Here is a 52005-nt window from a genome sequence, read left to right on the forward strand (position 1 = left end):
TTTTCAGGGCGTGGACCAGGTTGTCCGCGGCGTCGATTTGCTTTCTTCCGCCCCGCGCCAGGCCTACCTGGCCCAGGTCTTGGGCTACCCAGTACCGGAATATATTCACGTTCCGCTGGTGCTTAACGAAGCCGGCAAGCGCCTGTCCAAGCGCGACGGCGCCGTGACCTTACGCCAGTTGCTTAAGACCCACACCTTGGGGGAGGTTTTTGCCCAGTTGGCGGCCTCCCTGGGCAGCGAAGCAAAGAATACCGCCGAGCTGCTCAAGGGCTTTGACGTGCTTGATATTCCGCGCGAGCCCTATGTGTGGCGGCCGCAGTAGTACATGAAGCATTACTTCAGGCGTCGCCCTCCATCGAGGGCCGTGAGGCAGTACTCTATTTCTTGTAGAAACCGCGGGTGAAGTGAGAAGAGTGAAATGGAAGTCCTTCTAGTACTCATCGGTTTGATGCTGTTGACGGTGGTCGTGGTCGCGGTGGGGGATAAAATCGGCCTGCCCTGGCCGGCCCTGCTGACCATCCTTACCGCCGTCGCCGTGTTTACGCCGGCGCTGCCGAGCCTGAACGTGCCCGCTGAGTTGATCCTTCCCATCTTCCTGCCGCCGCTGCTGTGGGCGCTGGCGCGGCGCACCTCGTGGGGAGTCATCCGCGAGCAGTGGGTGACCATCTTGAGTCTCTCGGTTCTTCTGGTGGTGGCCACCACTTTCGCCGTCGGGCTCACGGCCTTTGCCTTCTTGCCTGGCCTGGGCTTCGCCGGCGCGATTCTCATTGGTGCGGCCATCGCTCCGCCGGATCCGGTGGCCGTGGAGGCGGTGGCGGAGCCCGCCGGCATCCCACGCCGTATCATCTCCGCCCTGCAGACAGAGGGCCTTTTTAATGACGCCGCCTCCATCGTGGCCTTCCACCTGGCGCTCATGGCCGTGGTCAATGAGGGGGAGCTCACCTGGAGCGGGGCGATTGTCAATTTCATCTACTCGGCGGCGGTGGCCTGCATCCTCGGCTGGGTGGCTGGCAGGCTGGCCGCGATGTTTATCACCCGCGTGCACGAGGTCAATGCCCGTAACGCGCTGACGTGGGTGGTGCCATTTGCGGTGTATATCTTCGCCGAAGAAATCCATGCCTCGGGCGTTATCGCCGTGGTCATCGCCGCCGTCGAACTCAGCTCCCGGGCTGATATTCAGGCAGAGGACAGGCTCTCGGGGCAGTCTTTCTGGGAGACCATCGAGCTGCTCTTTACCGGCGTGGCCTTTGGGCTTATCGGCCTCAACGTCAGTGATGCCGTCGCGGAGGTCGGCGCGGACCTGTGGCACTCGGTGCTCGTCGGCGTCATCTTGTCCTTCGTGGCCTTCCTCGTGCGCCTGGTGTGGATGTATGTCTACTACCGGATAAACCTGCGGCGCGGAAAGCCGCGGGTGGCGCCACTGCGCCTGCAAGAGGTCTTGCTCATGACTTGGTCGGGGATGCGCGGGCTGGTGACCTTGGCCCTGGTACTTTCCGTTCCCTCGGGGGCCTTTGGCTTCCACCATGAATTGGCCGTTATCGCGCTGACCGTGCTGCTGGTCACCATGGTTATCCCGGGGCTTTTGTTGCCGTGGCTGATGAGTCGCCTCGACCTGACCCAGCATTCCGAGGCGGCGGCAGACAAGATGCGCATGCAGATCACCAAGCAAGCGCGCCGCGCCGGGATTTCCGCCATGCAGAAGCACTTCTCAGAGCTAGATCCGGAGATCACCGCCAATATCGCGCAGTGGCTCGAGGACCGCCTGGGTGAGGACGAGGACGGTGAGGATGCCTCCACTCGTATTCAAAAGGCCATCCGTGCGCGTGATATTGCGCTGGCCGCGCGGCGCATTGCCCTCATCGGTGCGCAGCAGGAGCTGTTGAACATGCGGCGCGATCGCAACTATAACCCCATGATCGTGGACGAGATCCTGGAAGAGGTTGACCGCATGTCCCTGAGTACTAAACACTAAGACCATGGATGCTTATCATTACGGGCAGCTCGAGGACAGCTTGGATTATCTCTTCGACTTCTTCGATCAGGACCTTGCGCAGCGCGTTCACGCAAGCCGGGAGTATGTCCCCGCCGGAATGGAGGAGTTCTTGGGGGACAACTCCCTCGAGGACTTCGTGTGGCTGTGGGTCAAGGAGCCCGGTGCCAACGGTTTCCGGCAATACTTGCGGGACGGCGGCTATGACGAGGCCGAGGTGGCGCAGGCCTTCCTAGAATGCCGCACCGAGTGGGGCATGAATACCCTGCCACACATTGAGTGGTTGCATGAACGCAGCTTTGCGACGCCGGTTATAGATTAAGGCCGCGCACCTGGACACAGTGTCTTTCTCACCTGGAACCTCCGGACACTTTCAGTCTTGTTGGGCTTTCCTCGCGATGGTTAATTGGCTTTAAGGCCCCATCGTGCAGAAAGAGGAAAACACACATGAGCACCACCTTCACGGAAGCCTCCGGGATTGAGGCGCAGGACTTTATCGACGATTTCCATCGGACCTGGGAGTTCGGTGCTACGTCTCATGACGGCGTCGACAGGCAGGCCGGTACCAAGCCGCACGGACAGTTGCGTGATTGGTTCAGCGCCCAAGCCCGCGCTGCTGGTTTCGAGGTACGCATTGACCCTATCGGCAACGTCTTTGCCCTGCTGGACTTCGTCGACGGCGCTGACTACGTGCTCACAGGCTCGCACCTTGACTCGCAGCCACTAGGCGGCAGGTTTGATGGCTGCTATGGCGTCATTGCTGCTCTGCATGCGGCGATAGAGATTAAAAAGCGCGTGGAAGCTGGGCAGATGGAGCCCAAGTACAACCTGGCGGTCGTGGACTGGTTCAACGAGGAGGGAGCGCGTTTTGCTCCCTCCATCATGGGATCTTCGGTGATGTGCGGTCTCTTTGACCTCGAAGAGACGCTAAGCATCAAAGACGCCCAGGGCATCACCGTCAAGGAGGCCCTCGAGTCCATTGGTTACCTGGGCAGCGATGAGGCGCCCAGCGTGGCGGCCTATGCCGAGATCCACATCGAGCAGGGGCGCCTGCTGGAGAGGAATGCCACCGCCATCGGCGCGGTGACCCAGTCCTGGTACACCCAGAAGCTCTACGTCGATGTCATCGGGGAACAGTCCCATACTGGGGCCACCATCATGAAAGACCGCCACGATGCCCTGCCCGCTGCGGCGATGCTGGTGTTGAAGACAGAGCAGGTGGTCGAAGAGTTCGAGCCCGAGCAGATTGTGACCTCCGTGGGGCAATTCGACGTGGAGCCGAACTCTCCCATCGTGGTTCCGAGGGAGGTAAAACTCGTCATTGACCTGCGTGCGCACCGCCGCGCCGACGTCGAGAAGGCGCGCGAGATTCTCGTGGATTATTGCGAGGAGGTGGCGCGTGCTCGCGATATCACCATCGAGGCTCGCGACTTCGACATCCGCGACCATCAGGTCTATCCCGAGGATGGCGTCGAGTTGACGGAGAAGGCCGCCGCCAATACGGGCATCAGCTGCATGAGGATCGAAACCATGGCCGGGCATGACTCCGTTGCCGTCAACCGCATTGCGCCGACAGTGATGACCTTCGTGCCCTCTGAAGGCGGCGTATCGCACTGCGAGCGGGAGTTTACCTCCGACGAGGACCTCGTCAACGGGCTGGTGGTGCACACCGAGATCATCTCGCGCTTGCTCGATGGCGAGCTCGATCACCTCAAGTAGGCCGTGCGCCGCGGCCCGTCTAGCTAAGGCCCAGCCAGTTATTAGCAATGACTTAACAATGATTCTTCACATGAGGGTTAACACAATGTCATCGAAAGCCGGCAATGCTGACACAACGTGTCTTGTAGGCAGTGTTTTTCTCCGCAAGACTAATTAATGCCACGACACCAATGGAGGTAACGCATGACCCATCTCACCCGACAACACCTCGTCCTATTAGTGCCCGTGTTGGCGCTGGTACTTACCCCCCTAATTCCGATGAATAGCAACGGAACCCTATTCCTCGGCTTCCCCGTGATCATCATGTGGGTCGTCGTCTGGTCCATCGCCACGACGCTCATCTTGTCCTGGCTCTATCGCAATGAAGTCGAGCTCGGGGATGCCCCCGGCGCGAAAGAGGAGGCAATCGCGTGATTTTTGCAGCAATCTTAGGGATCATCCTCATCGCCGTCCTCGGCTTCATGGGCCGCCGCGGCAGCCTTGATACCCACTCCGGCTGGTCCATCGGTGACCGCGGGATGAGCTCCATCACCACCTTCTTCCTCCAAGCTGGAGCGATCTTCACCAGCTTTACCTTCCTCGGCATGTCGGGACTTACGGTCCTCGGCGGGGTCTCGGCCACCTACCTTCCCGCATACTTGGTGCTCGGATACATCGGTATGTTCCTCATCGGGCCCATTGTCTGGAAGCTGGGAAGCGTATTTAACTATCACACCAACGCGGACATGGTGGGTCACCAATTCGGCAGCAAGATTCTGACCAAGACCGTCGCGATTGTTTCCGTGGTCTTCTTCGTCCCCATCGTGCAGGTACAGATTGTCGGCCTGGGAACCATGGTCTCCTTTGCCACCGGCGATAAGTCTGCCGGCACGCTGAGCATGGTGGCCTCGACCGTCTTGATTCTCTTGTTCGTGGCCTGGGCCGGGCTCAAGGGCGTGTCCATGACGGCGTACTTCAAGGACGTCGCTATGGTCGTTGGCCTCGTCGTTGTCCTCATCGGAGTTATGGTTCACTACGCAGCGCAGGGCGGATTCAATGAAGTTATGGACACCATGCAGAATCTCATGCTCATTGAGCCTGGCACCAAGACTTATGGCGTGGTCTGGTTCCTGACCAGCGTTATCATCAGCGGCATCGGCCTGGGTGCCATGACGCTTCCGGAGAGCTGGCCTGCGGTCCTCGCGGCCAAGAACTCCAAGTCCGTCTCGAAGAACCACGTGATGCTGCCTTTGTATTCGCTGTCCACGCTGGTTCCCATCGTCATTGGTTTCTATGCGGCCACCCACCTGGAGATCAACAAGGGCGAGGAAAACTCCGCCATCTTGGAAGTAGCACAGCAGTCCCTGCCTGGTTGGCTCATGGGCTTTGTCCTCATCGCTGGTACTTCTTGCGCGATTGTCCCCGCCGCACACTGCGTGCTCTCCATTGCGACGCTTATTTCCTCCAACCTGGTTCCGCAGGACTTCCTCCCGGAGCGGCGCCTTCTGGTTGGCAAGGGTTCCTCCGCGGTTATCTTGCTGTTGTCCTTGGGCCTGGCAATTCTTCGCCCGGACCTCATGGCCAACCTCTACCTGCTGACCTACGCCGGGTTGGTGCAGCTTGCGCCCGCCAACATTTTGTCGTGCACGAAGACCACCTTTATCAACGGCAAGGGCATTCTCGCCGGCATGCTCGTCGGCGTGGGCATCGTCATCGCCTTCACTATTACCGGCTTCCACCTGTGGGGCATGAACAACGGTATCCCCGCCATCGTGGCCAACCTCGTGGTCATGGTTGCAGTCTCCGCCCTGACCGGGCCGGCACGCCGCCCGGAGATCGACTCCGCAGACCACAACACTGCCCCCGTGGGCGCGAAAGTGCCGATTCACTAGAGAACCAAGCATTTTCTACCTCCCCACCATTGTTAAAGTGGTGCTGAAGAACCGAAAGGAACCAGGTCAGACATGTCCTATCCAGAGCTAAGCGCGGAAGAACTCATCACCGAATACCGGCGCGGGACAACAACGCCCACGGAGGTTGTCGGCTCCCTCCTCGAGCGCATCGACGCTCTGGAACCGGAGCTCAATGCGATCACTGAAATGCTGGAGGGCGCGCTACGCCAGGCGCAGGCCGCGACCGAGCTGTGGCGCAAGGATTCGCACGCTTACCGCGAGTTCCCCTTGCTGGGGGTGCCGGTCATCATCAAGGAAAAGCATGCGATTGCAGGCTATGACGTGGACCAGGCGCTTCCGGCCGCCGCGGTGACCGCCGTGGAGGATCACCCCGTGGTGGAAAGGCTGCGAGCAGCTGGGGCCATCCTCTTGGCGCGCTCGGCCAACCCGGAGTTCTGCGCGGCCACTTTTACCGCTTCCTTGGAGCACGGGGTCACGCGCAATCCCTGGGATACCTCGATGAGCCCGGGAGGCTCCTCCGGTGGATCCGGCGCGGCTTTGGCTGCAGGTTATGCGCCTTTGGCCACGGGTTCGGACATTGGAGGATCGACGCGCATTCCGGCCTCCATGTGTGGCGTCGTTGGCTATAAAGCGCCCTATGGCGTGGTGCCAGGTATTCATCCCTCCACGATGGATTGGTACCGCAGCGATTCCGCGATGGCACGCACCGTGGGGGATGCACTGCTGATGCACAACACGATTAGCGGGCAGCATCCCGCAGATCCGCATAGCCTACCCAAGAAGCCGGTGGAGGTAGCCGCGGCTGGCGCCACGGTGCAGGGCAAGAAGATTGGCTACTCCACTGCACTCGGAAACTTCAACGTCGATGTCGATACCGCGGCGAATGTGGAGCGCTCCGCCTTGCTGCTCGAGGAACAAGGCGCGGTGGTATCCGCGGTCAATCCGAACTGGACCACGGAAGAGATCATGGAGGCCGCTCTCGCGCACTATGGGCACACCTTGGCGCCAGTCATGGCGGACACCTTGGAGGCAACGGGAGCGGCTTCCTCGCCCTATATCGGCGAGTTCATTGAGACCACGCTGCAGGCAGCAGCCCGGCTGCCGCTGTACAAGACCTTCGAGCGCGAAAGCGCCATCCGGGCGGAGCTGGCGCGGCTTTTTGCCGACGTCGACGTGCTCCTCGCCCCGGTTACTGCCTGGGGCCAGTACCCCGCGCAGGGCCCAGCGGAGACGGTCAACGCAGACGGCGAGCATTATTGGAAAGACTATCTGGCCATTCCCTTCAACATTGCCAACCGGCACCCGGCCTTGGCTGTGCCCACGGGTATCAACCGCTTCGGGCTTCCCACCGGCGTGCAGATAGTGGGGCGGCCCTATGATGAGAAATCCGTATTTGAGGTCGGCTTCGTCCTCGAGCGTGCAATCGGCTGGGAGCACCGCTTTACTTCCGCAGCGCCTAATGTGACCACCGCGGCTACCTCGGCGACCTAGGCTGACGCAGCTGGTGCCTCCGCCTACTCGCCGAAGTAGGCGCGCACCGCCAGGCTCAAGGCGAAGAACTCCTTGCCGTTGTTAAGGTCCATCGACAAGAGCCTCTCGATGGTGGAGATGCGCGAGTATAGGGCCGTGCGCGAGAGATGCAGAACCTGCGCGGCGGCCGAGCGCGAGGTGGGGTAGTCCACGATGGCGCGGGCGGTAGGCAGCAGATCTCCATTGTTGCGCTGATCGTGGAGCATGAGTGGAGTGAGTAAGGATTCACTGAAGGCCTGGACATTAACGTCGTCGTGAAGCTTGTGCAGAACCCCCTCCAACTTCTCACGCGTCATGACGCGGAAGTTGACGCCGGTCGCGGGCAGCTCCTCGTCGATCTTCGCGAGCTGGTGCAAGGCCGACCCCAGATCGATGGGCCCCTCCAGCCCCACCGCCACGGTGACGTTGAGTGCCACGCCCAAGGCCTCGAACTCTGCCAGCATGCGCCTCTTTAACTCGCCCACCTGGTAGCGGTGCGGGTCGACCGAAACCGCGCCCACGATGCGGGTGGCATCGCTTTCCTGCGGGGCCACCAGCACGTCCGTGTCGGGCCCTATGCGCAACAAGGCCCCGCGGACCTGGTCCAGGGTGGGCTCGCCTTCGGTGGCGGAGCGCACCTCGAGGGCGATGACGCGACGGCCGTCGGTGCGGAAGCCATTGGATTCTAGGACCGTCTTCTGGCCGGTGACGGTGGTGAATCGGTGGTGCAGCAAGCGGTCGAGGCCCATGCGCTCGCGCAGGTCAATCCAGGAATTGGGGGAGTGGGCGCTGAGCCTTTCGATGGCCAGGGACATCGAGGCATGGCGCATGATGTGCGTGGCCTTGGAATCGCGCTCGCCGGTGCGCCGCACGAAGAGCCTGCCCCAGTGATTTCCCTGGGCCTGGATGTCGATGAAGTCCCAGGAAACGCCAGGTTCGTGCGGATCCGGCACGCTCACAGGATCGGCCACCAGGCCCACGCCGCGGGTGCTATCGGCCCATTCGCGGGACTTGGCCTCCCAATTGCTCAGCAGTTGGGAGGGAAGGAAGTGCCCCTCGACGTAAAGGACCACGCGGTGGTTGAGATCCTCTAAGACCACGGGCAGCTCTAGCTCGCGGGAGGCGTGGAGGACAAGCTGCTCGGGCGGGGCGCCGTTGAACATCAAACCCCAAAAAGAGGAGTTGATGCGCTGCAGTGCCTCGACCTGCTCGAATTGGCGGTGCAAAAGCTCGGAGTGCACGGCCTCGGTGATTTCGACGAATTTCACCTCGTCATAGGTGGCGATGAGCGGCAAGCCTAGTTCCTGGCAGCGGTGCACAACCGCGGGAGGCACCTGGGAGATCTGTACGCCGACCTCGACGAGCAAGGCCACGGCCCCGGAGCGGTGGAAGCTGTCTATGAGGTGGCGCTGCTGACGGGGCGGGCGGTCAAAAATGATGCCGGAGGTGAGCAGCAATTCGCCGCCGTTGAGGAGTTCGGCGCCGCGGGCGGTATCGACCACGTGTACCCAGCGCACCGGGGTGTCGAGCCTGTCCGCGCCGCAGATGACCTCAGTTTTTGCCTGCATGAGCGCTGGTAGGGCGAGGATGTCCCGCAGCGTCACGGAGCTGGATTTCATGGTTGTTAAGTCTTTCTTTCGGGCGGAGGGCAAGGCCCGTTGTGGCCGGCCTTCTCGGCATTCAAAATACCAGTCAATCACTAGAAGTTAGAAACGGTGTGCACAGTGTTCATTTTTGACACTCGATCTGAACAGATTAGGACTACTGGGCGACTGTACCTGCTGTCACAATATGTGTTACCTCCCCTAAAAGGCCTGTACAGAAGTACTCAGGCCCTTAAAAGAGGCCGCGGCCAACGCGCCAGACACAGTGTTCTTTTTTCAGCGCATTCAAGGTCTGGATACGCCGTGAGCACGGAGGCCGCACGCATAAACACACGAGAGGAGTGGCAGTGACCACAGTTATCCCGCACATTATCAAGGGCCAAGAAGTCTCCGAATCCGCGAGCTTTTCCCCGGTGTTCAACCCGGCTACCGGTGAGGAAACCGCACAGCTTGCCGTGGCCGATTCGGCCACGGTGGCAGATGCCGTCGCCAAGGCGCAGGAAGCGTTGCCGGCCTGGCGTTCTACGGGGCTGGCCAAGCGCGCGGATGTGTTCTTCAAGTTGCGTGAGATCATCACCTCGCGCCAGTCCGAGCTCGCGGAGATCATTTCCCTCGAACACGGCAAGGTGCCCTCCGATGCGGCTGGTGAGATTGCCCGCGGCCTCGAAAACGTCGAGTTCTGCGCCGGCCTTCTGCACCACATGAAGGGCGAGTACCTCGAGCAGGCCGCCACCGGCATCAACGTCCACCAGGTGCGTCAGCCTGTCGGCGTCGTCGCGTGCATTACCCCCTTCAACTTCCCGGCCATGGTTCCGCTGTGGATGGTCACCGCGGCCATCGCCGCTGGTAACACCGTCATTCTCAAACCTAGCGAGCGCGATCCTTCCGCCGCCAACTGGATTGTCAAGGCCTTCCACGAGGCCGGCCTGCCCGAGGGCGTGTTGAACCTCGTGCACGGCGGCAAAGACACCGTCGAGGCCCTCATCGAGGCCCCGCAGGTCAAGGCGGTCAGCTTCGTCGGTTCCACACCCATTGCCAAGTCCATCTACGAGCGTGCCACCGCGCTGGGCAAGCGCTGCCAGGCGCTTGGCGGCGCGAAGAACCACATGGTCGTCATGCCGGACGCGGACTTGGATGCGGCTGCTGACGCCGCCATTTCCGCCGGCTTCGGCTCCGCGGGCGAGCGCTGCATGGCCGTCTCCGTCGTCGTTCCCGTCGGTGACATCGCCGATGAGCTGGTGGCAAAGATCCGTGAGCGCATCGCCGACATCAAGGTCGGTCCCGGTACCGATCCGCAGGCAGAGATGGGTCCGGTTATCACCGCCCAGGCCAAGGAGCGCATTGAGGGCTTCATCGCCGGCGCCGAGGAGTCCGGTGCCAGCGTGCTTGTCGACGGCCGCAAGGCCGACCTTCCCACCTCCGGCTACTTCATTGGTCCCACGCTTGTCGACGACGTTGTTCCCGGCATGCCCGTCTACGACGAGGAGATCTTCGGACCAGTCCTCGCTGTCGCCCGCGTGGATACCTTCGACGCGGCGGTCGAGCTCATCAACTCCAACCGCTATGCCAACGGCACCGCCGTATTCACCCGCGACGGCCGCACCGCCCGCGAGTTCGAGTTCAACATCGAGGTAGGCATGGTGGGCATCAACGTCCCCATCCCAGTGCCCATCGGTGCCTTCTCCTTCGGCGGCTGGAAGGATTCGCTCTTCGGCGATACCCACATCTACGGCCCCGAGGCCTTCAACTTCTACACCCGCCGCAAGGTTGTCACCGAGCGCTGGCCTCTGCCCAGCGAGTCCCAGGTCAACCTCGGCTTCCCCACTCACTAAAGCAACGGAGAATAACAATGGACGGCAACGTTTTCCACTCCTGGTCGGCACAAGACCTCATTGACCCCATCGACGTCGTATCCGGCAGCGGCGCCACCTTCCAGGACCGCGCTGGCAAGAGCTACTTGGACTTCGCGGCGCAGCTGGTCAACCTCAACCTGGGCCACCAGCACCCGCGGCTTATCCAGGCCATTCACGAGCAGGCCGACAAGCTCTCCACCATCGCGCCCGCCTTCCACAATGACACCCGCTCGCAGCTCGCCAGCCTCATCGTTGATGCGGTCGGGGAGAATTACGGCTCCGTCTTCTTCACCAATGGTGGCGCGGATGCCAACGAGAACGCGGTGCGTATGGCGCGCGGCTACACCGGACGTCAGAAGGTCATGTCCACATACCGCTCCTATCACGGTGCCACTACCACCGCTATTACCCTGACCGGTGATCCGCGGCGCTGGAATAACGAGCCTGGCGACGGCGGCGTCGTCCATTTCTTCGGCCCCTACTGCTACCGTTCGCCCTTCTGGGCCACCACGGAGCAGGAGGAATGCGAGCGCGCGCTTAAGCACCTCGAGGATCAGATCATCTTGGAAGGCGCGAATACCATCGCCGCCATCATCCTAGAGACGGTCGTCGGCACCAACGGCATCCTCGTCCCGCCAGAGGGCTACCTGCCTGGCGTGCGTGCGTTGTGTGATAAGTACGGAATTGTCTACATCGCCGACGAGGTCATGGCCGGCTTCGGCCGCACGGGCGAGCTCTTTGCCTACCAGAACTTCGACGTCACCCCGGATCTCATCACCTTTGCCAAGGGCGTCAACTCCGGCTACGTGCCCCTCGGCGGCGTCATCTTGTCCCGCGAGATCCAGAAAACCTGGTCCACCACGCCTTATAACGGCGGCCTGACCTACTCTGGACACCCGCTGGCCTGCGCTCCCGGCGTTGCTACCTTCGAGGTATTCAAGGAAGAGAAGATCCTCGAGCACGTGAAGGACCTGGGTGAGCGCGTTGTGCGCCCGCGCCTAGAGGCCATCCGCGATAAGTACGACATCGTCGGCGAGGTCCGCGGCCTGGGCCTGTTCTGGGCCATTGAGTTTGTCAAGGACAAGCAGACCCGCGAGCCTCTCGTGGCCTTCAACGCCTCCGGTGCGGACGCCGCGCCCATCACGCAGTTCTCCGCATACTGCAAGGAGAACGGCGTGTGGCCCTTCGTCCACGGCAACCGGGCGCACATCACCCCGCCGCTCATCATCACCGAAGACGAGCTCAACCGCGGGCTCGATGTCTACGAGGAGGCCATCGCCTCGCTCGCTGCCTAAGAGATCAACTGCTTTCCTGGGGCCCTATTCACCGTCAACACGGCATAGGTGAAAGACCTTAATAGCTGCTAGCGCAGGGACTGGGCCATGGTGTCGTAGTAGTAGAGTCCATCGCTGCCTTGGTAGCAGTTGGTTACCTGGATTGGCTGCATGTCGCTGTTTTGCGTACAGCCAGAGAAGTTTCCAAAGGGACCCACAGTGCGCCACTCCATTTGGGGTCCGCCGCTGTGGGCTTCAGGAGCTGGTGCCGGCGCCGGGGCTGCGGGCGGCGCTTGGGGAGCCTGTTGCTCAACGGGCTCCTCCGGCGCGGCGGGGGCCGGCTCTGGTTTGGCGGTGGGCCGTGGCGATGGCTTCTTAGTGGTGGTCGTGGATGTGGGGCGCGGGGGCTCGACATCGAGCGTGGGCACGGAGGTGACAGGGAAAGAGGGCAAAGAAAGCTTTTCGACGCTGTCCGGGTTGTCCTTGGCAATGCTGTACAGGTAGGCATACTCGGAGACATCCACCGGATCACCCAGTGCGGCTGTGAGCTCCTTGTTGTCATCAGCATCTATCGACGAGGCCTTGATGCCGAGATCCTTCCCGCTCTCGATCTTGAGAATTCCCACGGAATCAGTGCTGTCGATGGTGGGGCAGAAAGTCCGCGTGTAGTAGCTGCTGGGTGCACTCAACCTAACTGCGGGATCGCTTTGCTCACCATACTTTTGCTCCAGGGTGGTATGCGTCCGCTTGAGATTAGCCAGAACATCGGGGTCCATGGCGCACCAGTCATCGGGGATGTCATAGAAAGCGCGGGCTGCCGAGGATGTTGCTGCCTCCTTCGCGGATTCCTCGCCCGAGCAGGCGCTAAGCGCGAACGCGGGTAGAGCAAGTGCAAGTATGGCGAAGCGGGCGCTGCGGCGCATGAGAGACCTCTTAGGGATAGGGAGTCAAAGAAAAAGCCGGACAGGGCGCTAAGGCGGGAGAGAGGCGCCTGGAGTCAGTCCCTTTAAGGCTGTAGGAGATTATAAAGGAATCATTAGAATTTCTTTTGCTAAATCTTAAACCGGTTGGTTCTTATACCCCTAAAGGGTCCTTGCATGTCTTGGGTAGCGCGGGGTGGGGCCCGGGAATGAGTTTCCTCGGTGTTAACTGCAAGCAGTGGCCCAGTTTTTCAATCTAGGGCCCACTATTTACCGTGAACACGGCGCGGACCTCGAAAAACTCCACGGATAGCAAAAGTCTCGAGCACCGTTCTAAGGACGATGTCTCGAGACTTCACAATGGCGGAGGATAGGGGATTTGAACCCCTGAGGGATGTGACTCCCGCACGCGTTCCAGGCGTGTGACATAGGCCGCTAGTCGAATCCTCCGAGAAGAAACTTTAGCAGTGCTGGCAATTGGAATGCTAATCGGCAGGTCAGAGCGCATTCTGGGAAGGCGGCTTAACGTGAGTGGGTGGAGAGCGGCGTCCAGGCGGAGCCCAGCCGGTGGCGGGGCTGTGGCGAGGCGGTGAGGAGCTAGAGGGGCGCATTTGAACAAAGCACAAGAGTCGGGCTAAGGTGAGGGGCAGGATTCCACGTGGCGTCCATCCTCTGAACTCCCCCAGGGCAGGAATGCAGCAAGGGTCAGGAGGCTCTGGCGGGTACGTGGGGTCCGTTTTACGTTTTAGGCTTCCGGGGTGGAGCGTTTGGCGAGCGAACCTACTACACTGGCTCTCCGAATGTCCGAAACTCTTTGGAAGGTACACGCCGAGATGTCGCTTCTTAACATGGAAAAGTCCGAGCAAGCCGAGCTGGCGGCGCAAGTCCGCAAGGATTACGCCGAGCTTAAGGCCAAGGGCCTGAAGCTCGATCTGACCCGCGGGAAGCCGAGCCGCTCGCAGCTCAACCTCTCCAATGACTTTCTGGAGCTGCCAGGTGCCACCAACTACACGGATGCTGCTGGCAACGATCTCCGCAACTACGGCAACCTCGAGGGCATCAAGGAGCTGCGCGCCTTGTGGGGCCGGCTCATCAACGTTGATCCGGAACTGCTGCTGGCGGGGGATTCTTCCTCCCTCAACATCATGTTCGATCTCATCTCCTGGTCATATGCCTTTGGCAACAATGACTCGGACCGCCCGTGGCGCGAGGAGGAGAAGGTCAAGTGGATCTGCCCGGTTCCGGGCTATGACCGCCACTTCTCCATCTCGGAGCGCTTTGGGTTTGAGATGATTTCGGTACCCATGTTGGAGGATGGGCCTGACGTGGCTGCCATCAAAGAATTGGTGCTGGATCCGCAGGTCAAGGGCATGTGGCTGGTGCCTATGTTCTCCAACCCCACGGGCGTGACCATTTCCGAGTCCGTCGCGCGCGAGCTCGCGGCGATGGAGACTGCGGCCCCAGACTTCCGCATCGTGTGGGACAACGCCTACGCGGTCCACATCTTGGGCGACGAGTTCCCCAAGGTGCTGCCCATCCTGGACATTGCCGCGGAGGCCGAGCACCCCAACCGTTTCTGGGCGCTGTCCTCGACCTCGAAGATTACCTTCGCGGGCTCCGGCGTTGCCTTCTTCGCGTCCTCGCGCGCGAACCTGGATTGGTATCTCTCCATTGCCGGCATTCGCGGCATCGGCCCGAATAAGATTAACCAGTTCGCGCACTACGAGTTCTTTGGGTCCTCCGAGGGCGTGCGTGCGGTCATGCGCCGGCATGCTGCGCTGCTGGCGCCGAAGTTCTCCGCCGTCGAGCGCATCCTTAACAACCGCCTTGGTGAGTATCAGGTGGCCAAGTGGACGGAGCCGGAGGGCGGCTACTTCATCTCCCTCGACGTCATCGACGGCACTGCCACCCGCGTCTGGGAGCTGGCCAAGGAGGCAGGCATCGTCTTGACCAAGGCGGGCGCCTCCTACCCTTATGGCAAGGATGACAACGACCGCAATATCCGCCTCGCACCCTCCTTGCCCCCGCAGGAAGAGGTGGAGACGGCCATGGACGGCGTCGCTACCTGCGTGCTCCTGGCGGCTCTGGAGAAGCTGGGGGTCTAGGCCATCAACCGCGCGGAGACTACCTTTTGGCTTTCGCAGTGCATCCCCGCCCCGCTGAGTTTTGAGCAGGTGGGCGGCCGCGAACTGGGCCTGGCCGCGCTCGATGGCGGCCAATCGCTGGCCGTCACCACCGCCTTTGCTGATGTCGATACCGGCCTGCAGCACGCCGAGCAAGGCATCGATGTGCGCTGCGAGCTCCTCGCGGTAGCGCGTGCGAGCCAAGAGGACGTGGCCACCGCGGTCAACGCTGCCGCCGATATGCTCGAGCGTGCGGGCGGGGTACTGCCTGCCCAGCCGGGGGTGTTGCTGCCGGGTTGTGTCGACGTCGCCAAGCATGGCGTCCACCACGGCCTGCTCATCGTGCCCTACCTGTGGGGCGGGCAGACGCCGCAGGTGGCGGAGGAGAAGCGCCTGACGCTGGTGTGTCAGCTGCTGATGCTGACGGATTCCGAGTATGCCTATGCCGTCGAGGAGGGCGTGGGTGCCTTCCAGGAGGCGGTGGCTGAGCAGGGCATTGACCTGCTGGATTGGTCGCGGGAGGGTTAGCCCCAGCCGGAGGCGGTAGACTGCTACATCGTGGCTCTATACCGGAAATATCGTCCAGCAACGTTCGCAGAAGTGGTCGGCCAAGAGCAGGTCACCACTCCGCTCTCCGCCGCTCTTGATGCGGGGCGCATCAACCATGCCTACCTATTTTCCGGCCCGCGCGGTTGCGGCAAGACTTCCTCCGCGCGGATTATGGCGCGCTCGCTCAACTGCGTGGAGGGGCCTACCTCCACCCCGTGCGGGGTCTGCGCTTCCTGTATTTCTCTGGCGCCGGGTGGGCCTGGCAACCTGGACGTCACTGAGCTCGACGCCGCCTCCCACAACGGCGTGGAGGATATGCGTGACCTGCGCGATCGCGCGTACTTCGCCCCGGCGGAGTCGCGCTACCGCATCTTCATCATCGATGAGGCTCACATGATCACGGATTCGGGGGCGAATGCGCTGCTCAAGGTGGTGGAGGAGCCGCCGGAGCATGTCATCTTCATCTTCGCCACCACGGAGCCGGAGAAGATCATCGGCACCATCCGTTCGCGTACGCACCATTATCCTTTCCGCCTCCTGACGCCGCCGGCCATGAAGGGTCTGCTGCAGCGCACCGTGGCTTCGGAGGGCGTGGCGGTCGAGGATGCGGTCTATCCCATGATCATCCAGGCCGGCGGCGGTTCGCCGCGCGATACGCTTTCTATCCTAGACCAGCTGCTGGCGGGCGCGGGCCCGGATGGCCTGACCTATGACCTCGCCCGGCCCCTGCTGGGCGTCACGGACGTCACCCTGCTTGACGACGCCGTCTCCGCCCTCGCCACCCACGACAAAGCCGCGCTCTTCAAGCTTGTGGACCACGTCATTGAGGCCGGCCATGAGCCGCGGCGCTTTGCCATTGACCTGCTTGATCGCCTGCGCGATCTCATGATCCTGCAGGCCGTTCCCGGTGCCTTAGAGGCCGGGCTGGTCACCGCACCTACCGATCGCGGCGAGGTGCTCTTGGCCCAAGCCCAGCGTTTTAGCGGCCCGCAGCTGACCTATCTGGCCTCCACCGTCAGTGAGAAGATCTCTGGCCTGCGCGGTGCCACCTCGCCGCGCCTGCTGCTGGAGATCCTCTGCGCGCACCTACTCATCGGCGCCTCCGCCCCGCAGGTAACTACCGGGCCCACTAGTACACCCGCCCCTGTCGCTGCACCTCACACCATGCCTGCCGGAACTGGTGCTAGCGCTGGAAGCAGTATCGGTACCGACGCCGCTCAAGCGGCAAGCCCCAGCGCCACTCCCGCGGCAGGTGCCACCGCCGGTGCTGGCGACCCTGCCGCCGCTGCCGCGGCCATCATTGCTAACCGGCGTAACCGGCAGGCCAAGCAACAGGCGCCGGCCGCTGCTCCTGCTCCCGAAGCCACCGCACCTGCCTCCCCGGCCTCCGAATCTCCGAGCGCCCCTTCGCGGACACCGGCGCCGGAGTCTCCCGCGCCTCAAGAGCGCTCTGTGCCCGCGCAGGAACAGCCCGCGCCAGAGCGAACGGCGCCAGAGCCCGTCGATTTTGCGGAGCAGGTGCGCTCCCAGTGGCCGCATATTCGCAGCGAGGTGGGACGCAAGAACAAGATCGCCGAGATCATGCTGACGGAGGCTCGCGTCCTTGGCTTCCGCGACAACACGTTGGTGCTCGGGCACACCACCGGCGCGTTGGCTGAGCGTATCAACGCGGAAGCCAATAACGGCGCCATCGTGGAAACCCTGCGCCAAGAGTTCCAGCGGGACGTGGCTGTTAAGTGCGTCATCGGCACGGATCCGGTGGCCGCGGGTTTTAGCCCGCAGCGCTCAGCGCCTAAGCCGGCGTGGAATCCGAATCCCCCACACCGGGAGGCCTCCACGGCCTCCGATCAGGAGGCAGAGAGTCCTAGCCCCCAGCAGCACAAGTCAGCTTCTGCGTCTGTGCCTGCGTCTGCGTCTGCACCAGAGCCAGCGCCAGAGCCAAGGCCCCAGGAGAAACCCCAGTCAGAGCAGCAACCGCAGCAACGGCCTCAAGCGGAACAGGCAGAGCCTGTAGCCGCAGCTGACCCGTGGGGCGCACCGCGCAGGCTGGGTGGCCAGGAAAGTCAAGAAGGACAAGAGAGCCCTCGAGCGGTGGCTACGACGGGGTCGGAGCCCTCGGCAACCGCGAGTGCTGGCGAGAGTCGAGCACAGGTTCAGCCTGCGCAGCAGAGCGCGCATGCACCGGCGGCGTCGCCAGCGCCTCAGCCGGAACCGGCAGCGGCACCGAAGCAGGCGCAGGGCCAGCAAGACGATGCTGAGCGTTCGGGTTGGCGTTCACGCATTGCCAGGGCCACCCAGGTGGCCAAGCAACGTGACGAGGAGTTTGCCAAGACGCCGCAGTTCAGTAATGGTGTTCCGCTCCCGCCTGAGCCCGCGCCCGAGGAGGCGGAGTTCAACGCGCCGCCGGATGATTACTATCCGGAGGACAGCGGTGCGCCTGCGCCCTCAGCGCAGCCGCAGTCCGCAGGAGCGGGCGCCCCGCAGCGAAGGCAGGCGGCACCAGCGGCACTGGCGGTACAACCCGTTGGGCAAGCTCAAGCGGCGCAACCCGGTCAGCCTGTGAAACCTGGAAGGGATGCGCAGCACGGCCATCCGGCGCCGGAGGGGCAAGCTGCGCCAGCGCGGGCATATACCCAAGATGACCAGGAGCGCGAGATGCTCGAGGAAGCGCGCAATGCAGGGGAGAGGGACCGGCGCAGCGGGCTTGAGGTCGCGATGGAACTGCTGTCGCGAGAGCTGGGTGCAAAGCGCCTGTAGTCCCAGAGCGGGTCTAAGCGCGCATATGTACACTTGGGATTTGGCGAATTTAGTTAACCGTGAAAGGAATCTCATGACCCAGCCAGAATCTATGCCCCAGCCCGGTGATATGAACGAGCTGCTCGCGCAGGCCGCCCGTATGCAGTCTGAACTGCAGGCCGCGCAGGAAGAAATCCTCAAGGCCCACGTAGAGGGAACAGCCGGAAACGGCCTCGTTAAGGTGACCATGACCGGTGGTGCGGAGCTGGTTGATCTGCAGATCGATAAGTCCGTGGTTGATCCGGAGGATGTGGAGACTCTCCAGGACCTCATCATCGGTGCAATCCGTGAGGCCCACGATGCCGCTGGGCGTCTGGCGCAGGAGAAGATCGGGCCGCTGTCTCAGGGACTGGGCCCCTTCTAAAGGTTGAGGCTCCACCTTTAAAGCCGCTGCGTTGCCGCTAATTGGGGCGGGGCGCCTCCGGCGATACACTACAAAGACTGTCGTCTCCTCTTCTTGCATGGGCAAGGAGAGCGCAGGCAGGCAGTCTTTTAACTTTTCTAAGGAGAATTGTGTTCGAAGGACCATTGCAGGATCTCATCGATGAGCTCTCGCGTTTGCCGGGCGTGGGCCCGAAGTCGGCGCAGCGCATCGCATTTCACGTCTTGCACATGGACCCCGAAGACATTGAACGCCTCCAAAACGCGCTGGGTGCCGTGCGCGATGGGGTGACCTTCTGCCGCATCTGCGGAAATATTTCCCGGGAGGAGATCTGTCGCATCTGTGTGAACTCGCAGCGCGATACGTCCACGGTATGTGTCGTGGAAGAGCACAAGGACATCCAGGTCATCGAGCGCACCGGCGAATATGACGGGCGCTATCACGTCCTCGGCGGGGCTTTGGATCCGCTGGCGAACGTAGGCCCGAAGGATCTCAATATCTCCTCGTTGCTGCAGCGTATCGGTGGGGTTCTGCCAGATAAAGAACTTGCTGATTCCACCCCGGACAAGCCCCTCTATGCGCCGACCCCGATTATCAAAGAGGTCATCTTGGCCACCGATCCGAACACGGAGGGCGAGGCCACCGCAGCCTACTTGGTGCGCCTGCTGCGGGACTTCCCGGATCTAAAAATCACGCGCCTGGCCTCCGGCATGCCTTTGGGCGGGGACCTCGAGTTCGTGGATGAGCTCACGCTCTCCCGTGCGCTTTCGGGGCGCCTGACCATTTAGTTTTCGGAAGTGCGCGTGCTCCAGGGGCTAATCGGCACGGCCTGCTTGGCCTGGCCGTCGGGGCGCAAAATCATCCCGTAAGTCTTTCGCATTTGGGGAATGAGCCGGTACTCCACAACGTGAAACTGCACGGGGGCTTTGTCGATTCTTTGCAGAAGATCATTTCCATTGCTCAAGCTGTGCAAGCTTAGTACCAGTATGAGGTTGGTTTCGGAGATCACTGAGGCGCAGAACCTGGTCTCGCGCCATTCGCCGAAGAAGTCCGCGGCCTCCTCCACCTGGTCAATGGGACAGCGGGCTAAGACTACTAATCCGAGCGGGTAATCAAACAGCGGGCGAGCCACGTCGCAACGAAAGAGTCCGTGCCCGTGGTTGATGAGCTTGTTCACAGATCTCTTGGCTTGGGCTGTGGTGATGTTCAGGCTCTTTCCTATTGCGGCGTATGGCAGGCGCCCGGCGCAGGAGAGTAGCTCGAAGACGCGCTTATCGTCCTCGGTGAGTTCTTCGCTGAGGTAGCGCCCGTCGAGTGGCGCGGGACGGCGGGGGGAAGAATCCGCGAGGAGGCCCTGGCGCCAGTGCACGCCGCCGCTGATGTGGCCGAATGCGGAGACCCGGTAGGTGGTTGCGAGCTGAAGTTCGGTAAAGGAGTTATAGAACTCCGCGGCGAGGTCCTCTATCGATTCGGCGATGACTATGCAAAACAAGTTGTAGTCCCCTGTGGTGGTGCCGACGGTAATGACGTTCTTGCGCTGTGAAAGGCGGTCAGCGCACTCGTCGCGTTGGTTTCCCCATACCCCAATCTCGACGAAGAAACCCCTGCTGCGCAGCGGGTGGTAGGCCATGCCAGTCCACGCGTGTCCGTGCTGAGATAATGCCGCCCAGCGCCTAGATACCGTGGCCTCAGAAAGCCCTGCCTTGTGCGCTACTTCCTTCCAGGGGGCGGCGGGATCGGCTTGGAGGGCGTCGACAATCTCCAAATCGATGAGATCTGTTTCTTTCATGTTTGGCACCTTGCTGTCATTTTCTTGCGCATTAAGAGCGTTAGAACCCGATTCTTTGCAGTATATCGGCCGCGATATGGCTCACTATACAATTACGCCCACAATATCGGTTAGAAGAAAGGTATCCCCGTAACTATGACTATTGTGGAAGCCCGAGTCACGGCTAAAGATGTCTATAGGAAAGTAAATAGGCGGATTCTTCCGATGCTGCTCATTTGCTATACCTTTGCCTACCTTGACCGCGTCAACATCGGATTTGCCAAGCTCCATATGCAAGAAGATATGCCCATGCTGACAGATGCCGTGTTTGGCGTCGCCTCCGGCATCTTCTTCCTGGCCTATGCAACGCTCGAGATTCCGAGCAATCTCTTGATGAATAAGATCGGTGCCCGGCGCACCATCACGCGCATCATGGTGCTGTGGGGTCTTGCCTCATCCCTGACCATGTTCGTCACGGAGCCATGGCAGCTCTATACGCTGCGCATCATCCTCGGCATCTTCGAGGCAGGCTTTGCCCCAGGCATTATCCTCTACCTGACGTATTGGTATCCGGCCAAGCGCATGGCTGCGGTGATGGGCGTGTACATGCTGGCCGGGCCCATCGGCTCCATTCTGGGCTCCGGCGGATCGGCGCTTATCATCGCGAGTTTGGATGGCGTTGGTGGGCTCTCCGGTTGGCAGTGGATGTTCCCCATCCAGGGCTTGCCGGCTGTGGCCCTCGGCATCATCTTCTGGAAGCTGATGTCTGATACGCCTGATGAGGCCAAGTGGCTTAACAAGGAAGAGTTGGCGGTTATCCACCGCGACCGCGCGGAGACGGAGAGCAACCACACGGCCTCCCGCTTTGTCGACGCCCTGAAGAACGTGCAGGTCCACGTCATGGCACTGGCGTACTTCGGCATCATGTGCGGAATCTATGCCACGACTTTCTGGATGCCGACGATTTTGAAGGAGAACGGCATCGAGAACAACACCGTCAACGGCCTCCTTACCGCGCTGCCTTACTTCGTGACCATCCCCGTCATGGTGCTGCTTACGCGCAGCTCCGATAAATCGCAGGATCGTTTCTGGCACGCGCTCGTCCCCACGCTGCTCGCGGCGATGGCCTTGGTGGCCGCTGCTGTTCTCTCCGCGAACTTCTGGATTTCCTATCTGGCGCTGTGCGTCGCGGTCTTTAGCGTGTGGGGTGCCTACACCGTCTTTTGGGCGGTTCCCTCCAAGGCCTTCGGCGGAACCGCGGCCGCAGGCGGCATTGCCTACATCAACACGATGGGCATTCTGGGTGGGTTCGTCGCCCCGATGGTCATCGGATTTGTAAAGACCGCAACTGGTTCCACGGAGGGAGGCCTGCTCACTATGGTCGGGCTCTTGATTCTTTCCGCAGGCGCGCTGGTGGTGCTAAAGAAGGTGCTCTTCGACAAGGAGAAGGAGGAGGCCCCTATAGAGCTCTAGGAGAATTTCCTACACACCTAGGCAGATACAAGGAAGCGTTAGAAAAGTGACAACCACATTAATCAAGAACGCAGAGGTCATCGACGGAACCGGAAGGAAACCGGACGCCCGGGACGTCATCATCGAGGGCGACACGATTGCCTCCCTCCAGCGCCCAGGCAGCTGCGGCGGGCAGTCCTTCGACCACGTCATCGATGGGAAGGGAAGCTATCTGTGCCCCGGTTTCATTGAGAGCCACGCGCACTCGGATAACTCCCCCTTGTTGAGCTTTGATGACACGTCGAAGATTCTGCAGGGCGTGACCACGGAGGTTGTGGGCAATTGCGGCTTTAGCCTCGCGCCCATCGCGGAGGCCTTCGAGCAAGAGTTTTATGGCCTGGTCACCCGGATTTTTCCCCGCGAGAAGTACCCGTGGAAGGATTATTCCCAGTTCCGGGCGGCGATAGAGCAATTCGAGCCGATCACCAACTACGCCGCGCTGGTGGGGCACAACACCATCCGCATCGCGGTGCGTGGGCTGGACCCCACTCCGCCTTCCCCCTTGGAGATGCTGGAGATGCAGCGTCTGGTGGGCGAGGCGATGGAGGAAGGTGCGGTGGGGCTATCCTCCGGCCTGATTTACCCGCCCGGCGTGTTCTCGCAGCCGGATGAGCTCAACCAGTTGGTGAGCGTGTTGCCGCGCGGCGCGGTCTATAGCTCCCACATGCGCAATGAGAGCTATAACTTGGTGGCCAGCATCAATGAGACCCTCGCCGCGGTGGCCGGCAACCCCGTGCACTGCCATATTTCGCACTTGAAGTTTGCGGATCGCTTCAGCTCCTCGTTGATGGATGAGGCAGTCACGCTTCTCGACGCCCACCGCACCGCCGGCGTCGCCCTCACCCAAGACATCTATCCCTATACCGCGGCGAGCACCATGCTCTCCGCGCTGCTTCCGCCCTGGATGCACGAGGGAGGGAGCAGGCTTTTGTTGCAGCGCCTGCGGGATCCGGAAACGCTGCGCCGGGCGGTCGAGGAGATTAATAATGATCGCTTTTCCTACGAGAACTACGCCATGGCCGCGGGCTGGGAGGGCATTGTCATAGCCAGCTCGCACAGCCACCGTTTTGATGGGATGAACCTGCTCGAGATTGCACACCAACTCTCCACCGCGCCGGGACTGGCTTTGGGGAAGATCCTGGTTGAAGAAAACCTCGAGGCCACCATGATTGTGCATGCCATGCGGGAAGAAGATGTGGTCACGGCGCTGCGCAGTCCTTTCACGGCCATTGGTTCCGATGGGCTGCCGCTGGGCACGGGCGGAAAACCACATCCGCGTGCCTATGGTACTTTTGCCCGCATCTTGGACTTCTACGTGCGGGATAAGGCCATTCTCAGCCTTCAAGAGGCGATAAGGCGGATGACCAGCCTGCCCGCAGGCATCTTCGGCCTGCAGGATCGCGGGAGCATCGAAGTGGGCAAGAAGGCCGACCTCGTGATCTTCGATACGGCTGGCGTGGCCGACCACGCCACATTCCAGGACCCAACCAATGGCCCTACCGGCATTAACTCCGTATTTGTCAACGGCGTCAAGGTAGTAGAAAATGACCGCTGGCTAGAGCGCCGCGCCGGGCGCTTCGTCCGCGCCAGGCATTAGCGGCGAGCAGTGGCCAAGGCTTACGTGACTAAGGCTTACGTGACTAAGACCTACGCAGGCGCTCGGCGCGCAGCTGCGTGACGGCGGGAATGTCGAGCGGTTCGAGCTCGGCCAGCGTGATGCCCATGGCCTTGGCCAGCAGGAGATCAGCCAGCTGGGGGTTGCGCGCAAGAGCGGGGCCGTGCATGTAGGTGGCGATGACGTTGCCCTGGACTGCGCCCTCGGCGGTGCGCTGCATGGCGCCGTCACGCAGGTCGGCGGTGGCATTGGTATCGGCATTGCCCACGCCGCGGGTGATCTCGCCGAGCGGCTGCGCGGCGGGGCCCAGGATGGTCGCGCCCATGTGGTTCTCAAAGCCGGTCAGCGGCTCGGTGAGCTCGGCGGTGATGCCAGTGCCGGTGGGGGTGGAGGCCACCTCGCCGATGGCGCGCTCCTGCATGCCGGCAGTGGTGGCGTCGATTAGCCCGACGCCGTCCACGATGCGGCCCGAAGCGCGGAAGGACTCGCCCAGGACCTGCAGGCCGGCGCAGATCGCCAGCACGGGGTGCCCGGCGGCAGCCGCCCGGCTCAATCCGCCGTCAGCGATGAGGTGCTCTGCAGCCAAAATCTGCGCGGTGTCCTCGCCACCACCCAGGGTGTAGATGTCGAGGGAATCGGGGACGGGCTCGTTGAGCTTGATGGGCAAGATTTCCGCCGCGAGGCCACGCATGCGGGCGCGCTGGCGCAGGACCAGGGCGTTTCCGTCGTCGCCGTAGGTGCCCAGCACGTCGGGGAGGACGAGGCCGATGGTGAGTTTATCCATGTTAAGACTCCTTGCCGGCGGTCGATTGAGCGGGCGACTGAGATTTCTCTTGGGCCACGGCCCGTGTCAGTGCCTTCTTGAGATCCCGGAAGGCGGTGTAATTGGCCAGCACCTCAACGCGCCCGGGCGGGCAGGAGCGGATGGCCTCCAACGGTGAGGCGATGAGCTCGTGGTTGATGTCGGCGTAGACCAAGCGCACGGCCAGGTCGGTGCCGCGCTCGCCGGAGGCCTTGACGCTTAAGGTCTCGAAGTCCTCGAAACGCACGTCCCACAGCCAGGACATGTCCACGCCATCGGCCACCTGGCCGTTGGTGGCAATGACGAGGCTATCGGCGCTGCGATCCACCATGGACAGGGCCTCTTGCCAGCCGGCGGGGTTCTTGGCCAGCAGCAGGCGGATCTTCCGCCCGCCCCACTCCACAGTGGAGTAGCGCCCGGCCACGTCATCGATGGATTCGGTGGCGGCGATGGCCTTGTCGATGTCGATGCCAAAGCCCTCGACGGCGGCGGCCACGGCCTGCGCGGCATTGCCGCGGTTGGCGCGCCCAGGAAGGGCCAGGGACAGTTCCTTGTGGCCGGCGGGCGTGAGCACACCATCTTCATCGACGGACCACGTGGGGGTGGGGCGGCGGAACTCGCGGCCATCGGGCAACCTTTTGACCGCGTACCAGTCATCATCGGTGCGCACCACGTGCCCGCCGGTGCGCGGACAGGTCACGGAATCCCCGAGCCAGCCAGCACCGGCGGAGACCCAGGTGACGTTCTTGGCGTCATAGGCCACCGAGGTCATGAGCACGTCATCGCAGTTGGCAATGACGAGCATGTCTGGGTGCGCCGCCACCGCGCCGCGCAGGGCGCGCTCAATCTTGTTGATTTCACCCACGCGGTCAAGCTGATCGCGCGAGAGGTTCAGCAGCACCAGCACCTGGGGGCCTAGGTTATCCGCCACATGCGGGACGTGGAGCTCATCGACCTCGAGCACGAGGTGGCTGGCCGTCTTGCCCGCCAGGAGCGCGGAGATAATGCCGGCGTCCATATTGTCCCCGCCGTCATTGGTGGCCACGCGGTAGGTGGAACGCACCGCCGCGGCGAGCATGCGCGTGGTGGTGGACTTGCCGTTGGTTCCGGTCACCAGCACGGCGGGGCGTCCCCGCCCGAGCTGCGCCATGATGGTGGGATCGATAGCCCCAGCGATGAGGCCACCAATCATTCCGCCGGAGCCGCGGCCAGTGGCGCGGGAGGCCGCCGTGGCCAGCCGTGCTGCGGTGGTGGCTGCGTTGGTGCGGGCCTTCTTGACAGCAGTGGGAAGGTGAAATCTCATGCCCTACAGACTAGCCGGATAGGCGCTTCTAGTCGTTGTTGCTCGCCGCAGTGCCGCCGGAATTTCGATTGCCGCGGCCATTCCGGCCTCCGCGTCCACCCCGGCGCCGCCGACGCCGGCCCTTGCCCGCCGCGGCATTATCCCCGCTGGGCCGGCCCGATGATTGGCCTTTGGATGCACCCGCAGCCTGAGCACCCGCAGCCTGAACTCCCGCCGCCTGAGAGCCCGAAGCTGTGGGTGATGACTCCGCCGAAGAGGAGGCAGCAAGGGGAGCACCATTTCCTCCACCATTTCCCCCAACGCCATCCGCGCCACGCTGCGGGTTGCTAGTGGTGGCCTTGCGCTTGTGCCGGCGGCGCTGATTGCGCCCGCCCCCGCGCCGATTATTACTATTGGGCACATGTGGGGTGCGCTTTTCTTCCTGCTCCGGCTCGGGCTCGGGGGCCTCCTCGATGCGGCCTAGCGCGGCAAGGAAGGCCTCATCCGCCATAAGGGGAATGCCCTTGCGGTGGGCGTGCATGGGTTTTCCCACCAGATCCGTGGTGACGTTGCACACCACGACTGAGGTCTCCCGGGTGAGCTTTTCGGAGTAGTTCAATTCCTCGCGCATGAGCGCCTCGATGATGACATCGGGGTCAGCTTTGATCTCCGGCGCGACGACGATCTCCATGCCACGAACAAGGTTCTTGCCCGGTACATACTTGCCGGGGTTGGCGTGCTGGCGCGGCGCCTCGGCGGCATCAACGCGCACATGGGAGCGCTGCAGCCCAAAGCGGTCCGCCCGAATATCATCCGGTGCATAGGAGCTAATCTCGCCCTCGCCCTCACTCTGCGCCTGGAAGAGCTCAATGAGCAGCTGCGTCTCCGCGCGCGTGACGTCGAATTCGCTGCGCTGGGCGCGCTCGACGGTGGCCTTTGGATCTGGTGCGTCAATCCCGCTGCGCTTGGCGACGGCCCCTAAACGCACATCATTACTACGCACGCCCTGCCGACGTGAGGTTTCCAAGGTATCGATGATGCGCTCCGGCGTGGGCACGTGTCCCACCTTGGCCCGGCGCCTGCCGCCTGAGCGCCCGCGATTGCGCGAGCGATTCTGTCGCGCTGCGGCAACCATGGCGCGCCGGGCCTCGGCAACAATAAATCCCCAGGTATAAGGGGTGTTATGGACCACGAGCGTACGGCCATCCAGCAGCCTATCGAGGGTCTTGAGCACCCGTGCAAAGCGCTCACCTTCCGCCACTTCCTCGTGGCTGAGCCCATGTATGTGCCGCGGCCCCGGATCAGTCTCCGGGTCAATGACCACGTGGTAGTCCGCGCCTTCTGCGCCCGACTCAGAAAAGGTCACCGCATCAATGGCCACCACGCGCCCCGTGGAGGGGTGAATGCCCGTTGTGCGCACCGTCAGCGCCACGAAGGGATACTCAGCAGGTGCCTCCGCCCCAGAAGTCGAAGTCGAAGCAGGCGCCGCCGACTCTGAAGTCTCAGGTGGCTGCGGGGTGGGATGGGGGCCAGGCAACGTGCTCATTGTCAATACTCTAGTATCCCGCCACCTGCGTCCTTGGCAGGGCGCACGCGATATATGGAAAGAGCTGCTATAGCGACCTTTAAAGACTTCATACTTAAACTAAGAGAACATCTAATGAAGATATACGGGGGTAGAAAAGCGCGGGCGCAGGAGGTGTGCCAAAAGCTCTCAATGGTTGAAATGGCTTAAGTCTACGAAACTGGGAAAGGGTAGATGGTTAAGGCCGATGTACTGCTGAAATGGTCGATTGACCGAGGCTGAAGCTTTGAGATGATCAAGAGTTAAAACTTGGGTTGTTGACAGATCTCGAATCTCTGGACTGGAACCTCTGGATTAGCCTGATAGACCTTAGGGGGGCGCAATCTTTTCAAGACTGGCATTCAGTGACTTCTCAAACTATCTTTATTGAAGTTAACTGGTTCTATGGAAAATTCTATGATTTACACAGCTGGACCGATTTATGGTGACTGTCGATTGTTAATGAGGGTATGCGGATGTTAATAACAAGCCACAAACACGAGGCTTCAGGCGGGGTGAAGCCTCTTCGCCTAAGTGGTGCATTTCTACGGTGTTTAACATCGGTATTTGTCGTACTTGGATTGACTGCCATCCCAGTTCAGGCCGGGGCGGTAGAAACCGATGCTACGGAAACCACTGCCGATCTGGACTCGCAGGCGGACTTTACTGCTGAAGATGGAGTCGATAGTGACGTCGAAGAAGATGCTCCAGCACCGGATGGTGAGTTGAGCGAAGAGCCTCAAGAGACTGAAGCTCAAGACTCTGGCCAGTTCGCGCAGGCGTTGCGCGCACTGACCGCAAGTTCAACTAGCTTGTCCTGCACTCCGGGAACGTTTTATTCGCTAACCAGTACCGGCGCGGTCTTCCAAATTGAAGGTAACTCCGGCTACACTCCTAGCAACACCGGGATAGACTTCGGAGACGCCAATAGCTACAACGGACTTGCCATAGGCCAAGACGGCGAGGTTGCGTATGCTTTCGACAGAACCAACAACAATGTACTTGTAAAGCGCTGGGATTCCAGTGGTTCGGTCAGTGAAGTAGGTCAAATCAATGTCAGCTCGCAAGGTGTCAGTCCCGATAGCCTTATTGCTGGAGGCATGCAGCCGAAAGATGCCAGCAAGTACTACTTTGGTGGCTATAAAGCTGTGCGCGAGTGGGTTGGGGGACGGTGGGGCTACTGGAAATACGACGTCACCTTTGAGCTTTACCGCTATGACGCTGATACCAATAGCACCGACTACCTGGGTTCCGTGCCAATGCAGGGTTTGACCCAAACTGGTAACGGCGACCTAGCGTTTGATGCCCAAGGAAACATGTACATTCTTTACAACCAAGGACAAGGGGCGCGATTGGCAACCGTGACTGCAGGGGATCTTGCTATTGCAGAGTCTAATCCTGGGCTTACAATCCGCCCGCAAGATTCGCAGGACTTGGATCTGACTTTGGGTGGAACTCCTTCGCTGAATGGTGTTGCATTCAATGACCAGGGATACGTCTACGTAGAGAATGCCTCTGGAAATACTGCTTACTTCAACTTGATTGACCCATCTGATGGATCCTCCAAGGACAATGGAAGTGCGGTCTTGGGCGCTCAAGGAGTCGATCTAGCTTCTTGTGCTTCGTTCCCGACGATCGAACTGAAGAAGAACATCGATGGGGACAGGGCGAAGCCGGATGATCAGTTCACCCTTGAGATTTACAAGGACGGCGTCACCGACTCCATCGCATTTGGAACGACTGAGGGCGGCGAGACCGGCATTCAGGATCGCCAGGCAGGTCCATCTCCTGCACAGCCCGGCGCTACCTATCGCCTTATTGAAAAAGGTGTAGGTGGGGCTAAACTCGAGGATTACGAGACCTCATTCACTTGTGAGGAAGATAATGGAATCCAGAAAGTCAACGATTATGAATATCGCGTGACCGTTCCAAATAACTCTTCGCCAGTCTCTTGTATCTATAAAAATAAAGCTAAGCCAGTCGCGGTCGCACGAATCGAAAAGGGGCCACGGCCGGGTGAAGCGGTGACTGTTGACTCTGAAGGTAAAGCCACTCTTGAGTACACTGTAACCGTCACCAATGATGACTCCAAGAACCTGGATGTCAAGACTGGTTCTATCAAGGATGATGTCCGGATTCCCGCAAATGTATCGGTCACTGGCGACGGTACTGTCGAATTTGAAGCAGATTCCGGGGTCGATCCTACCGGCGTCGTAAGCACCATCCCTGCGGGAAGCTTTGTTGCTGGTCAGCAGGTAGAGCTTGCTAGTGACCTCTTGCTTCCACCTGGTAAAAAAGCCACGTTTAAGGTTAAAGTTCCGATTCAAGTAAGCGCTGATTCCACCCCTGCACAGTGGCAGGAACTGGGTGAGTGCGAGGCCACTGACGGAAACTCAACTGGCGGTGTAAAGAATGGTGTCCTGATGGAGCATGACTCCGATGGGCCCGAAAACAACGTTGCATGTATTCCGGTAAAGAAGATTGATCCGACCAAGATCACGGTAATTAAAGAAGACTCAAAGGGCGTTGCTCTCGATGGTGCACAATTTGCGCTTTATAAAGCAGAGCTTGATGGTTCCGGAAAGCCTGTAGGGCCAGGTGAGCAAGTTCAAGATGTGCTGCCGTTGGTAGATGGTTCTACAACGAGCTTTACAACCAATGACTTGCTCGCTGGTTATTACTACATCGTTGAGACAAAAGCACCTCAAGGATACAGTCTGCTGCCGAAGCCTATTGGCTTCCAGTTGACGTGGGACTCGGATGCAAAGGCCTACAACCTGGAGCTTGTTGATCCTAGTGAGCACACCGCCGCCGTGGATGCGAAAAACCTTGTTCTTAAGGTTGCGGACACCCCAGGAGGAATGCTTCCTGAATCGGGTGGCCAGGGTTACCTGCCGTTCGTAGGACTGGGCCTAATTATTCTGATAATCGGTGCTTTCGTTGCTCGTCGTAGTTTCAACTAGGAGGTAGACAGATGGCCTCCTATGCATCTACTGAGCCACGTGCAGGCCCGGCGGATGTCTAAAGTGCACGTTCCCTGTTTGGCTCCCATTTGATGGAAGTCAAGAAGTTGTTCCTCTCGATTCCAGGTGCTTTTGCACCAGAACTCCTAAATACTTAAGGAAACCATGGTTAAGAAAACCAATCGCATCCGTGCAATCGGTGCTGCTACTGTCTTCGGCGTCGCACTTTCGACCGCCTCCATCGGCATTGCTCCGGCATTTGCTCAAGATGGTCCTGCCGTTGTATCCAATCCCGGCAACATCGATTTCAGCAAGAGCGGTTCCATCACGGTCCACAAGCGTGACCTCGGTGCCGATGCGACCGCCCCTGCAACTGGTAACGTCAACGACAATGCACCAGGGCAGCCGCTCGCTGGCGCAGGTTTCACCCTGTACAATGTGACGAACGCAGATCTTAAGACCAATGCTGGCTTTGCTGCCGCTGCGGCCTTGACTCCGGGTACTGCTCTGCTTGGTGGTGTTGCTGGTACCGGCGTGTCCGATGCTGCTGGTCTCGTTAACTTCGGCGATTTGCCGGTAGGCGTCTACCTGCTGCGTGAGACTGATGCACCGGAAGGCTACACTCCTTCTGCAGATGCTATTGTCTTCGTCCCGATGACCAACCCGGAGAAGACTGACGAGTGGAACTATGACGTCCACGTCTACCCCAAGAACTCCAAGAATGAGACCACGAAGATCGTCGAGGATGCTGGCGACAACGCTGGCGATGCCATCAGCTACACCATCACCGGTGACGTTCCGAAGCTTGCATCGGATGACACCGTGATTTCCAAGTATGAAGTCACCGATGACCTAGACGAGACTCGCTTGGAAGCGCCTTCGGCGATCGACGTCACACTGAGTAATGGCACAGCGCTAGTTGCTGGAACGGATTACAAGGTGTCCGTCGATTCAACGACTCTGCAGGTAAAGGTTGCGTTCACTTCGCCTGGCCTGGAGAAGCTGACTGCGGCTAAGAAAGCCGATGCGAATGTAAAGGTGGTCACCAAGATCACCGCGACGCTGAAGAAAATCGGCGACAGCATGGACTTGAAGAATGAAGCGACCACCATCACTAATAACGGTGGTGGCGGTGGAGACACCACCACTCCTTCGAACCCCGTTCATACCTACCATGGCATCCTTCGCGTAAACAAGACCGGCGACGATAAGAAGCCGCTGGCTGGTGCCCAGTTCCAGGTCTACGAGTGCGTGGACCAGAGCAACTTGGGCAGGGGCCCTCTGACTGTCGGTGGTATGGATAAGTGGACCACCAGTGAGCAGGGTAGCTTGTTTATCGAGTCGCTACATGTAACCGACTACGAGAACGGTGCGGAAGTCCCTGCGACCAAGAAGTACTGCTTGGTTGAGACCAAGGCTCCGGAAGGCTATGAGTTGCTGCCTACTCCAGTGGCCGTGGACTTCACTCGTGCATCAGTAGGTGGCACCTCTGATGTCGAAGGCGATGACGCAATTACTCAGGTCGCTCAGATCGAGAACGTTAAGTCTACGACACCTAACCTTCCGCTGACTGGTGGTGCTGGCGTTGGCCTTCTGGCTGCAATCGGTGCTGCAATCGTGGCTGCAGGTGCTTACATCGCACGTCGCTTGAACCGCGCATAAGGCGTACCAACAGGTGTAATGATTGAGGGCATTTTCACTTGAAAATGCCCGAAGGAGAACGGGAAGAATATGACTAAAATGGACACACGCGGCCCTAAGGCGGCGTCCAAATGGGTTCGTGTTTTGATTCCCGTTCTCATCATTGCGGTGGGGCTCGGTGTACTTCTTTATCCAGTTATCGCGACGCAGTGGAACAATTCTAAGCAGTCCCACTTGAGTCGGGAATACGCAGACCTCAATCAACAGATACCACCAGAAACGCTTAGACATTATTTTGAAGACGCGCAAGCGTATAACAACGAATTATCCGAAGGAAAAATTGTTGACCCTTGGATTAACAATTCCGCAGCGGATGATGAAAACTACAAAAAATATTTGAGTGTCCTGAGCTACCAGGACGCGATGGCACGTCTGGTAGTGCCTTCCGCGAAGGTCGATCTACCAGTCTATCATGGCTCCGGCGAAGACTCACTCCAGCGTGGTGTGGGCCATCTCTTTGGTAGTGACTTGCCTGTTGGCGGCGAGGGCACGCATTCGATACTTACAGCGCATACTGGGCTTTCAAAGGCCACTCTTTTTGATAATCTTGTCGATGTTAAAAAGGGAGACCCCTTTTATATCTCCGTGGCCGGAGAGAACCTTAAGTATGAGGTTGATGACATTCGGGTTGTTCTCCCGACCGAGACTGACTCCCTGCATCGAGTGCCAGGAAAAGACCTCGTTACTCTAATTACGTGCACTCCGTATGGGATTAATACTCACAGGCTGCTTGTGACAGGGCATCGTGTGCCCATGGATCCAGCTTCAGAAGATAGCCTCCGAAATGGGCCGTCCTTTGCATGGCAATGGTGGATGTATGCCATTGCGATTGCCGCTCTCATTATTGTGTTGGCTCTCATGCTTTGGATTCGTTCGATAGTCAAAAATAGAAACAAAACATTGGAAACTGATCGTCAGAAGGAGTTGCTGTAGCCGTGAAACCAGCAATCAAAATGAATCGAACCAGCATTAGTCGTGGAGCCGCAGCACTTACGGTTTCCGCTGCGCTTCTCCTCGGAGCCCCGATAGCAAATGCAGATGTTCGCACAGTCATTGGCACCGTAGATAGCCAGGCTATTGCTGACATCGATGCAAGTTCAACCGTCGATTTGACGATTATCAAGACGCCTCCGCAGAAGATCTCTGGGATCTCTTTCACGGTTCGCAAGGTAAAAGGGGTCGATCTGACAACTCCTGCGGGGTGGGAGGCCGCACGGCGAATGTCTGTTGGTTCCGCTAAGATTCGTGGGTTTGATTCAGAAGCTAGTGCGACTACGGACGCTGAAGGTAAGGCGTACTTTAAGAACCTTCCTATTGGGCTGTATCTGGTTTCCCAGCAAGGTACTTCCGCCAGCATCGGCAAGGAACCTGCGGAGTTCCTAATTACCCTTCCTACCGGGTCTGATGACGGAACCTATTGGAATTATGACGTAGAGGTCTTCGCGAAGGAAGAGGATAAGGATAAGCCTCCAACTCCGCCGGTTCCCACGCCTACTCCTCCGCCTGTGACCTCGACCCCGCCTGCGCCGCCAGAAACTCCCGAAGTGCCTACGACTACCCCCGGAAAGGGAAAGCCTTCGAAAGGACTAGCTGATACTGGTGCCAATGTAACTGGCCTAGCTGCGCTCGCACTCTTCCTTATTGCAGGTGGCGTATTCTTTGTATTCCGAAAGAAGCGTTCTTAGATTTGCAGTCCGGTCGTTGACTAGGTGTGGCAATGGTGTAGTTCGGACATAGCTAACGGTCACCCGAGCGCACAGGCTTCAAAGAGTACGCCGTCGAAATCTCTGGCTAACACCGGAGCAAATGTGGCGTGGATAGGCGGCATCGCACTGTTGCTGCTTATCGCTGGTGCATGGCTGAGCATGCGCAAGCGTCGCGAGAGCTTATCTTCGCGCACAAGCCAAACGCAGACCCCGGTGAGGGAGCAGGTGGAATAATCTACCTGCCGCCCTCACCGGGGTCTATTTGTTACTGTTCTGTTGTTTCTGCTGGTTGGTGTTGTGGATGCTTAGAACACGATGAGTGCGATGAGGATGAGGGCGAGCACTCCGAGGGTGATGGCGGCCCAGCCCGCTATGGTGCTCAGGGGTTTGGGGGAGCGTTGCTGTGCTTCTGCGCTGTTCTGCTTGGTGTTTGAGGTGGGGATCTTGTCGAGTGCGGCGAGGTCAGCATCGGTGATGACGCGGAAGCTGGAGGTCTCAAAGGTCTGGGCAACTGAGGCTGAGCGTGGCGTGCTTTGGGCGAGCTGCCATTCGGGGCCGGCGCCGGCGGAGGAGGGCTGCCCGGTAAAGATGTCGAGCTCGCGCTGGCCGTGACGCGGCGAGTGGAAAGCATGTGCCAGGGTGGTTATTCGCTCCTCTTCGTTGTGGTGGACGGTGGTGATGATGTTGTCGGGGGCTTCGCCAAGCGGGGCGAGGAAGTGATTGCCCAGGTAGATGTCTATGCCTGGTTGTGTGCGCTCGTCGTTGGTAGTGTCTTCGTCTTTGTATTTGGACGCTGACTTGAGGGTGACAAGCAGGTGCGCACGGCCTTCGGGAAGCATGCCGGAGGCGTCGACGATGTCGGGGACGCGGAGGAGGGGACCGTGGCCAAGCAAGACCCACTGCGAGGACGGCGGATTATTGGCAGGCAGGCACAGGCCAGGGCGCGGCAGACGCAGCACCAAGCCGGACTCTTGAACGCGCGCCGTGGCCGCGGGGTAGAGGCCAGCATTGAGGATGAGCTCGAGCTCGGGGTACTCGGCGCGGTCGGCGGGGGAGACGGTGCCGAGCAGTCTGTTTGTGGGCGTGCTGCAAAAAACGCCGAGCGTGCCTTCTTCCTGGGGGCGCAGGGTGACGCTTAACTCTGTGCCGGGGGCGCCACTTGTGGCGGCGTCGTTTGTCTGTGTTTTGTTTGTGGGGGCGTCACTTGTGGGATGAACCGGGATGGACTGGATTGCGCCGAATCCGTGGTGGGGGATGTAGTAGGAAGTCGCGGGTGCCTGAGCCATAGGAAAACCCTAGCGCCCGACGTGGGTGTGGCGGACGCTAGGGGGAGTGTGCAATCAGTCCGCGGTGGGTGTCCCGCTGGTGCGCGCGAGTGTTGCTCTTAGTCGAGGGCGCGGTTGACGGCGGAGTTAATGGCGTTGATGGAGGCGCGCACGGTGGAGGCGGCGATGCCGGCGCCCCAGACCTTGGTGCCATTGACATCGGCGGCGATGTAGCAGGCGGCCTCCGCGTCATCACCGGCGGAGCGGGATTTCTGCGAGTACTCGATGACCTCGAAGTCGATGCCGATATTCTCCAGGGCGTTGGCGTAGGCGGCGATGGGGCCGTTGCCGTGGCCGGTAATGGTGTTCTCCTGGCCCTTGTAGATCACCTTGGCGGTGACGGTGGCCTCGTCGGTATCGGTCTCAGCGTTGTCGACCTGGAAGGTGACCTCCTCCAGCGGGGTGGTGCGGTCCAGGAACTCTGTGGTGAAGATGTCCCACATGCCCTTGGAATTGACCTCGCCGCCCTCAGAATCCGTGACGGCCTGGACCACGGTGGAGAACTCAGCCTGCATGGCGCGCGGCATGTTGATGCCGTGATCGGTCTTCATGATGTAGGCCACCCCGCCCTTGCCGGACTGCGAGTTGACGCGGATGACGGCCTGGTAATCGCGGCCCACATCCTTGGGATCGATGGGCAGGTAGGGAACCTCCCAGACGCTATCACGCAGCTCATCCCAGGAGACCTCGGTGTTGTTTGCGCCAGGGCGGACCTCGTTGGCCAGCGCGTCCAGGCCCTTGTTGATGGCATCCTGGTGCGAGCCGGAGAAGGCCGTGAAGACCAGGTCGCCGCCGTAGGGGTGGCGCTCCGGGACGCGCAGTTGGTTGCAGTACTCCACCGTGGAGCGGATTCCGGGCAGGTCGCTGAAATCAATCTGCGGGTCCACGCCCTGCGTCATCATGTTCAGACCCAGGGTGATGAGATCCACGTTGCCGGTGCGCTCACCGTTGCCAAAGAGGCAGCCCTCAATGCGGTCCGCGCCGGCCAGGTAGCCCAGCTCGGCCGCGGCGACGCCCTCGCCGCGATCGTTGTGCGGGTGCAGGGAGAGGATGATGGCGTCACGCTTTTTAAAGCTGCGGTGCATCCACTCGATGGAATCGGCGTAGACATTCGGGGTGATCATTTCCACCGTGGAGGGCAGGTTGATGATCATGGGGTTCTCGGCGCTTGCCCCCATGATGTCCACCACGGCATCGCAGACCTCGACAGCGAAGTCCAGCTCGGTGCCGGTATAGGACTCCGGGGAGTACTCCCAGCGCCAGTTGGTCTCCGGGTAATCCTGAGCGATCTCCTTGATGAGCTCCGCGGCATCGGTGGCCAGTTTCTTAATGGCCGGGCGGTCCTTGCGGAATACCACGCGGCGCTGCAGCTTGGAGGTGGAGTTATAGAAGTGGACGATCACGTTCGGCGCGCCGGCGCAGGCCTCGAAGGTGCGGCGGATGAGGTGCTCGCGGGCCTGAACCAGGACCTGGATGGTGACGTCCTCCGGGATGAGGTTCTCCTCAATAATGGCGCGCACGAAGTCAAAGTCCGTCTGCGAGGCGGAAGGGAAGCCTACCTCGATCTCCTTGTAGCCCATCTTCACCAGCAGATCGAACATGCGGCGCTTGCGCTCCGGGCTCATGGGATCAATCAGGGCCTGGTTGCCATCACGCAGATCGACCGCACACCACTGCGGGGCGGTGGTGATCTTCTTATCCGGCCAGGTGCGGTCCGGCAGGGAGATTTCCTCTACCTCTTTGGCAAAAGGCAGGTAGCGATTGACCGGCATGGAGGAGCCGCGCTGCTTGTTCCAGGCTGGCTGTCCGGGGTTGGCCGGGCCTTGGGGAGTGGTGATTTCGCGCGGTGCGGAAATGAAAGAGTCATTGGGAGACATGGCGGTGGTTTCCTTTTAGAAGATTTTAAGGGTGGATTATCCACGGCCAGCTGCGGCGAGTGCGGGGGACATCACCAAACTCCGCGACGGGGCGCCGGCCGTGTTATCACAAACCTAAATCCCGCCGCGGCAGATAAGGAGGAGGCCTTGCCGCAAAGTCATAACGAACACCCTACCGCGCTTCCCATAAGACGGCAATAAGTTTCACCTGTTGGGACGCGCGGGTGGGGGTGAGGCGGGGTGTCCTTGGCGGCGGCTACCATGTTGGGCGTGAGTGAGACAGGGCAGAATCCGGCTGCCGCTGCTGCGGCGCAGGAGCGGGGCTGGTTCGTGGCGGCGCGGGGGCGTGGTGCCGTGCGTTTTTCCGGGCGGGAGTGGGCGGCCGCGCTCGTTGTGGTGGCAGTGGGCACCTTCGTGCGGGTGCTGGTGTTAGGTGTTCTGGCCAGGGCCAACGGCGAGTCCTTGGCGGGGCTGCTGGGCAAGTGGGACGCGCGTTATTACACAGAGATTGCCAGGGCTGGATACTTCCACGCTGACATCCCCACCGATGGGCCTGTCTATGAGAATTCCCTGGCCATGTTCCCGGGCTACCCGCTGGTCATCCGGGCCTTTTCTTTCCTGGGGCTGCCGGAGGCACTGGTGGGGATGACGCTCAATTTCTTCTTCACGGTGGTACTTGCTGCGGGCGTCATGGCGCTGGCAGCACGCATGGGCGCGGGCTTTGCCGCGCGCATTGCGGCGGCGGTAGTTGTCACCAGCGCGCCCATGTCCATCGTATTCACCATGCCCTATACCGAGGCCCTGTTTGGCGCGCTGCTCATATGGGCGTTGGTGGCGCTGAGTGATAAGAACTGGTTTCTGGCCGCCGTGCTCATCTTCGGGCTTTCCTTCGTGCGTTTGACCGCCATCGATGCTGTGCTGTGCTTCGCGGTCATGGTGGCCTTTAATGCGCCGCGGCAGTGGAAGGCGTGGGCGGGGGTGGTGTCCTCAGCGCTTCCGCTGGTTGCTTACCTGGCGTGGTCCAGCCACTATTTGGGCGAGGTCGGCGGCTACTTTGGCATGCAGAACAAGCACTGGCACTCCGCTTTCGACTTCGGCGCTGCCACTGTGGCCTGGGTTGCCTCCGTGTTGGGCACCTCCGATAACGCCGGATACCTCTTAAGTGCCGTGGTCATTGTGGGTGCGCCGGTGCTCGTGGTGCTGGCCTGGCGCCGGCTTCCTGCCCCCGCCTGGGTATTCAGCGCGGCACTGGTGGCCAATATCCTGCTTTCCGACGGCATTATGCACTCCCGCCCCCGCCTCCTCCTGCCCGCAGCGGTGCTGTTTATTCCTTGGGTGCTGTGGCTATGCGCACGGGTGCGCCCACCCGTGGCCTGGGGTTTGCTTGCCTGCTGGGTGCTGGCAGGGGCGTGGTTTTCTGCCCACATGCTCGCCGTGTTCGAGTGGGCTATCTAGCGCGGATGCGAGTGCGAGGTCTTGGTGGTCGCGCCCACCGGGACACGCGACAAGATGATGGTGGCCATGATCATCACCGCTAGGGCGGTGGCCATGACTGTCCAGCCAGCCAGGGAGGTGACCTGGAACTTCTCCCCCAGCACCGCGTAGCCCAGGGCGAAGGCCACGATGGGCTCCAAGATGGTCATGGCTGGCAGCGATTGTGACAGTGGCCCGGCGTGGAAAGAGTATTGCTGCATCACGGTGCCTGTGCCCGCCATGAGCACGAGGGCGTAGAAGGGCCAATCACTAAGAAGCGCGCTGAAGCCGCCGTGGGTGAAGTTGTTGACCACGGACTTGGAGAGCAGGGCGACGTAGCCGTAGATGACGCCGGAGCTCACCCCGAGCAACAGCGCGCGGTAGCTGCGGAAGCGCCAGGCTGCTGCGCCAAGCGAGGCCAGGGCTGCGATGCCAACGATAAGGCCCGGCCACCAGTCATTCCAGGAGGGCTGCAGCATGCCGGGGCTGGGGCGGCCGTGGACCACCATGGTGCCCACGGCGACGGTCAAGGCGATGGACCAAAATACCTCGTGGAAGGCCATGCGGCGCCGCGAGTACCACGCCGCCAGCGGCAGGGTGAACATCAGAGAGAGGACGAGGACGGGCTGGACCACCAGCAGCGTGCCAAAGCCGAGAGCGATGATTTGCAGGCCATAGGCCACGACGGCGGCCAGCGTGCCAATCCACCACAGGGGGTTGGCCATGGAGGTGCGCATGACGGGTCCGGGGGCATCGAGGGCGATGCGGTGACGGACCACGGTGCCCCAGGCAACCGTGATCGCCGAAGCCAGGGCAAAGGCCACGGCGATAAAGTTGCTCAACACGTCCACCACGCTAACGAAAAACTGCCGGAAAACTCAGAATTGACGCGCACCTCGACGCTATGTTGCGGCCATGTGAAGCCACGGCGTGAAGTTGTCCTCACATAAGATGAAACCCGTGGCCCTGACGGGGTAACATAAAATATTGACTACTACACGACAGGTATCGACCAGCACCGATGCGGTTGATGCTCTATCAGCGAAAGGTGGCAACCCGAACGTGGCCCTGATCGTTCAAAAATACGGAGGCTCATCCCTCGAAACCGCGCAGCGGATCCGTGCTGTGGCGGAGCGCATTGTGGCCACCAAGAAGGCGGGCAATGACGTCGTCGTCGTGTGCTCCGCCATGGGAGATACCACTGACGAGCTCTTAGACCTCGCCGCCCAGGTCAATCCCGTGCCCCCGCAGCGCGAGATGGACATGCTGCTCACCGCCGGCGAGCGCATTTCTAATTCTCTGGTGGCCATGGCCGTGGAATCCCTAGGGGCCCACGCCCAGTCCTTCACCGGCTCGCAGGCGGGGGTGTTGACCACCGAGCGTCACGGCAATGCCCGCATCATCGATGTCACCCCTGGGCGTCTGACTGAGGCCCTCGAAGAGGGGAAGATTTGCATCGTGGCCGGCTTCCAGGGAGTCAACAAGGAGTCCCGGGATGTCACCACGCTGGGTCGTGGTGGCTCAGATACCACTGCGGTGGCCTTGGCGGCGGCGCTGGACGCGGATGTCTGCGAGATCTATTCCGATGTGGACGGCGTCTACACGGCAGATCCACGCATCGTGCCCAATGCCCGCAAGCTGGAGCAGCTGTGTTTCGAGGAGATGCTGGAGCTCGCCGCGGTGGGTTCCAAGATTCTCGTCCTGCGTAGCGTGGAATACGCACGCGCCTTTAATGTACCGTTGCGAGTTCGCTCGTCCTATAGCAATGATGCCGGCACGCTGATTGTCGGTTCGATGGAGGATATCCCTATGGAAGAAGCAATCCTGACCGGTGTAGCCACCGATAGCTCCGAGGCCAAGGTCACCGTGCTGGGCATTCCGGACCGCCCGGGCGAGGCCGCCAAGGTCTTCCGCGCCATCGCGGACGCGGAGATCAACATTGACATGGTCCTGCAAAACGTCTCCTCCCTGGAGCACGGCACCACCGACATCACCTTCACCTGCCCGCGCTCCGATGGCCCGCGTGCCATGGAAATCCTCACCAAGCTGAAGTCTGAAGGCGCCTGGAAGAACGTGCTTTATGACGATCAGGTGGGCAAGGTCTCCCTCGTCGGCGCCGGCATGAAGTCCCACCCCGGCGTCACCGCCGATTTCACGGAGGCCCTGCGTGATGTGGGGGTTAACATGGAGCTCATCTCTACCTCTGAGATCCGCATTTCCGTACTCACCCGCGAGGCCGATATCGACAAGGCCGCCCGCGCCCTGCACGATAAATTCCAACTCGGTGGCGAGGAAGTAGCCATCGTCTACGCCGGCACCGGCCGATAAGACTTTTAGCTTTAAGGAGCAAGAATAAAGATGACAACCCTAGCAGTAGTCGGAGCAACCGGCCAGGTGGGTCGCACCATGCGCGCCATCCTCGAGCAGCGGGAGTTCCCGGCCGATAAGGTGCGCTTCTTTGCCTCCGCGCGCTCGGCTGGCCAAGAGCTGGAGTTCCGCGGCGAGAAGATCGTCGTCGAGGATCTGGCCCAGGTCACCCCGGAGTCAATCGCGGATGTCGATATCGCGCTTTTCTCCGCCGGCGGCTCCACCTCCAAGCAGTACTCGCCGGTATTCGCCGAGGCGGGTGCCACCGTGGTGGATAACTCATCGGCCTTCCGCAAGGATCCGCAGGTGCCGCTCATCGTCGCTGAGGTCAACCCTCAGGAGGCGAAGGACCTGCCCAAGGGCATCATCGCGAACCCGAACTGCACCACCATGGCTGCCATGCCAGTACTCAAGGTCTTGCACGACGTCGCCGGGCTGCGCCGCCTGCACGTCTCCTCCTACCAGGCGGTTTCCGGCTCCGGCCTGGCAGGCGTGGAAACGCTGGCCAAGCAGGTCGCGGAGATCGGTGAGCACAACGTCGAATTGGCGCAGGATGGTTCGCTGCTCGCTCCCGAGGACCTCGGCCCCTACGTGGCTCCCATTGCCTATAACGCGGTTCCCTTCGCCGGAAACCTCGTTGATGACGGCTCTGAGGAGACCGATGAGGAGCAGAAGCTGCGCAACGAATCTCGCAAGATTCTAGGCATCCCGGATCTCAAGGTGGCGGGCACCTGCGTGCGCGTGCCGGTCTTTACCGGACACACCCTGACCATCCACGCCGAGTTTGCGCAGGACATCACCCCTGACCAGGCGCGCGATCTGCTCTCCAAGGCTCCCGGCGTCAAGGTGGTTGACGTTCCCACGCCGCTGCAATCCGCGGGCATCGATGATTGCCTGGTCGGGCGCATCCGCCAGGACCAGTCTCTCGATGGCAACAATGGCCTCGTTCTCGTCGTCGCGGGCGATAACCTGCGCAAGGGCGCGGCTTTGAACACCATCCAGATTGCAGAGCTGCTGGTTGGCTAAGAAGTCACCTGGGCATCGGCCCAGTCGAGCAGATCTGTTATAAGGGGCGAGTCCGCGGCAATGACTCCCATGTGCGAGCGGCCCGGATAGTCCTTCTCCGGCACAGCGCGTCCGGATAGCCGGGCGCGCTGTGCCATTTCTGCCTGCCCCGCAATAGGTACCACCTCATCCTCGACGCCTTGGCCCAGGAAGAGCGGGGCCGTGCCCGCGCCACTGGCAGTGTTTTCCCGCAGCCTTTGCCCCAAGGCGCTGTTATTCAAATCGGCCGTTACTAGGGCCCCTCGGGTCTCGAGTGCCGCGGTGGTCAGCAGCGAGACGAGTATGGTTTTATCGTCCGTGCAGCGCTGCGCCGCGGCCCGCAGGAGGCGCGTGGCAACCGGAATCATATAATCCTTTAAGCGCACATCGGGGTACTCGGCGGCATAAGGAACGAGCACGAAGGAGCCGACCATGGTTCCCAGCGCATTCGCGCCTGTGCCGAGAATGCGCTCCGCCAGCAACTGCGGATCGGCGGCGGCAGACAGCGCCGACACCCCTCTTTTCTCCAGCTCAGGGGCGTAGTTAGCCGCAATCTGATCGGCGAAGAGCGTGGCGTGCCCGCCCTGCGAATGCCCCCAGAGCATATTCTTGCCCTCATCCGGAACCTGGTCGAGCTGGCGCAGGGCACGGAGGGAATCGAGAGCGGCGCGGCCTTCCCCTTGGCCGATCAAGTAGGGGAATCTGCCTTCCGTGCCTTGCCCCGGATAATCCGTGGCCACGACATTCCACCCGCGGGAAACAATCTCCGCTATGGCGGGGATGGCTTCAGGCTTAAGCGCATTATCGCGCAGGCTGGGCACGCAGGCCTGAGCCACCCCGGTGGTGTCATGCTGCCAGGCCACGGCGGTGGAACCAGCGTTATCTGGGATCGCGGCAACCGCGCTTGCCACAGCCGGAGATCCATCCGCGCGGGTGGTGGCGTAGAGCAAGCGCAGCGCCGTGGAACCTGCAGGTGCCGTGCCGGGGTAGGAGCTCACCCGCAGCAGTGTGCCCGCGGCGGGGATTTCCCCATGGAACTCATAAAAGCTGGTGGAGCGCCACTGGGGAGTAGCGGCCACCGCGCCTATTGCTGCAATAGACACGACAATCCCGAGCGCCACGCGCGGGAAGCGGGGCCGGCGCCAACGCCAAGGGCGCCATACCCAGACTCCGGTCGTGACGAGAGTCACGGCGAAACCGTAGGCTAGGCCCACCAGTGCCAGGAGGTCCATCCCATCAGCAGTGCGGCCGCGGCCAACAGGAACGTCGCCGGAGTGCGTCTCCACAGCAACAGTGCCACGGCGCCAAGAATCCACCACAAAGATACGCAGCTTAAAAGCAGCGGGGCACTCAACGCTGCAGCGATTGCGGCCAGCGTGGTGAACGCAGCCAGGCCACTCGTCGAGTTAAGGCGTGAGCGCAGCCCCATGAAGACGATGGCCCCCGCGGCTACCGCAGGGAGAGTCCGCAGCGAGAACAAGGGGAAGAACGCCATGCCCAGTCCTGCTGCGATGAGGAGCGCCGGGCAGGCAGCGCGCTGGGCGCGAGAAGCGAGAAGGCGGGGGAGACAATAGCGAGAAGTCATCGTCATTGAATATAACCCAAGAAAGACCCCGTACTTTTGCTTTCCTCGTGGGGAAGAAAAAGTACGGGGTCTGTGACTAGTGCAGGTTTAAACCTTTATGCCTGCGGGGACTTCGCGGAGTCCGCGGCCGGGGCAGCTACCTCTAGCTGGCTGCGGCTAGCGGCGCCCTTGGCGCCACCGGTGGCTACCCAGCCGATGCCGAGGATGATGAACCAAACCGGAGCGGAGAGCAGTGCCGTTCGGGTGTCAGTTTCCAGGCACAAGACAGCTACCATGAAGGCGAAGAAGGCGAGGACGACGCAGGACATGGGCACGCCACCGGGCATGGGGAAGATGGACTTTGCGTGCAACTCCGGGGTGCGGCGACGGTAGACAATGTAGGCCACGAGGATGTAGGTCCAGACCACCATGAAGAGCACCGAAGACAAGGTGGTGATCAGGGTGAAGGCCTCGATGACGGTGCCGCCGGCGTAGAGCATTGCCAGTGCCGGAATGAGGCAGATGACGGAGAATACCAGGCCACGCGCCGGGACGCGGTGCTTGGACAATACAGCCCAGCGCCGCGGGGCGGCGCCCTCAAGAGAGAGGCCGTAGAGCATGCGCGAGGTGGAGAAGATGCCACTGTTAGCTGAAGAGGCCGCCGAGGTAATGACCACGAAGTTGATAACTCCAGCCGCCGCTGGAATACCGGCGAAGGCAAAGAGCTGCACGAAGGGGCTCACTGCCGGGTTGATGGCATCCCACGGGGTTACCAGCATGATGACGATGAGGGAGAGTACGTAGAAGATGACGATACGCACGGGGATAGAGTTGATGGCGCGCGGCAAGGTCTTCTCCGGATCCTTGGTTTCCGCGGCGGCGGTACCTGCGAGCTCGATGCCGACGAAGGCGAAGATGGCGATCTGGAATCCGGCGAGGAAGCCGGTGAGGCCGTTGGGGAAGAAGCCGCCGTCATTGATGAGGTTATTGAAACCTGCTATGTGTCCGTCCGGAGTCTCGAAACGGGTAAAGACCATGTACAGCCCTACGCAGATAAGGCCCACGATGGCGACAATCTTGATGATGGCGAACCAGAACTCGATTTCTCCGAAGAGGCGCACGGCTACCAGGTTGAGGGCGAGCAAGAGCGCGATGACGAAGATGCCGGGCAGCCACAGCGGAATATCCGCCCACCAATACTGCAAATAGCCGGTGATGGCCACGATATCGGCCATGCCGGTAACTACCCAGCAAAACCAGTAGGTCCAGCCGGTAATAAATCCGGCGAAGGGTCCGAGGATGTCGGAGACCGCGTCGCGCAGGGACTTATAGTTCATGTTTGCCAGCAGCATCTCACCCATGGCTCGCATGACGAAAAAGAGCATGAAGCCGATGATGGCGTAGACCAAAATGACGGAGGGCCCGGCCAAGAAAATAGTCTTTCCGGAACCCATGAATAGTCCGGTGCCGATGGCACCGCCGATCGCAATCAGCTGGAGGTGGCGGTTACTAAGCCCGCGCTTGAGGTCTCCGGCCGCTGCAATAGATGTTTGAGACATAGCGTGTTCTTCCTTCTGAGATGAAACCTCTTAAAACCTCTGAGACGAAATATTGAGGAAACTGTATACCTATTGATCCCCCGGAATAATGAAATTGAGAGTATCTTTCCGTGATTGTGAAAAATTACGCTAGGTGCTCCGCGTCTTGTTGTTCTCTATTTCTAATCCCCGCCTTCTTCCCCGAAGTCCAGATCGCGCTGCTTAGGTGCACCGCCGGGGACTTCTGGCTTGGTATGCGTGACATAGGTGACTGAGGGCGAAGGATCTGTACGGTCGTAGTCGATCTCGGAGTCTTTCTCTAAGTCCTCGTGGATCTCTTCCGCTATGGCGTCAATGAACTCCTGGGTTTCCATGGTCGAGGCGGCGGCTAGCTTGCGCAGATCGCGTTCGTTCTTCTTGGTGAAGCGGTAGCGCGGATCGAGGCGGCGCTTGACCAGGAAGTGGGCACGTGCCCGGCGCTTGCCCTCCACGGAGATCTTCTCGCGCTTGGTGGTCCAGTTGAAAACCATGACGACGATCATGAGAAGGCCCAGGTATCCCAGGATGGGATAGACGTTGCTGACCAGGGACTGGAAGCCGATGAAGGAGAGAGCGAATCCGATGAGGCAGGACACGGCGTAAACGGGATAGAACCTGCGCGGTTGCTTGCGGGTAAGGCGCTTGCCTATGGCGTAGAACATGCTCACGGCGGTGTTGAAGATCATGCCGAAGATGGCCAGGCTCATCAGGTAGCCCAGTACGGGGTGGATGTTGGTGATGAGGGCGAGGACCGGGAGATCCTCACCGTTGACCTCCGGGGCGGCGACGAAGAGGCTGCCGACCAACAAGATGAGGAGGATGAGGTAGATGATGCCGCCGACGATGCCGCCGATGCCCACCGCACGGTTGTTGAGGAAGTTGCCGCCGATGACGATGGACATCGAAACTGCGCACATGACGTTGAGACCGGTGTAGTTCAGCGCCGCGAGCCACCAATTGGGAAGCGTGGTGGAGACATTCTCCACGGTGTAGGCGTTAAGCGCGGCCATATCCACGTCAGCCGTCACCAAGGTATAGCCGACGGCCACAACGATGAAGATGATGATAAACGGGGTGATGGCGCCGATGACGTTGGTGACGCGGTCGACGTCGAGAAGCCCGCACAGGAGGACGAGCACCAGCATGATGGTGGCGCCTACCCACAACGGGACCCCGGGGAATTGCTGGGAGACGTTGGAGCCACCGCCGGCGAACATGACGAAGCCGATGGAGAAAAGGGTGGCCAGCGTGGACCAGTCCAGGATGCGGGAGGTAATGGGGCCGGAGATCTTATCGAATACCGCGGTGTGTTCGGTAGCCTGGAAATAGGAGGCCAGTTGCAAGATTGCGATACCGGTGATCATCATGAGGGCCGAGCCCAGGGCCACGCCCCAAAACCCTTTTTCACCGAAGGCGACGAAGAATTGCATGGCCTCCTGCCCGGAGGCGAAGCCGGCGCCGACGATCACCCCGATGAAGGCTAGAGCGATAGTGAGTGCTTGTTTGAACATTGGCGGAGAAGTTCTCTTTTCTCACACGTGCCGGGCCCGCGTTCTTAAAGGTTCGCAGGCCCGGTTCGACGTTCGATTTGGCACGTATGTTTCTACTAATACCGTAGTTCTCTTTTTGTGCAGCTCTCCACTGGTTAGGGATAAAGAATGCGTAACTACTGGGTAAAGATTGAAGTAAAAGGACTAGCGGCCGTCAATGATGTCTTTGCGCGCGCGAGCCACCCGCGAGCGGATGGTGCCGATGCGGACGCCGGCGATCTTGGCGGCTTCTTCGTAGGTATAGCCCAGCAGCTGGGTGAGGATGAGGGCCTCGCGGCGGTCGGGCGGAAGGGCGTCAATAAGCGCGCGGGTGTCTATCCACTCGCTCCAGGAAGCGGAGTTTTCCAGGGAGGGGGTGAGCGCGGCCGCGTCCTCGTACTCGGTCGCGGACTTGCGGGGCCTAGCCATATCATGGCGGATGTTGTCCACCCACACGCGCCGGGCTAAGGATAGAAGCCAGGTGCGCGCCGAGGAGCGGGCGGCGAAGCGGGGGAGGGCGCCGATGACCCGCAGGTAGGTCTCTTGGGTGAGGTCGTCGGCGATCTCGGGGCCGCCGAGGTGGGCAAGCAGGCGCCACACATCGTCCTGGGTGGCCTTGATGAACTCCGTGAGCGCCGTGCGGTCACCGCGTGCGGCCCGGAGGGCGAGCTCGGTGACGACAGCATCGTCGCGTTCGGAGTGGTGTTTCACCCACCTGAATCTACCAGTCGAAGAATGAAAGACTCCTTATCCGAGCGTGCGGAGAATCTTTCCTTAAATCCTTAGAGATCCTTGCCGGGCGCGATTGTTCGGGGTAGGCTATGGGAGGAGCAAGATTGATAGTAATAGTTAATTTTCCGACCAGAAAAGGAAGTCACTCCCCATGACTGAATTTGCCGCAGACAAGATTCTCAACAAGGGCCAACGCCCCGCCGGTAAGGGCAACTCGACCCGCCTCTCCGGGCAGCCGATTGCCTCCGAGAATACGTCCCTCACCGCCGGCCCGCAGGGGCCCACCGTTCTCGATGACCTTCACTTGATTGAAAAACTGGCCCACTTCAACCGCGAGCGCGTGCCGGAGCGCACACCGCACGCCAAGGGTCACGGCGCCTTCGGTGAACTGCACATCACCGAGGATGTCTCGCAGTACACCAAAGCCAAGCTGTTCCAGAAGGGAACCGTCACGCCTATGGCCGCGCGTTTCTCCACCGTTGCCGGCGAGCAAGGCTCTCCCGATACCTGGCGTGACGTACATGGATTCGCCCTGCGTTTCTATACCGAAGACGGCAACTATGACATCGTTGGCAACAACACCCCCACCTTCTTCCTACGTGATGGCATGAAATTCCCGGACTTTATCCACTCCCAGAAGCGCCTCGGGGCCAACGGCCTGCGGGACGCGGACATGCAGTGGGACTTCTGGACCCGCAACCCCGAGTCCGCCCACCAGGTCACCTACCTCATGGGTGATCGCGGTACTCCAAAGACCACCCGTAACCAGGATGGGTTCGGCTCGCATACCTTCCAGTGGATCAACGAAGATGGTGCACCCGTGTGGGTGAAGTACCACTTCAAGACCCGCCAGGGATGGGAGACCTTCACCGACGCCGAGGCGCAGGAGATGGCTGGCAAGAACGCCGACTACCACCGCGAGGATCTCTACAACGCCATCGAGCATGGGGACTACCCGGTCTGGGACGTCAAGGTTCAGATCATGCCCTTCGAGGAAGCAGAGAACTACCGCTGGAACCCCTTCGACCTGACCAAGACTTGGTCGCAGAAAGACTACCCGCTGGTGGATGTGGGCTACTTCGTGCTCAACCGCAACCCGCGTAACTTCTTCGCGCAGATTGAGCAACTGGCACTGGATCCGGGCAACCTGGTTCCCGGCATCGGCCTGTCTCCGGACCGCATGCTGCAGGCACGCGCCATCGCCTACGCCGATCAGCAGCGCTACCGCATCGGGCCGAACTACAAACAGCTGCCCGTCAACCAGCCGTTCAACCAGGTCAACACCTATGAGCACGAGGGCTCTATGTCCTTCCTGTTCAACGACCCGGCGGATCCGGTGTACTCACCCAGCCGCCACGAGAAGGGCAATGGCTACCTCGATGATGCGGAGGAGAATATCCGCACCGAGGCTTATCCGGCACACGATCTTTATGTGAACCCGGATCCGCACGGCAGCGACCTCACCCGCGCTCCCTACGTGCACCACGCCGAGGATGATGACTTCATCCAACCGGGCATTCTCTATCGCGACGTCATGGATGATGCCGCCAAGGAGCGCCTGGCGGATAACATCACCAACGCCATGGCCGGCGTTTCTGCCGAGACTGAGCAGCGCGTTTACCACTACTGGGACCAGGTAGATGAGAACCTAGGCAAGCGCGTCCGGGAGCTCTTCGCAGAAAAGAACTAAGCGCCTAAGGCCTGGCTCCTAGCAGCTCGGCATGGTCGCGGCCATGAAACCGGGAAGACCTTGTTGGCTCAGCCCTGCTACGTCGTAGCAGGGCTGAGCCATTCCTGTTTGAGTAGTACCAATGGAGGGGATGCGCTGCCACTGACCCTGGCTAAAGCGGGCCCACTGAGTCCAGTCGGTGGCGTTTTGGCCGTAATGTGCCCACTGGCCGTCGCAAGCCATGACGTTTAGCGAAGTCATGTCCGGGTTGAGGTGCTGCAGCGCAGCGGCGCTGCAATCCCCGACGCTTGGCACCACGCCGCTTGGCAGAACCGCTGCAGGGGAGGTTTGCTCGGCGGTGACGGTTACGGTGACCGTGGATTTCGGTCGCGGATGCTCGCTGGATTCGGCGGCGCTAGAGGTGGTCGCTGCTGCCTCGGCGTGGGTTTCAGGCCCGGCCTCCTCGGTCGAAGGAGAAGAACAGGCGGCCAGGGTGCAAGCCAAGGCAATGAGGCCAGCACCGGCAGGGAGGATGCCGCGGGGGGAGAGAATAGGGAGAGAGTTCATGAGAGCTAATACTAAGGGCTAGAGGGGACACTTGTGGGCCGTAGCGCAAGAAATGGCGGCGCGCCTGCCGGGGAGAATGCGGGCGTGGCGATAGTTTCGAAGCATGACTTCTCGCCTCGCAGATGTACATAACCGCCGCCGGTCGCGCCTCGTCTCGGCGCTCATTGCCCTCGTGCTCGTCGTCCCGCTTATCGTAGGCGCCGCCGTGGCCTCCTTCGCTGGCTGGGGCCCCGCGCAGGCGTGGTCATCCGCGGGGGATGAAGCCAGCGGGGCGCCGACGGATGGAACGGTGGATTCTTCACAGCTCGTGGAGCCTCTGCGTGCGCTGAGCGAGGCCCAGGCGCAGGCGGGCTTCCTCGAGTCCGGCGCCAAGCAGCTTGCGGATGGCAGTGGCCAGCTCGATTCGGGGGCGCAGGAACTAGGGGGCGGCATCGACAAGCTCTCCGGTGGCTCCCAGCAGCTTGTCGACGGCCTCACCGAGCTGCAAGCAGGAACCGCACGGTTGGGCGGCGGTGCCACGGAGCTCGCCAACGGTGTGGGCGGCGCGGTGGACCAAATCGTCGGCTTAGGAGTGGCGCAAGGACAGATCATTACCGCCATCGACGGAACCATGCACGATCTCGAGGGCAATAACTCGCCCGAGGCGCGCAACATCAAGTCTCAGCTGGGGGATCTGCGCAACCAGGTCAACAACTTCAAGCTGGATCAGTCCGTCACCGATCAGCTCAATCGCCTCAAGGACGGCTCGCGGGAGCTTTCCAATCAGCTCTCCGTGTCCGGCTACGCCTATCACGACGGCGTCTACTCCGCGGTGGAGGGCGCCAAGCAGCTCAACAGCGGCATTGGCGAGCTAAATGGAAAGGCGGATGAGGCGATAGCCGGCGTCGGCAAGCTTGATGAGGGAGCGGGCAAGGTGAACTCCATGGCCGAGCACAACAAGACCAAGGTTTCCGACGCCGCGCGCGCCATGCCTCGCGTCCAAGCAACCGGCCAGAACGAGCCCTCCCGTCTGCTCAGCCCCGTGGTGGCCTTGCTCATTGCTGCCCTCATGATGCTGGGCGGGGTGTTCCTCGGCTTTGCCTGGCACCCCGGCTCGCGCCCCTGGCTCTTGTTACTTGGTGGGCCACTTGTCTTGACCGCCGCCGGGGAAATCCTGCTGTGGATCCTCTCTAGCGGACTGACCCCGTTGGCCGCGGTGTGGGCTGGCGTAGCCATGTATGCAACGACGATTGCCACCGCCGCCTTGACCACGGTGGTGCTGCGCTTTGCCGGATTCGGCATCGGCGGCGGGCTCATCACCGTGGTGGGCCTGGCGCAGCTGGCAGCCGTGGGTTGGGTGTGGAAGACCGCCGGAGCCTCCGCCATTGCCCCGGCTTGGCAGGTCGTGGCGAACCTCCTGCCGCTGAACTGGGCCACCTCCGCGATTACCGCGGCCGGAAACGGCGGTCAAGACAGCCTGCTGTGGACCGCCCTTGCGGTTCTTGGCGTCACTGCATTCCTGGGTGTAGGCGCAATTATCTTCGGCCGTCGTGCCGGGGAAGCCACAGCCTAGGGAAGATAAACTTGTCCTAAGCTGCAAAAATTATATCTATCAAACTGAGTCGCCACGTCTTTAGAAAAATAGGTTAACAATCACAGATTAGGGGTGCTATTGTTGGTGATGCTCACGCAGTCTACTTAGGGGGTAGGCAAACGGCTTCTTGGAAGTCGTTGTGAGTGATAGGGAATAGGGGCGACGCGGTTGCTGTAGGGGCACCGCGTCGTTTCCCAGTTTTAGAGTGCATGGTTTTCTGGGTTAAGGGACATTTTGTGTGTCTGGTGGTCATCGTTTCAGGCTTCTAACTGGGAGTTTGAGTTGTGGTGCATTGGGCTTTCGCGAATGCCTATGTCGCTAGCGTGCGTGGCTTCAGTTGCAGTTTCATTTTTTGCAGGCGGGCGAAGATGTCGTTGAACAGTGGGCCCAGCGGACCTGTTGACAGCCCTGTTTATGCTCTCGCGGCATTGCGCACAGGCGTTTGTCGGTTGACCATGCCGTACAAGTTTGCTGGGGTGAGCTCGTGCTACCACATGCTGGGCCCAGGCCGTGTATTTCCGGCCAATCATGCCGTTGCTACGTCCTTGGAGAGGCAGATCCGGCGTTTATGCTGCATAGATAAAGAAAAACAGTGATCCAGACACACAAAATGTCGCTTAACCAGCTTATCGGCGGGCTAATGCCCAAAATTTGTTGTTTTACGGCGTGTTCTAGTAACGGTCATTTTGTGTTGGTGGCTCTTGGCTCTTAACCTCGGATGCTGGCTACAAGCAGCATCGATGGGTTCCTCAAGTGTTGTATATCAAGCTGCGCCTTGGGGATCCTGGTCGAGTAGGTGGTCTGACGTACTTCCCACTGCAGTCAGGGCATGAGGGAGGGATTTCTACTCATCCGGCCATCAATGAAATGGCCTTAGCAACTCTTAGCGTCAGGTTTGGTATTTCAGCGACGGAGGCCGCTGATCAGCCCGGAGAGGTGAAAGTAATCTTATACTTACTGCTCAAACTGGGAGAATGGCCGCATTCACCAACACTTTCTGAGCATTAGCCCGCTTTGCTCCTTGATTCCGCATGAGCCTAACCAATCAGGTTAGGTCGGTTGGCCTTGTTTCCGCACTACCTAATTCTGGCTAGGCGGCCCGGCTGTGGGTAACCGGGGCGGTGCGGGGGGGGTATCCACAGTTTCCTTGTTTGGTGCGGGTTGGGGGTTGTCGCACCGCTTGG

40 protein-coding genes, 1 tRNA gene, 1 other RNA gene and 1 pseudogene (1 of these 43 cut by a window edge) are annotated in these 52005 nt (G+C 60.7%); 27 read left to right on the forward strand and 16 right to left on the reverse strand.

What is annotated here, in order from left to right:
- From gluQRS to B2696_RS07495, 7 genes are all read left to right on the forward strand, one after another.
- Positions 1 to 322, forward strand: partial view of a tRNA glutamyl-Q(34) synthetase GluQRS gene (gluQRS, locus tag B2696_RS07465; protein WP_286954809.1) — the 3' end only. It extends 599 nt beyond the left edge of the window; 322 of the gene's 921 nt are visible here — the last part of the coding sequence; its start codon lies beyond the left edge, outside the window; its stop codon occupies positions 320 to 322.
- Between the two features lie 96 nt (positions 323 to 418).
- Complete coding sequence (locus tag B2696_RS07470) at positions 419 to 1972, forward strand: cation:proton antiporter (RefSeq protein ID WP_075728940.1); 1554 nt, start codon at positions 419 to 421, stop codon at positions 1970 to 1972.
- Positions 1973 to 1976: 4 nt separating this feature from the next.
- Positions 1977 to 2312 (forward strand): hypothetical protein, encoded by a 336-nt coding sequence (locus B2696_RS07475; protein WP_286954812.1) that lies wholly within the window; start codon positions 1977 to 1979, stop codon positions 2310 to 2312.
- A 125-nt stretch (positions 2313 to 2437) separates the two neighbouring features.
- Complete coding sequence (locus B2696_RS07480) at positions 2438 to 3709, forward strand: M20 family metallo-hydrolase (RefSeq protein WP_141256016.1); 1272 nt, start codon at positions 2438 to 2440, stop codon at positions 3707 to 3709.
- A gap of 183 nt (positions 3710 to 3892) precedes the next feature.
- Entirely contained in the window at positions 3893 to 4123 is a 231-nt protein-coding gene (locus tag B2696_RS07485) for a hypothetical protein (protein WP_286954814.1), read from the forward strand.
- The gene (locus B2696_RS07490; protein ID WP_286954815.1) at positions 4120 to 5580 is read left to right on the forward strand and encodes a sodium:solute symporter family protein; all 1461 of its coding nucleotides are present in this window, start codon (positions 4120 to 4122) and stop codon (positions 5578 to 5580) included. Before B2696_RS07485 ends, B2696_RS07490 begins: the two co-directional genes overlap by 4 nt.
- Positions 5581 to 5652: 72 nt before the next feature.
- Complete coding sequence (locus B2696_RS07495) at positions 5653 to 7092, forward strand: amidase (protein WP_286954817.1); 1440 nt, start codon at positions 5653 to 5655, stop codon at positions 7090 to 7092.
- A gap of 23 nt (positions 7093 to 7115) precedes the next feature.
- On the opposite strand, the gene B2696_RS07500 is transcribed toward B2696_RS07495, so the two are convergent.
- Positions 7116 to 8729, reverse strand: a complete 1614-nt coding sequence (locus tag B2696_RS07500) for a PucR family transcriptional regulator (protein ID WP_286954820.1) — start codon at positions 8727 to 8729, stop codon at positions 7116 to 7118.
- 332 nt (positions 8730 to 9061) lie between these two features.
- Between B2696_RS07500 and B2696_RS07505 the strand changes: the two genes are divergently transcribed.
- Together B2696_RS07505 and B2696_RS07510 are read left to right on the forward strand one after the other, a co-directional pair.
- A complete protein-coding gene (locus B2696_RS07505) occupies positions 9062 to 10546 on the forward strand; it encodes a CoA-acylating methylmalonate-semialdehyde dehydrogenase (protein ID WP_075728945.1) in 1485 nt (494 codons plus the stop codon).
- Positions 10547 to 10563: 17 nt separating this feature from the next.
- Entirely contained in the window at positions 10564 to 11862 is a 1299-nt protein-coding gene (locus B2696_RS07510; protein ID WP_286954823.1) for an aspartate aminotransferase family protein, read from the forward strand.
- A 68-nt stretch (positions 11863 to 11930) separates the two neighbouring features.
- On the opposite strand, the gene B2696_RS07515 is transcribed toward B2696_RS07510, so the two are convergent.
- Both B2696_RS07515 and B2696_RS07520 read right to left on the reverse strand, forming a co-directional pair.
- Positions 11931 to 12764, reverse strand: a complete 834-nt coding sequence (locus tag B2696_RS07515) for a hypothetical protein (RefSeq protein WP_286954825.1) — start codon at positions 12762 to 12764, stop codon at positions 11931 to 11933.
- 358 nt (positions 12765 to 13122) lie between these two features.
- A tRNA-Ser gene (locus B2696_RS07520) sits at positions 13123 to 13211 on the reverse strand.
- A 196-nt stretch (positions 13212 to 13407) separates the two neighbouring features.
- Here B2696_RS07520 and ffs point away from each other — a divergent pair.
- From ffs to B2696_RS07550, 6 genes are all read left to right on the forward strand, one after another.
- Positions 13408 to 13502, forward strand: an RNA gene (gene ffs / locus B2696_RS07525) — signal recognition particle sRNA small type.
- Between the two features lie 92 nt (positions 13503 to 13594).
- Positions 13595 to 14866 (forward strand): aminotransferase class I/II-fold pyridoxal phosphate-dependent enzyme, encoded by a 1272-nt coding sequence (locus B2696_RS07530; RefSeq protein ID WP_286954878.1) that lies wholly within the window; start codon positions 13595 to 13597, stop codon positions 14864 to 14866.
- A 69-nt stretch (positions 14867 to 14935) separates the two neighbouring features.
- A complete protein-coding gene (locus B2696_RS07535; protein ID WP_170216843.1) occupies positions 14936 to 15412 on the forward strand; it encodes a suppressor of fused domain protein in 477 nt (158 codons plus the stop codon).
- A 30-nt stretch (positions 15413 to 15442) separates the two neighbouring features.
- Positions 15443 to 18190: a DNA polymerase III subunit gamma and tau gene (locus B2696_RS07540; RefSeq protein WP_286954828.1), complete on the forward strand. Its 2748-nt coding sequence runs from the start codon at positions 15443 to 15445 to the stop codon at positions 18188 to 18190.
- A gap of 73 nt (positions 18191 to 18263) precedes the next feature.
- The gene (locus B2696_RS07545; RefSeq protein ID WP_075728951.1) at positions 18264 to 18593 is read left to right on the forward strand and encodes a YbaB/EbfC family nucleoid-associated protein; all 330 of its coding nucleotides are present in this window, start codon (positions 18264 to 18266) and stop codon (positions 18591 to 18593) included.
- Positions 18594 to 18742: 149 nt separating this feature from the next.
- Entirely contained in the window at positions 18743 to 19399 is a 657-nt protein-coding gene (locus B2696_RS07550; protein WP_286954831.1) for a recombination mediator RecR, read from the forward strand.
- Here the strand turns inward: B2696_RS07550 and B2696_RS07555 are convergent.
- Positions 19396 to 20400, reverse strand: a complete 1005-nt coding sequence (locus B2696_RS07555; protein WP_286954833.1) for an AsnC family transcriptional regulator — start codon at positions 20398 to 20400, stop codon at positions 19396 to 19398. The genes B2696_RS07550 and B2696_RS07555 overlap by 4 nt on opposite strands.
- Positions 20401 to 20535: 135 nt before the next feature.
- Here B2696_RS07555 and B2696_RS07560 point away from each other — a divergent pair, with 135 nt between their 5' ends.
- Together B2696_RS07560 and B2696_RS07565 are read left to right on the forward strand one after the other, a co-directional pair.
- A complete protein-coding gene (locus B2696_RS07560; RefSeq protein WP_286954835.1) occupies positions 20536 to 21852 on the forward strand; it encodes an MFS transporter in 1317 nt (438 codons plus the stop codon).
- A gap of 46 nt (positions 21853 to 21898) precedes the next feature.
- Entirely contained in the window at positions 21899 to 23488 is a 1590-nt protein-coding gene (locus B2696_RS07565) for an N-acyl-D-amino-acid deacylase family protein (protein ID WP_276621837.1), read from the forward strand.
- Positions 23489 to 23531: 43 nt separating this feature from the next.
- Here B2696_RS07565 and B2696_RS07570 read toward each other — a convergent pair whose 3' ends face one another.
- From B2696_RS07570 to B2696_RS07580, 3 genes and pseudogenes are all read right to left on the reverse strand, one after another.
- The gene (locus tag B2696_RS07570; protein WP_286954838.1) at positions 23532 to 24290 is read right to left on the reverse strand and encodes a type 1 glutamine amidotransferase; all 759 of its coding nucleotides are present in this window, start codon (positions 24288 to 24290) and stop codon (positions 23532 to 23534) included.
- A 1-nt stretch (position 24291) separates the two neighbouring features.
- A complete protein-coding gene (locus B2696_RS07575; protein WP_286954840.1) occupies positions 24292 to 25611 on the reverse strand; it encodes a Mur ligase family protein in 1320 nt (439 codons plus the stop codon).
- Between the two features lie 424 nt (positions 25612 to 26035).
- Positions 26036 to 27136: pseudogene (locus B2696_RS07580) on the reverse strand (exonuclease domain-containing protein); the annotation flags it as partial.
- A gap of 599 nt (positions 27137 to 27735) precedes the next feature.
- On the opposite strand from B2696_RS07580, the gene B2696_RS07585 reads away from it, so the two are divergent.
- The 5 genes from B2696_RS07585 (at position 27736) to B2696_RS11580 (ending at position 33758) form a co-directional block, all read left to right on the forward strand.
- Entirely contained in the window at positions 27736 to 30117 is a 2382-nt protein-coding gene (locus B2696_RS07585) for a prealbumin-like fold domain-containing protein (protein WP_286954844.1), read from the forward strand.
- A gap of 165 nt (positions 30118 to 30282) precedes the next feature.
- Positions 30283 to 31779 (forward strand): SpaH/EbpB family LPXTG-anchored major pilin, encoded by a 1497-nt coding sequence (locus tag B2696_RS07590; RefSeq protein WP_286954846.1) that lies wholly within the window; start codon positions 30283 to 30285, stop codon positions 31777 to 31779.
- 69 nt (positions 31780 to 31848) lie between these two features.
- Positions 31849 to 32751 carry a class C sortase gene (locus tag B2696_RS07595; protein WP_286954848.1) on the forward strand — a complete coding sequence of 301 codons (903 nt, stop codon included), beginning with the start codon at positions 31849 to 31851 and terminating at the stop codon, positions 32749 to 32751.
- Between the two features lie 2 nt (positions 32752 to 32753).
- Positions 32754 to 33503, forward strand: coding sequence for a pilin N-terminal domain-containing protein (locus B2696_RS07600; protein ID WP_286954850.1), 750 nt, complete (start codon positions 32754 to 32756; stop codon positions 33501 to 33503).
- Between the two features lie 24 nt (positions 33504 to 33527).
- Positions 33528 to 33758 (forward strand): LPXTG cell wall anchor domain-containing protein, encoded by a 231-nt coding sequence (locus B2696_RS11580; RefSeq protein ID WP_376778853.1) that lies wholly within the window; start codon positions 33528 to 33530, stop codon positions 33756 to 33758.
- Between the two features lie 71 nt (positions 33759 to 33829).
- Here B2696_RS11580 and B2696_RS07605 read toward each other — a convergent pair whose 3' ends face one another.
- Positions 33830 to 34810: a hypothetical protein gene (locus B2696_RS07605; RefSeq protein WP_286954852.1), complete on the reverse strand. Its 981-nt coding sequence runs from the start codon at positions 34808 to 34810 to the stop codon at positions 33830 to 33832.
- Between the two features lie 98 nt (positions 34811 to 34908).
- A complete protein-coding gene (leuA, locus tag B2696_RS07610; RefSeq protein ID WP_286954854.1) occupies positions 34909 to 36726 on the reverse strand; it encodes a 2-isopropylmalate synthase in 1818 nt (605 codons plus the stop codon).
- 261 nt (positions 36727 to 36987) lie between these two features.
- Here leuA and B2696_RS07615 point away from each other — a divergent pair, with 261 nt between their 5' ends.
- Positions 36988 to 38181 carry a hypothetical protein gene (locus tag B2696_RS07615; RefSeq protein ID WP_376778854.1) on the forward strand — a complete coding sequence of 398 codons (1194 nt, stop codon included), beginning with the start codon at positions 36988 to 36990 and terminating at the stop codon, positions 38179 to 38181.
- Here B2696_RS07615 and B2696_RS07620 read toward each other — a convergent pair.
- Positions 38178 to 39044 (reverse strand): DMT family transporter, encoded by an 867-nt coding sequence (locus tag B2696_RS07620; protein ID WP_075728965.1) that lies wholly within the window; start codon positions 39042 to 39044, stop codon positions 38178 to 38180. The two genes, B2696_RS07615 and B2696_RS07620, sit on opposite strands and share 4 nt — an antisense overlap.
- A gap of 217 nt (positions 39045 to 39261) precedes the next feature.
- On the opposite strand from B2696_RS07620, the gene B2696_RS07625 reads away from it, so the two are divergent.
- Both B2696_RS07625 and B2696_RS07630 read left to right on the forward strand, forming a co-directional pair.
- On the forward strand, positions 39262 to 40527 hold the full coding sequence (locus tag B2696_RS07625; RefSeq protein WP_075728966.1) for an aspartate kinase: 1266 nt from the start codon (positions 39262 to 39264) through the stop codon (positions 40525 to 40527).
- Positions 40528 to 40557: 30 nt separating this feature from the next.
- Positions 40558 to 41592, forward strand: coding sequence for an aspartate-semialdehyde dehydrogenase (locus B2696_RS07630; RefSeq protein ID WP_286954859.1), 1035 nt, complete (start codon positions 40558 to 40560; stop codon positions 41590 to 41592).
- On the opposite strand, the gene B2696_RS07635 is transcribed toward B2696_RS07630, so the two are convergent.
- From B2696_RS07635 to B2696_RS07655, 5 genes are all read right to left on the reverse strand, one after another.
- Complete coding sequence (locus B2696_RS07635; protein ID WP_286954861.1) at positions 41589 to 42800, reverse strand: lipase family protein; 1212 nt, start codon at positions 42798 to 42800, stop codon at positions 41589 to 41591. The genes B2696_RS07630 and B2696_RS07635 overlap by 4 nt on opposite strands.
- Positions 42801 to 42814: 14 nt before the next feature.
- Positions 42815 to 43195, reverse strand: a complete 381-nt coding sequence (locus tag B2696_RS07640; protein ID WP_286954863.1) for a hypothetical protein — start codon at positions 43193 to 43195, stop codon at positions 42815 to 42817.
- 95 nt (positions 43196 to 43290) lie between these two features.
- Complete coding sequence (locus B2696_RS07645; protein WP_286954866.1) at positions 43291 to 44733, reverse strand: amino acid permease; 1443 nt, start codon at positions 44731 to 44733, stop codon at positions 43291 to 43293.
- A 161-nt stretch (positions 44734 to 44894) separates the two neighbouring features.
- Entirely contained in the window at positions 44895 to 46262 is a 1368-nt protein-coding gene (locus tag B2696_RS07650) for a hypothetical protein (protein WP_276623163.1), read from the reverse strand.
- Positions 46263 to 46445: 183 nt separating this feature from the next.
- Complete coding sequence (locus B2696_RS07655; RefSeq protein ID WP_276623165.1) at positions 46446 to 46991, reverse strand: RNA polymerase sigma factor; 546 nt, start codon at positions 46989 to 46991, stop codon at positions 46446 to 46448.
- A gap of 172 nt (positions 46992 to 47163) precedes the next feature.
- On the opposite strand from B2696_RS07655, the gene B2696_RS07660 reads away from it, so the two are divergent.
- Positions 47164 to 48702, forward strand: a complete 1539-nt coding sequence (locus tag B2696_RS07660; protein WP_286954869.1) for a catalase — start codon at positions 47164 to 47166, stop codon at positions 48700 to 48702.
- An 18-nt stretch (positions 48703 to 48720) separates the two neighbouring features.
- Here the strand turns inward: B2696_RS07660 and B2696_RS07665 are convergent, their stop codons facing one another.
- On the reverse strand, positions 48721 to 49248 hold the full coding sequence (locus B2696_RS07665; protein ID WP_286954871.1) for a hypothetical protein: 528 nt from the start codon (positions 49246 to 49248) through the stop codon (positions 48721 to 48723).
- 103 nt (positions 49249 to 49351) lie between these two features.
- Here B2696_RS07665 and B2696_RS07670 point away from each other — a divergent pair, with 103 nt between their 5' ends.
- Complete coding sequence (locus B2696_RS07670; protein ID WP_286954873.1) at positions 49352 to 50800, forward strand: hypothetical protein; 1449 nt, start codon at positions 49352 to 49354, stop codon at positions 50798 to 50800.
- The last annotated feature ends 1205 nt before the right edge of the window (positions 50801 to 52005 follow it).

The sequence above is a fragment of the Corynebacterium sp. UBA4397 genome (assembly GCF_002390965.1).
Taxonomy (GTDB): domain Bacteria; phylum Actinomycetota; class Actinomycetes; order Mycobacteriales; family Mycobacteriaceae; genus Corynebacterium; species Corynebacterium flavescens.

Bases quoted from the DNA above. Each gene is read 5' to 3' on its own strand.
- B2696_RS07605 (WP_286954852.1), bottom strand. From the start codon at position 34,810: ATGGCTCAGGCACCCGCGACTTCCTACTACATCCCCCACCACGGATTC.
- B2696_RS07510 (WP_286954823.1), top strand. From the start codon at position 10,564: ATGGACGGCAACGTTTTCCACTCCTGGTCGGCACAAGACCTCATTGAC.
- B2696_RS07650 (WP_276623163.1), bottom strand. From the start codon at position 46,262: ATGTTCAAACAAGCACTCACTATCGCTCTAGCCTTCATCGGGGTGATC.
- leuA (WP_286954854.1), bottom strand. From the start codon at position 36,726: ATGTCTCCCAATGACTCTTTCATTTCCGCACCGCGCGAAATCACCACT.
- B2696_RS07660 (WP_286954869.1), top strand. From the start codon at position 47,164: ATGACTGAATTTGCCGCAGACAAGATTCTCAACAAGGGCCAACGCCCC.
- B2696_RS07570 (WP_286954838.1), bottom strand. From the start codon at position 24,290: ATGGATAAACTCACCATCGGCCTCGTCCTCCCCGACGTGCTGGGCACC.
- B2696_RS07640 (WP_286954863.1), bottom strand. From the start codon at position 43,195: ATGACTTCTCGCTATTGTCTCCCCCGCCTTCTCGCTTCTCGCGCCCAG.
- B2696_RS07470 (WP_075728940.1), top strand. From the start codon at position 419: ATGGAAGTCCTTCTAGTACTCATCGGTTTGATGCTGTTGACGGTGGTC.
- B2696_RS07595 (WP_286954848.1), top strand. From the start codon at position 31,849: ATGACTAAAATGGACACACGCGGCCCTAAGGCGGCGTCCAAATGGGTT.
- B2696_RS07575 (WP_286954840.1), bottom strand. From the start codon at position 25,611: ATGAGATTTCACCTTCCCACTGCTGTCAAGAAGGCCCGCACCAACGCA.
- B2696_RS07555 (WP_286954833.1), bottom strand. From the start codon at position 20,400: ATGAAAGAAACAGATCTCATCGATTTGGAGATTGTCGACGCCCTCCAA.
- B2696_RS07615 (WP_376778854.1), top strand. From the start codon at position 36,988: ATGTTGGGCGTGAGTGAGACAGGGCAGAATCCGGCTGCCGCTGCTGCG.
- B2696_RS07495 (WP_286954817.1), top strand. From the start codon at position 5,653: ATGTCCTATCCAGAGCTAAGCGCGGAAGAACTCATCACCGAATACCGG.
- B2696_RS07590 (WP_286954846.1), top strand. From the start codon at position 30,283: ATGGTTAAGAAAACCAATCGCATCCGTGCAATCGGTGCTGCTACTGTC.
- B2696_RS07485 (WP_286954814.1), top strand. From the start codon at position 3,893: ATGACCCATCTCACCCGACAACACCTCGTCCTATTAGTGCCCGTGTTG.
- B2696_RS07475 (WP_286954812.1), top strand. From the start codon at position 1,977: ATGGATGCTTATCATTACGGGCAGCTCGAGGACAGCTTGGATTATCTC.
- B2696_RS07480 (WP_141256016.1), top strand. From the start codon at position 2,438: ATGAGCACCACCTTCACGGAAGCCTCCGGGATTGAGGCGCAGGACTTT.
- B2696_RS07545 (WP_075728951.1), top strand. From the start codon at position 18,264: ATGACCCAGCCAGAATCTATGCCCCAGCCCGGTGATATGAACGAGCTG.
- B2696_RS07670 (WP_286954873.1), top strand. From the start codon at position 49,352: ATGACTTCTCGCCTCGCAGATGTACATAACCGCCGCCGGTCGCGCCTC.
- B2696_RS07560 (WP_286954835.1), top strand. From the start codon at position 20,536: ATGACTATTGTGGAAGCCCGAGTCACGGCTAAAGATGTCTATAGGAAA.
- B2696_RS07500 (WP_286954820.1), bottom strand. From the start codon at position 8,729: ATGAAATCCAGCTCCGTGACGCTGCGGGACATCCTCGCCCTACCAGCG.
- B2696_RS07645 (WP_286954866.1), bottom strand. From the start codon at position 44,733: ATGTCTCAAACATCTATTGCAGCGGCCGGAGACCTCAAGCGCGGGCTT.
- B2696_RS07630 (WP_286954859.1), top strand. From the start codon at position 40,558: ATGACAACCCTAGCAGTAGTCGGAGCAACCGGCCAGGTGGGTCGCACC.
- B2696_RS07515 (WP_286954825.1), bottom strand. From the start codon at position 12,764: ATGCGCCGCAGCGCCCGCTTCGCCATACTTGCACTTGCTCTACCCGCG.
- B2696_RS07665 (WP_286954871.1), bottom strand. From the start codon at position 49,248: ATGAACTCTCTCCCTATTCTCTCCCCCCGCGGCATCCTCCCTGCCGGT.
- B2696_RS07530 (WP_286954878.1), top strand. From the start codon at position 13,595: ATGTCGCTTCTTAACATGGAAAAGTCCGAGCAAGCCGAGCTGGCGGCG.